The sequence below is a fragment of the Arthrobacter sp. SRS-W-1-2016 genome, assembly GCF_002009585.1.
Taxonomy (GTDB): Bacteria; Actinomycetota; Actinomycetes; order Actinomycetales; family Micrococcaceae; genus Arthrobacter; species Arthrobacter bambusae_A.
Genome location: NZ_MTPV01000067.1, coordinates 230687 through 286772, shown reverse-complemented (window position 1 = coordinate 286772; position 56086 = coordinate 230687). Strand labels below are relative to the sequence as shown.

At 64.4% G+C, this 56086-nt stretch carries 55 protein-coding genes (1 of these 55 only partly in view); 13 read left to right on the top strand and 42 right to left on the bottom strand.

All coding sequences use genetic code 11. The features are described 5' to 3' along the window. Positions 1 to 90 precede the first annotated feature (90 nt). Entirely contained in the window at positions 91 to 1299 is a 1209-nt protein-coding gene (locus tag BMF89_RS18520; RefSeq protein ID WP_253190888.1) for an alkaline phosphatase family protein, read from the top strand. A gap of 210 nt (positions 1300 to 1509) precedes the next feature. Continuing rightward, a complete protein-coding gene (locus tag BMF89_RS22495) occupies positions 1510 to 2838 on the top strand; it encodes an S-layer homology domain-containing protein (RefSeq protein ID WP_253190887.1) in 1329 nt (442 codons plus the stop codon). 165 nt (positions 2839 to 3003) lie between these two features. Here BMF89_RS22495 and hpaB read toward each other — a convergent pair whose 3' ends face one another. Continuing rightward, entirely contained in the window at positions 3004 to 4458 is a 1455-nt protein-coding gene (gene hpaB, locus BMF89_RS18510; protein WP_078108512.1) for a 4-hydroxyphenylacetate 3-monooxygenase, oxygenase component, read from the bottom strand. 66 nt (positions 4459 to 4524) lie between these two features. Further along, positions 4525 to 5061: a flavin reductase family protein gene (locus BMF89_RS18505; RefSeq protein WP_078108511.1), complete on the bottom strand. Its 537-nt coding sequence runs from the start codon at positions 5059 to 5061 to the stop codon at positions 4525 to 4527. 161 nt (positions 5062 to 5222) lie between these two features. On the opposite strand from BMF89_RS18505, the gene BMF89_RS18500 reads away from it, so the two are divergent. Continuing rightward, the gene (locus BMF89_RS18500; protein WP_139359738.1) at positions 5223 to 5957 is read left to right on the top strand and encodes an IclR family transcriptional regulator; all 735 of its coding nucleotides are present in this window, start codon (positions 5223 to 5225) and stop codon (positions 5955 to 5957) included. Positions 5958 to 6113: 156 nt separating this feature from the next. Here the strand turns inward: BMF89_RS18500 and BMF89_RS18495 are convergent, their stop codons facing one another. From BMF89_RS18495 to BMF89_RS18475, 5 genes are all read right to left on the bottom strand, one after another. Continuing rightward, positions 6114 to 7553, bottom strand: a complete 1440-nt coding sequence (locus tag BMF89_RS18495; RefSeq protein ID WP_253190886.1) for an MFS transporter — start codon at positions 7551 to 7553, stop codon at positions 6114 to 6116. Between the two features lie 136 nt (positions 7554 to 7689). Next, positions 7690 to 10710, bottom strand: a complete 3021-nt coding sequence (locus BMF89_RS18490) for an SMC family ATPase (protein ID WP_078108509.1) — start codon at positions 10708 to 10710, stop codon at positions 7690 to 7692. Beyond that, positions 10707 to 11906: an exonuclease SbcCD subunit D gene (locus BMF89_RS18485; RefSeq protein WP_078108508.1), complete on the bottom strand. Its 1200-nt coding sequence runs from the start codon at positions 11904 to 11906 to the stop codon at positions 10707 to 10709. The genes BMF89_RS18490 and BMF89_RS18485 overlap by 4 nt, the downstream gene beginning before the upstream one ends. Before the next feature lie 90 nt (positions 11907 to 11996). Then, positions 11997 to 12950, bottom strand: a complete 954-nt coding sequence (locus tag BMF89_RS18480; protein ID WP_078108507.1) for an aquaporin — start codon at positions 12948 to 12950, stop codon at positions 11997 to 11999. Positions 12951 to 13090: 140 nt separating this feature from the next. Continuing rightward, complete coding sequence (locus tag BMF89_RS18475) at positions 13091 to 13441, bottom strand: DUF202 domain-containing protein (protein ID WP_253190885.1); 351 nt, start codon at positions 13439 to 13441, stop codon at positions 13091 to 13093. Positions 13442 to 13644: 203 nt separating this feature from the next. Between BMF89_RS18475 and BMF89_RS18470 the strand changes: the two genes are divergently transcribed. Further along, on the top strand, positions 13645 to 14730 hold the full coding sequence (locus BMF89_RS18470; protein WP_078108506.1) for an ADP-ribosylglycohydrolase family protein: 1086 nt from the start codon (positions 13645 to 13647) through the stop codon (positions 14728 to 14730). Between the two features lie 30 nt (positions 14731 to 14760). On the opposite strand, the gene BMF89_RS18465 is transcribed toward BMF89_RS18470, so the two are convergent. The 3 genes from BMF89_RS18465 to BMF89_RS18455 all read right to left on the bottom strand — a co-directional run bounded on the left by BMF89_RS18465 (position 14761) and on the right by BMF89_RS18455 (position 16726). Continuing rightward, positions 14761 to 15300 carry a DUF4395 domain-containing protein gene (locus BMF89_RS18465; protein WP_078108505.1) on the bottom strand — a complete coding sequence of 180 codons (540 nt, stop codon included), beginning with the start codon at positions 15298 to 15300 and terminating at the stop codon, positions 14761 to 14763. Between the two features lie 66 nt (positions 15301 to 15366). Further along, positions 15367 to 16392: an exonuclease domain-containing protein gene (locus BMF89_RS18460; RefSeq protein ID WP_078108504.1), complete on the bottom strand. Its 1026-nt coding sequence runs from the start codon at positions 16390 to 16392 to the stop codon at positions 15367 to 15369. A gap of 73 nt (positions 16393 to 16465) precedes the next feature. Continuing rightward, positions 16466 to 16726, bottom strand: a complete 261-nt coding sequence (locus tag BMF89_RS18455) for a DUF4235 domain-containing protein (RefSeq protein ID WP_078108503.1) — start codon at positions 16724 to 16726, stop codon at positions 16466 to 16468. A 197-nt stretch (positions 16727 to 16923) separates the two neighbouring features. On the opposite strand from BMF89_RS18455, the gene BMF89_RS18450 reads away from it, so the two are divergent. After that, the gene (locus BMF89_RS18450) at positions 16924 to 17679 is read left to right on the top strand and encodes a histidine phosphatase family protein (protein ID WP_078108552.1); all 756 of its coding nucleotides are present in this window, start codon (positions 16924 to 16926) and stop codon (positions 17677 to 17679) included. Beyond that, positions 17666 to 18577: an NAD(P)H-hydrate dehydratase gene (locus BMF89_RS18445; protein ID WP_078108502.1), complete on the top strand. Its 912-nt coding sequence runs from the start codon at positions 17666 to 17668 to the stop codon at positions 18575 to 18577. The genes BMF89_RS18450 and BMF89_RS18445 overlap by 14 nt, the downstream gene beginning before the upstream one ends. A gap of 55 nt (positions 18578 to 18632) precedes the next feature. On the opposite strand, the gene BMF89_RS21760 is transcribed toward BMF89_RS18445, so the two are convergent. Together BMF89_RS21760 and BMF89_RS18440 are read right to left on the bottom strand one after the other, a co-directional pair. Then, positions 18633 to 18821 carry a hypothetical protein gene (locus BMF89_RS21760; RefSeq protein ID WP_139359731.1) on the bottom strand — a complete coding sequence of 63 codons (189 nt, stop codon included), beginning with the start codon at positions 18819 to 18821 and terminating at the stop codon, positions 18633 to 18635. A gap of 38 nt (positions 18822 to 18859) precedes the next feature. Further along, complete coding sequence (locus BMF89_RS18440) at positions 18860 to 20179, bottom strand: MFS transporter (RefSeq protein WP_253190884.1); 1320 nt, start codon at positions 20177 to 20179, stop codon at positions 18860 to 18862. 118 nt (positions 20180 to 20297) lie between these two features. On the opposite strand from BMF89_RS18440, the gene BMF89_RS18435 reads away from it, so the two are divergent. Beyond that, positions 20298 to 21062, top strand: coding sequence for a VTT domain-containing protein (locus BMF89_RS18435; protein WP_078108501.1), 765 nt, complete (start codon positions 20298 to 20300; stop codon positions 21060 to 21062). Between the two features lie 71 nt (positions 21063 to 21133). Here BMF89_RS18435 and rdgB read toward each other — a convergent pair whose 3' ends face one another. From rdgB to clpS, 6 genes are all read right to left on the bottom strand, one after another. Beyond that, on the bottom strand, positions 21134 to 21775 hold the full coding sequence (gene rdgB / locus BMF89_RS18430; RefSeq protein WP_078108500.1) for an RdgB/HAM1 family non-canonical purine NTP pyrophosphatase: 642 nt from the start codon (positions 21773 to 21775) through the stop codon (positions 21134 to 21136). Beyond that, entirely contained in the window at positions 21772 to 22530 is a 759-nt protein-coding gene (rph, locus tag BMF89_RS18425) for a ribonuclease PH (protein WP_078108499.1), read from the bottom strand. Before rph ends, rdgB begins: the two co-directional genes overlap by 4 nt. A 96-nt stretch (positions 22531 to 22626) precedes the next feature. Continuing rightward, positions 22627 to 23424: an MBL fold metallo-hydrolase gene (locus BMF89_RS18420; protein ID WP_078108498.1), complete on the bottom strand. Its 798-nt coding sequence runs from the start codon at positions 23422 to 23424 to the stop codon at positions 22627 to 22629. Continuing rightward, positions 23421 to 24527 (bottom strand): glutamate racemase, encoded by a 1107-nt coding sequence (gene murI / locus BMF89_RS18415; RefSeq protein ID WP_253190883.1) that lies wholly within the window; start codon positions 24525 to 24527, stop codon positions 23421 to 23423. Before murI ends, BMF89_RS18420 begins: the two co-directional genes overlap by 4 nt. A 104-nt stretch (positions 24528 to 24631) precedes the next feature. Further along, positions 24632 to 25198 carry a DUF2017 domain-containing protein gene (locus tag BMF89_RS18410; protein ID WP_078108497.1) on the bottom strand — a complete coding sequence of 189 codons (567 nt, stop codon included), beginning with the start codon at positions 25196 to 25198 and terminating at the stop codon, positions 24632 to 24634. Further along, positions 25191 to 25598 carry an ATP-dependent Clp protease adapter ClpS gene (clpS, locus tag BMF89_RS18405; protein WP_078108496.1) on the bottom strand — a complete coding sequence of 136 codons (408 nt, stop codon included), beginning with the start codon at positions 25596 to 25598 and terminating at the stop codon, positions 25191 to 25193. The genes BMF89_RS18410 and clpS overlap by 8 nt, the downstream gene beginning before the upstream one ends. Positions 25599 to 25753: 155 nt before the next feature. On the opposite strand from clpS, the gene BMF89_RS18400 reads away from it, so the two are divergent. After that, entirely contained in the window at positions 25754 to 27082 is a 1329-nt protein-coding gene (locus tag BMF89_RS18400) for a nicotinate phosphoribosyltransferase (RefSeq protein WP_253190882.1), read from the top strand. Beyond that, positions 27083 to 27709 carry an isochorismatase family protein gene (locus BMF89_RS18395; protein ID WP_078108495.1) on the top strand — a complete coding sequence of 209 codons (627 nt, stop codon included), beginning with the start codon at positions 27083 to 27085 and terminating at the stop codon, positions 27707 to 27709. A 25-nt stretch (positions 27710 to 27734) separates the two neighbouring features. On the opposite strand, the gene BMF89_RS18390 is transcribed toward BMF89_RS18395, so the two are convergent. From BMF89_RS18390 to BMF89_RS18355, 8 genes are all read right to left on the bottom strand, one after another. Then, positions 27735 to 29513: a DEAD/DEAH box helicase gene (locus BMF89_RS18390; RefSeq protein ID WP_078108494.1), complete on the bottom strand. Its 1779-nt coding sequence runs from the start codon at positions 29511 to 29513 to the stop codon at positions 27735 to 27737. 197 nt (positions 29514 to 29710) lie between these two features. Further along, entirely contained in the window at positions 29711 to 30049 is a 339-nt protein-coding gene (locus tag BMF89_RS18385) for a DUF3039 domain-containing protein (RefSeq protein WP_059387622.1), read from the bottom strand. Positions 30050 to 30085: 36 nt separating this feature from the next. Continuing rightward, a complete protein-coding gene (gene nagB / locus BMF89_RS18380; RefSeq protein WP_078108493.1) occupies positions 30086 to 30868 on the bottom strand; it encodes a glucosamine-6-phosphate deaminase in 783 nt (260 codons plus the stop codon). A 93-nt stretch (positions 30869 to 30961) separates the two neighbouring features. Next, positions 30962 to 32533, bottom strand: coding sequence for a transporter (locus BMF89_RS18375; protein WP_078108492.1), 1572 nt, complete (start codon positions 32531 to 32533; stop codon positions 30962 to 30964). Further along, positions 32515 to 33306, bottom strand: coding sequence for an ABC transporter ATP-binding protein (locus BMF89_RS18370; protein ID WP_078108491.1), 792 nt, complete (start codon positions 33304 to 33306; stop codon positions 32515 to 32517). Before BMF89_RS18370 ends, BMF89_RS18375 begins: the two co-directional genes overlap by 19 nt. A gap of 97 nt (positions 33307 to 33403) precedes the next feature. Continuing rightward, positions 33404 to 34507, bottom strand: a complete 1104-nt coding sequence (locus tag BMF89_RS18365) for an NADH:flavin oxidoreductase/NADH oxidase (protein ID WP_078108490.1) — start codon at positions 34505 to 34507, stop codon at positions 33404 to 33406. Next, positions 34507 to 35472, bottom strand: coding sequence for a tetratricopeptide repeat protein (locus tag BMF89_RS18360; RefSeq protein ID WP_078108489.1), 966 nt, complete (start codon positions 35470 to 35472; stop codon positions 34507 to 34509). Before BMF89_RS18360 ends, BMF89_RS18365 begins: the two co-directional genes overlap by 1 nt. Positions 35473 to 35508: 36 nt before the next feature. Continuing rightward, a complete protein-coding gene (locus tag BMF89_RS18355) occupies positions 35509 to 37320 on the bottom strand; it encodes a hypothetical protein (RefSeq protein ID WP_078108488.1) in 1812 nt (603 codons plus the stop codon). Between the two features lie 191 nt (positions 37321 to 37511). Here BMF89_RS18355 and BMF89_RS18350 point away from each other — a divergent pair, with 191 nt between their 5' ends. Continuing rightward, the gene (locus tag BMF89_RS18350) at positions 37512 to 38810 is read left to right on the top strand and encodes an AI-2E family transporter (RefSeq protein ID WP_078108487.1); all 1299 of its coding nucleotides are present in this window, start codon (positions 37512 to 37514) and stop codon (positions 38808 to 38810) included. A 7-nt stretch (positions 38811 to 38817) separates the two neighbouring features. On the opposite strand, the gene BMF89_RS18345 is transcribed toward BMF89_RS18350, so the two are convergent. Both BMF89_RS18345 and BMF89_RS18340 read right to left on the bottom strand, forming a co-directional pair. Continuing rightward, positions 38818 to 39612, bottom strand: a complete 795-nt coding sequence (locus BMF89_RS18345) for an alpha/beta fold hydrolase (protein WP_078108486.1) — start codon at positions 39610 to 39612, stop codon at positions 38818 to 38820. A gap of 68 nt (positions 39613 to 39680) precedes the next feature. After that, positions 39681 to 40013: an ATP/GTP-binding protein gene (locus BMF89_RS18340; protein WP_078108485.1), complete on the bottom strand. Its 333-nt coding sequence runs from the start codon at positions 40011 to 40013 to the stop codon at positions 39681 to 39683. A 57-nt stretch (positions 40014 to 40070) separates the two neighbouring features. On the opposite strand from BMF89_RS18340, the gene nucS reads away from it, so the two are divergent. From nucS to BMF89_RS18325, 3 genes are all read left to right on the top strand, one after another. After that, positions 40071 to 40766, top strand: coding sequence for an endonuclease NucS (gene nucS / locus BMF89_RS18335; RefSeq protein ID WP_059387620.1), 696 nt, complete (start codon positions 40071 to 40073; stop codon positions 40764 to 40766). A 64-nt stretch (positions 40767 to 40830) separates the two neighbouring features. After that, positions 40831 to 42078 (top strand): N-acetylglucosamine-6-phosphate deacetylase, encoded by a 1248-nt coding sequence (gene nagA, locus BMF89_RS18330; RefSeq protein WP_078108484.1) that lies wholly within the window; start codon positions 40831 to 40833, stop codon positions 42076 to 42078. 321 nt (positions 42079 to 42399) lie between these two features. Next, positions 42400 to 42603 carry a cold-shock protein gene (locus BMF89_RS18325; protein WP_028264741.1) on the top strand — a complete coding sequence of 68 codons (204 nt, stop codon included), beginning with the start codon at positions 42400 to 42402 and terminating at the stop codon, positions 42601 to 42603. Positions 42604 to 42745: 142 nt separating this feature from the next. On the opposite strand, the gene BMF89_RS18320 is transcribed toward BMF89_RS18325, so the two are convergent. The 14 genes from BMF89_RS18320 to BMF89_RS18255 all read right to left on the bottom strand — a co-directional run. Beyond that, on the bottom strand, positions 42746 to 45310 hold the full coding sequence (locus tag BMF89_RS18320) for a DUF2156 domain-containing protein (RefSeq protein WP_253190881.1): 2565 nt from the start codon (positions 45308 to 45310) through the stop codon (positions 42746 to 42748). Beyond that, positions 45307 to 46578 carry an alpha/beta hydrolase-fold protein gene (locus tag BMF89_RS18315; protein WP_078108482.1) on the bottom strand — a complete coding sequence of 424 codons (1272 nt, stop codon included), beginning with the start codon at positions 46576 to 46578 and terminating at the stop codon, positions 45307 to 45309. The genes BMF89_RS18320 and BMF89_RS18315 overlap by 4 nt, the downstream gene beginning before the upstream one ends. A gap of 5 nt (positions 46579 to 46583) precedes the next feature. Further along, positions 46584 to 47015 carry a DUF2550 domain-containing protein gene (locus BMF89_RS18310; RefSeq protein WP_078108481.1) on the bottom strand — a complete coding sequence of 144 codons (432 nt, stop codon included), beginning with the start codon at positions 47013 to 47015 and terminating at the stop codon, positions 46584 to 46586. A 10-nt stretch (positions 47016 to 47025) separates the two neighbouring features. Further along, positions 47026 to 47310 carry a F0F1 ATP synthase subunit epsilon gene (locus BMF89_RS18305; protein ID WP_059387616.1) on the bottom strand — a complete coding sequence of 95 codons (285 nt, stop codon included), beginning with the start codon at positions 47308 to 47310 and terminating at the stop codon, positions 47026 to 47028. 1 nt (position 47311) lies between these two features. Further along, complete coding sequence (atpD, locus tag BMF89_RS18300) at positions 47312 to 48766, bottom strand: F0F1 ATP synthase subunit beta (protein ID WP_078108480.1); 1455 nt, start codon at positions 48764 to 48766, stop codon at positions 47312 to 47314. 86 nt (positions 48767 to 48852) lie between these two features. Continuing rightward, complete coding sequence (locus BMF89_RS18295) at positions 48853 to 49740, bottom strand: F0F1 ATP synthase subunit gamma (RefSeq protein WP_078108479.1); 888 nt, start codon at positions 49738 to 49740, stop codon at positions 48853 to 48855. A 93-nt stretch (positions 49741 to 49833) separates the two neighbouring features. Next, a complete protein-coding gene (atpA, locus tag BMF89_RS18290; protein ID WP_078108478.1) occupies positions 49834 to 51471 on the bottom strand; it encodes a F0F1 ATP synthase subunit alpha in 1638 nt (545 codons plus the stop codon). An 83-nt stretch (positions 51472 to 51554) separates the two neighbouring features. Beyond that, a complete protein-coding gene (locus BMF89_RS18285; protein ID WP_078108477.1) occupies positions 51555 to 52382 on the bottom strand; it encodes a F0F1 ATP synthase subunit delta in 828 nt (275 codons plus the stop codon). Next, the gene (locus BMF89_RS18280; RefSeq protein WP_078108476.1) at positions 52382 to 52942 is read right to left on the bottom strand and encodes a F0F1 ATP synthase subunit B; all 561 of its coding nucleotides are present in this window, start codon (positions 52940 to 52942) and stop codon (positions 52382 to 52384) included. The genes BMF89_RS18285 and BMF89_RS18280 overlap by 1 nt, the downstream gene beginning before the upstream one ends. 54 nt (positions 52943 to 52996) lie before the next feature. Further along, entirely contained in the window at positions 52997 to 53215 is a 219-nt protein-coding gene (atpE, locus tag BMF89_RS18275; RefSeq protein ID WP_028264751.1) for an ATP synthase F0 subunit C, read from the bottom strand. A gap of 81 nt (positions 53216 to 53296) precedes the next feature. Then, complete coding sequence (gene atpB / locus BMF89_RS18270; RefSeq protein ID WP_078108475.1) at positions 53297 to 54097, bottom strand: F0F1 ATP synthase subunit A; 801 nt, start codon at positions 54095 to 54097, stop codon at positions 53297 to 53299. Between the two features lie 81 nt (positions 54098 to 54178). Next, positions 54179 to 54517 (bottom strand): hypothetical protein, encoded by a 339-nt coding sequence (locus BMF89_RS22490; protein ID WP_078108474.1) that lies wholly within the window; start codon positions 54515 to 54517, stop codon positions 54179 to 54181. Next, positions 54504 to 54992, bottom strand: coding sequence for a hypothetical protein (locus tag BMF89_RS18260; protein WP_078108473.1), 489 nt, complete (start codon positions 54990 to 54992; stop codon positions 54504 to 54506). The genes BMF89_RS22490 and BMF89_RS18260 overlap by 14 nt, the downstream gene beginning before the upstream one ends. Positions 54993 to 55120: 128 nt before the next feature. Continuing rightward, a protein-coding gene (locus BMF89_RS18255) for an MraY family glycosyltransferase (RefSeq protein ID WP_078108472.1) crosses the window boundary here: on the bottom strand, positions 55121 to 56086 show its 3' portion. Its footprint extends 144 nt past the window's final position; only the last 966 of its 1110 coding nucleotides appear in the window; the start codon falls outside the window, past its right edge — the gene reads right to left on this strand; the stop codon is at positions 55121 to 55123.

Genomic DNA, 56086 nt, shown 5'->3' with positions numbered 1-56086 from the left:
ACGAGGCGTGACCTTTCGGCGCGGACCCGCCGGCATGCCGGCCAAGTCTGCCGCCCGGGATCGGCAGATTCGTGGAGGAAGCAGGATCAGATGAAACTCAAAATGACATCCGGCAGAAGAGTCCCGGGCCGCGTCCGTCCGCAGCACCGCCGTCCCCCGGCTGAGCGCGTCGTCCTGGTTGCCGCGCTCTTGGTGGTCAGCACGGCTTGCCAAGGTCCGTCGGGTGACCGAACACCGGCCCCCGGTCCGAGCACCACCGCCACTACCGGCTCGTCCACGGTCCCGACGTCGGCGGCCCCGTCGCCCACCGACAGCCCCCTGCCGACGGCCGCGGCAGCGGGGAAGATCGGGCACGTCTTCGTGATCAATCTGGAAAACCAGAGCTACGAGAAAACCTGGGGCCCGTACTCGGCAGCCCCCTACCTCTCCCAGACCCTGCGCAGCCAGGGCGTCCTCCTGACCCAGTACTACGGCGTCGCCCACCATTCCAACCCCAACTATCTCGCCCAGATCTCCGGACAGGCATCCAACCCGATGACGCGCAATGACTGCACGACGTATGCCCCGTTCGTCCAGACTGGAACCGCGGACCCGGGCCAGGTGCTCGGATCGGGCTGCGTTTACCCCGCTTCAGTCCCGACGCTCGCCGGGCAACTCAGCAACGCCGGGAAAACCTGGAAGGGATACATGGAAGACATGGGCACGGCGTGCCGCCACCCGAACCCGGGTGCCAAGGACAATTCCCAGAACGCCAAAATCAATGACCAGTACGCCACCCGCCACAATCCCTTCGTCTATTTCGCCAGCGTCACGTCCTCCACCGACTGCCAAAACAACGTCGTGGACTACTCCAACCTCGCGAAGGACCTGCAGTCTGCCGCCACCACCCCGAACCTGACTTACATCAGCCCCAACCTTTGCCACGACGGCCACGACAGCCCCTGCGTCGACGGACAGCCCGGCGGGCTGGAGAGCGCCGACGCCTGGCTCAAGGAACAAGTCCCGGCGATCCTCAACTCACCGGCCTACAGGCAGGACGGCGCGCTCGTCATCACCTTCGACGAGGCGGACGGTAACGCAACCGGCCCCTCGGGCCTGCCGGGGGGAACAGCCGGAGGACTTATCGGCGCGCTGGTGCTGTCTCCATTCAGCAGTCCAGGCACCACGAGCGGGACGATGTACAACCATTACAGCCTTCTCGCCACCATGGAGGACATCTTCGCCGTTCCCCGTCTCGGATATGCCGGAGCACCCGGGCTGCGGAGTTTCGGGCGGGACGTGTTCAACACCCAACTTTGACCTTGCGGAGAAACCGCACCGGCCAGCACTGCAATCCTGGATTTGGTAACGCAACTGTAACCGCACCCATGGTGCCATTGGTTCTCGACGGCATTGCCGGGTGCCTGGGCCGGGTACCGTCGCAACAACTTTCGCCACAGGCAGATCAAAGCCGGCTTCCTCGCACCTCCGAGGAAGCCGGGTGTCGACCGTAGCTTGGAGGACGGAACAATGAAACGACTGTACCGGTTGGGACTCTCCGGAATTCTCGGCCTCGCTTTGGGTGCAAGCGCGGCAATTGTTGCGGCACCCGCCGAGGCAGCGTCGGTCACCTGTCAGCCGGGAACCGCTGCACCTACGGACAGCTTCCCCGGCACCACGGTGGTTGCCGACAACTTCGAATCCGGGACCTTGTCCCCGTACTCACCCGTCACGCAAGGGACCGGAACGGCCGCTGTCAGCTCGACCATGGCCCACGACGGCGCATGCTCCGCCTACCTGCACGCAACGATTGATGCCGGTTCGATCTCCAATATGTCCGTGCCCCTTCCCTCAGGCGCCACCCATGCCTACGCGGCCGGCTGGTTCAACATCACCACCGCCGGTGTGGCAGGGAACGACGTTCCCTACTTCCGCTTCTTCTCCGGGGCGACACGGATCATGGACATCTTCCGTTACAACAGCACGTCCAACTTCGTGTTACGGGTCACTGCGCCGGACGGAACCTTCAGCTATACAACGATGGTCGGGACCGTTGCGCTCAACAGCTGGCACCATATCGCGATGGATGTCACCGCCAATGGAAGCGCCACGGCGGCCCAGGTCTGGTTCGATGACAAGTCCGTCTTCTCCTCCAGCACCCTCAACATCTCGGCAACGTCCGTGAGCAGTGTGATGCTGGGCTCGGAACACCCGACGCAGCAGGCCGACATCTACGTGGACGACCTCATCGTGAAGAATGAATCGGCGTCTGCGTCGTATTCCTTCACCGACGTGACCTCGAGCTACCCCTTCTACAAGGAAATCACCTGGGCCGCTGACGCAGGCATCACCACCGGCTGGGTCATGCCGGACCAGACCCGCCAGTTCCGGCCCTTGGAGTCCATCAGCCGCGAAGCCATGGCCGCCTTCATCTACCGCTACATGGGCAGCCCTGCCTACACCCCGCCGGCGACACCGAAGTTCGCCGATTATCCAACGAACAGCCCCTACTACAAGGAAGTGTCCTGGCTGGCAGACCAAGGTATTACCACCGGCTATAACGACGGCCCCAACGGGGCACCGACCTTCCATCCACAAGGCACTGTCAACCGCGACGCCATGGCAGCCTTCATCTATCGCCTCAACGGAAGCCCTGCAGTCACGGTAAGCAGCAACTTCATCGATGTGCCTGCCAACTACCCCTTCTACAAGGAAATCACCTGGCTCGCCAACAACAAGATCACCACCGGCTGGGCCCTCCCTGACGGAACGTCGGAATTCCGGCCCGGCATCGCAGTCGCCCGCGACGCCACCGCGGCCTTCCTCTACCGCACCAACGCCATCTACCCCAGGCCCTGAGAGCGGTCCGGCAACGGGAAAAGGGGGACTGACGGTCAGCACCGTCAGTCCCCCTTTTCCGTGGGCGGGCGCCCCTCTGTTCGGCCAGATCCACCCGCACAGCTGCCGGAAGTCAACGACGGCGACGCTCGCCGCCGTCGTCGTCCGCGCCGTGGCGTGGCGCGTTCAGTCTTTCCGCTCGAGGAACTCCCGCACCCGCGCGCGGGCCGGCTCGCGGTCATAGCTGTTCACCAGGGCGGCCGCCATGCGGACAGGGTCACCGAAGAAGAAGTACTCATACAGGGCCTGGCGCCCGGCGAACGCGGAAATGCTGGCATCGAAGGCGAGCTTGAAGAGGCGCACGCGCTCCGGGCCGGTCAGCGTCTTCGCCTGCAGATACAGCTCGATGTCCGGCAACGCCTCACTGGCCACGTCCGCTTCGCCCGGCAGGGCCATGAGGCCGGACGCCGAGAACTTCCGGATGATCGCGGGGAAACGCTGGGCAACCTTGGGGTACCAGTTGCGGGCAGCATTCAGGGTGGGCCAGTGCGGCAGGAACACCCCGTCCGGGCTCGGAGCCGCCTGCGCTTCTGCCGCCACCATGAGGGCCTTGCCGATTTCGACTGTTTCAATCAGCTCCGCGAGGTCCTCCTGGATGTGCTGGAAACCGTCCACCCCGATCGATGCGGCAATCTCGGAGGCCAGGCCCAGGAAGAACTCGCTCTTCGCGATGGTCCGCGTGACCACCTGGTGGGTCATGAGGGCCCCGGCGCCGGTCTCGGAATAGAAGGCATTGCACAGCTCAGGATGCCCGAGCATGAAGATGCGCTCGTTGGGCACGAACACGTGGTCGAAAACGACGACGGCGTCCATCTCCTCGAAGCGGCTCGCGAGCGGCTCATCGTGGGTGCCTCCGCCGTTGTAGAGCGAGGTCCGGCACAGGTAGCGCATGCCGGGCGCATCGTTAGGGAGGGCAAACGCGTAGGAATAGGGAGCATCTTCCGGCGTCGAGCGCAGAAGCGTCGAAGGGAACACGAGAAGCTCGTCGGCGATCGGCGCGATCGTGGCGAGCATGCGCGCACCGTGGACCACAATGCCGTCTTCGCGTTCTTCCACCACCCTGGCCGAGAGTTGGCCGCCGAGCTGCTCGGAACCTGACACCGAACGGTTGACTTGCGGTGGAATCAGGGTGTGCGTGGCCAGGAGATCGTTTTCGCGGCAATGCTCGTAGTATTTGCGGATGTTTTCGCCGAACATCGGATCGGCCTGGGCGAACCATTTTTCCGCGGCGGCAAGCGCCGTGAGGGCGCCGTTCATGTAGTCGCCCGTCCGGCCCAGGAATCCAAGGGAATACTCAGCCCAGGTGCGGATAGCTGCATGCCGATGCTCGAGGTCTTCCTTGCTGCGCGGAACCAGGAACGAGGCACTCACCCGGTCGCCGGTCGTCGGGGACTCATAGGTGAGGGCGTCCGCATACTTCGGGTCATGCTGCATGTCGAAGAGCTTCGCGTACGTGCGGGCCACGTTCCTGAATGACGGGTGGTCGGCGATCTTCTCGGTGACCGTTTCGCCGTCGATCAGGACGTGGGGGTTCATCGAGTTGAGCTTGTCCAGGTACTGCTGTCCGGTCCGGATTCCCATGGTTGTCTCCAATGATGGTTGAGCTGAAACGGCATATGGATGCGACGTCGACGGGCCCCGCATCAACTACAAAAGATCCTCCATTCCCAATTGGCTTTCCGGGATGGTGGTGAAGGAGCTGTTGGCGAAGGCGAGTGCGTCGCCGCTGCGGTAGTTGAAATCCACCACTTGACCCAGGTAGAGGGTGTGGTCACCGCCGTCGTAGGCAGCCCATGGCGTGCATTCGAAATAGGCGAGGACGTTGGATAGCCGGGGCGCAATGTCGCCTTCGACCCAATGGGGCTCGGGCCCTGGACGGCCCGCGAAATGCAGGGCCAACTGCTTCTGTTCGGCGCCCAGGATATTGACGGTGAATGGGCGCCCGGCAAGCTCGTCGTGCGCTTTGGTGTTGCGGGCAATGCTGACGAGGACCAGCGGCGGTTCCATGGACACCGAGGTGAAGGAATTGACGGTAATGCCATGCCGCTTGCTGACGCCGTCGAATGTCACAATGGCAACGCCTGTGGCGAAGCGGCCCAGGCTGCCCCGGAAATGATGTGCCCGCGGCCTCGAGGTGCGGCCCAGGGGTCCCGGCTCCGCATTCTGGCTGGACTTGGCAATCATCGTTGATCCCTGGCTGGAGATTGTTCTAGGAGATTGTTCTATATGTGGATTTGTTCTATATTTGAACAACAAATTCTCATAAAGAACCATAGTCTCTTGCGTGTCACAGCACAAGACGGCGGGCAAGCCGCGTTAGCCCCGAACATAGGATGGAGCGCATGATGTCTCCCAGCGCCGCTAAGAGCCTGCAGGAAACGACGGCGACAGTCTCGCCGTCGCAGACCCTCTCGCGGGGCATCCAGGCCCTGGAAATCCTGGCGGCTGCCGGGCGCCCCCTCACCATTGCGGAACTCGCCGGCGCCTTGGGTGTTCATCGTTCGGTGGCCTACCGGATCCTCCGCACGCTGGAGGATCACTCCCTGCTGGTGCGCGACGACGCCGGGCGTGTCCAGCCCGGGCCCGGGCTTGCGGTGCTGGCCAGGGGTGTCTCCCGCGACCTCCAGACGGCCGCCCTTCCGGAGCTGACCCAGCTTGCCAACACCCTGAACATGACGGCTTTCGTCGCGGTCTGGGACCATCAGGACTGCGTCACGCTGGTCACGGTCGAGCCGCGCCACTCGGCCGCCACCCTGGCACAACATCCCGGCACGCGCCACCCCGTGAACACCGGGGCGCCTGGGATCGCCATCCAGTCCACCATGAGCAAGGAAGAATGGGCCGTCCGCGCTCCGGGCCTGCCCTATCGCCCGGAAGCATCCGAAGCCCGCAGGCTCGGCTACGCGGCAAGCCACGACGAGGTCATCGCCGGATTGTCTTCCTTGGCCGCCCCAATCCAGGTGCCGGGTGGGCGGCCCGCCGCGATCGCCGTCGTCTACATCCGCCGCGAACAGGACCAGGCCGCCGTCGGCGAAGCACTGGCAGCAAGCGCGGCGCGCATAGAGGCCCAGCTGGCGTAAGGACCCGCCCGTGGGCTCCAGGCAACGGACCCCGCCGATGGGCTCGCGCCGTCCCCTTCCAACGCCCGCTCACTTATGAGGCCGAAACGGGCAACGCTCGCGCAGATGATCTGAAAGAGGGTTCCCCGAAAGCGGCCCATAAGTGAGCGGGCGTCGTTAGTGCTGGGGGCTTGGCTTGCGCCGAAGGACCAGTCCTGCAACGATGCCGAGCACCAGAAGCGCGCCCGAAGCAGCGGTCGACACCACAAATGCGGCGCCCGGACCCTGCGTCTGGGCCAACTGGCCGGCAAGATAGGCGCCCAACGAAGTACCCGCCACGATGCCGCTCGCCAGGGCGGTCATCACGGTTGCCATCCGACCTGCCGGAGCCACGACTCCCCCGATGCTGAAGACGGTCACCATGACGGGTCCCACGGGGATTCCGAGCACCAAGAGAACGATGACCATCGGCCAGATCCCAGCGGGGAGGAACAACAGCAGAGAGAAGGCCGTCATCGCGGCCGCGGCGAGCACCCAACGGATGGCCAGGCCGAAGCGCCGCGGCCAATAGGCAACGGACAGCGCGGCGACGGCGGAGCTCAGGCCCATGACGGAATACATCAGTCCCGCAATTTCCGCCGTGGCGAACTGGGCGGAGTAAGCGCTCAACGCATTCTGGGTTGCACCGAAGAATGTTCCCATGCAGACCATGGCCAGCACAGGAACGGCGACCTTCAGCCACGCCAAGGCACCCGACTTCCGCTCGGCAGGGATGCTCACGACGCCGGTGCGCGCCTTGCGCTTTGCCGGCACCACAGCCAATTGCGAGGTATGGACGGCGAAGGCCGGTACGAGAGTTGCTGTCAGGACGGCCGCCAATGCGAGCGGAAGCCAAGGGGCCACGAGGCTGGCGAGAATGCCGACCAGCGCCGGACCCAGGACGAAAGTGACTTCGTCCGCGGTGCCCTCGTAGGACAAAGCGGTATCCAGGTCTGCGCGGCTGGACGCCACACTTCCGTGACCCGTGGGATTCGCCCCGACTCCAGTGTTCGGATTCCGTGGATTCAAGTTCCCGGCAGTCAGCGCCATCCACCGGACACGGGCCATGGGCCCCACCTGCGGGCAACTCGCTCCGGCCAGGAACGCCGTCAGCAAAATGGCGGCCGCGTCCGTGGGGGTGCTGAAATCGGGCGTCAGGTACGCGGCAACGAGCAGTGCGATGACTGTCACCGCATTGACAGCCGCGGCTACGAGCAGGACCGGGCGCTGCCCTGAGCGGTCAGCGAGCGAACCGAGCACGGGCGCTCCCAAGGCCGATCCGATACCGACGGCTCCCGCGGCCAGGCCGCCGATGGCGTAGGAATGGCTGACGGCCGTGACGAGGGTGAGGGTGCCGACAGTCAGCATGGCGAGGGGCAGCCTTGCGAAGAGTCCCAACGGCAGGAAGTTCCGGCCGGCGAGCTCAGGCAGGCGGGCGAAGCGGCCAGGCAGACGCGAACGACGGGGCGCGGCCTTCGCGGGCGCGACTTTCGGGGACTCGGCCGGGGGCGCGGCTGGAACGGAAGAGGCAGCCTGCAGTGCGGTGTTCGCCGTGGAGTTCTGTGGGAAGGAGTTCATGATTCCGGGTTCGCTGAATGGTGCGCATCGTCCCTCCTCCCGATGCGCGCGACCCGGTGTAACCCTCCAAGTCTAGCGGACGGCTGTGCCTTTTCCAGCGGGCCGGGTCCCGCGGGAGCGGCTCAAACCGGCATTGTCAGGCCGCCGCAGCGTCGACGATCCGCACAGTGGAGCCATTCCGGTTCTTGGTCACTTGCAACTGGCTGCCGATTCTCTGCTTCATCTCCGCAACGTGGCTGACAAGCCCCACTACCCTGCCGCCGTCGCGCAGTCCTTCGAGCGCATCCATGACCTGCTCAAGGGATTGCTCGTCAAGGCTGCCGAAGCCCTCATCCACGAACAAGGTCTCGATGTCCACACCTCCGGCCTCGTGCTGGACCACATCCGCGAGCCCGAGGGCCAACGCGAGCGAAGCCATGAACGACTCCCCGCCGGACAGCGTGGCGGTGTCCCGCCGCTGGCCCGTCCACTCGTCCACGACTTCCAGGCCCAGGCCCGATTTCGCGCCGCGGGCAGCCTTGGCGTCCGTGTGCTGCAGGGTGTACCGGCCATCGCTCATGGCGATAAGCCGCTCCGACGCGGCAGCCGCGACCTGTTCAAGGCGAGCGGCCAGGACATAGCTGTTGAGGCTCATGTTGTAGCCGTTGTCGCCTGACCCCCTGGCGGTTTCGGCGAGCCCGTTGAGAACCCGGGCGCGTTCGCGGGGGCCGCGCCCGGAGTCGGCAGCCTCTTCGTACTGCGAGCGGATCGCGGCCAGGCTGGTCACGGTCCGTGCGGCCAGCCCGGCAGATAGAGCCAAACGGCGGGCCGTTTCTTCGCTTTGTCCGGCCTCCTGTTCGAGGGCGGCAAGCTCGACCGCGGTCAGGGGCACCTCTCCGATCTGGGCTTCCTTTGCGGCGAGCACGAGGTCCTCGGATTCGAAGAGTTCCGCGAGTCGCGCGTTCTCGGTCTCGGCGGCCCTGATGTCTTCCTCAAGCCTGGCGGCGTGCTGCTCGTCGAGGATTTCGCGCCGCGCAGCCTCCGCGGTCTCGAACCCGTTCGCCGAAAGGGCGCGGTCCAAAGCTGTGGATGCATCATCCACAGCGTCCCGGGCACGTTCCAGCTGGACGCCCGCGGCCACAGCCGATTGCAGGAGATCGCGTTGCGCGGTCAATGCCTCTATCCGGCTGCGTAGCGTGTCGAAGCCATCACGGAGACCGCCAAGCATGGCGTCCAAGGACGCACGTTGCTCGTCCAGCAGAACCATGGTGGATTCGGCCTGAGCCGCTGCAGTGTCCTCCCGGAGTTGTTCCTCCTCCAAACGGGAAATACGCTCCGCGGTGCGAGCGAGGTCTGCCTTGACCCGTTCAAACCCTTCGACGGCGGAACGCGCCGAAGCCAGGGCGTCTTTGGCCCGCGCCTCCGCCGCAGCAGCTTCCTTCGGATCGATGTCTCCGCCCTGGGCGGCGAGTACGGCGACTTCCTGCTCGGCGGACGCGAGCTCGGCCGAGGCCTGAAGCAGTTCGTGTTCGCTCGCGTCATAGCGTTCGTGGGCGGATTGCTCTTCCTCGGCAAGTGCCAGCGCGGTGAGCCCGGCAGCTGCCGGCGATGGGTGCTCGGCGCTTCCGCACACCGGGCAGGCGTCGCCATCCCGCAGCTTTGCGGCGAGCTCGCCGGCGGCATTGGCCAGCCGGGACTCGCGGAGATCCAGCCAGAGTTGGCGAAGGTCCTGGGAAAGGGCCCGGGCCAACGCGTGGCGCTTCACTGCCGCGGCCAAGGAATCCCGGGCGATGGTGTAACGGGCTACGGTCTTGACGGTGTTCCCTGCTGCTGCTGCTTCGCCTTCGCGGACGGGCAGCCCCACAGCGGCCGTTTCCAGCGGGGCCAGTTCACCCTCCAAGGCAATTGCCTCGCCACGGAGACCGGCCAAAGCGAGGGCGCGTTCGGCTTTGGCCGACTCGCGCTGCCCTGCCGCCAAGGTGAGTGCGTCCAGCCTGGCAGTGATGTCCTCGAGCTTTTGTTCGTCCCCGATCCGGGCTTCCACGACCGCCATCGTCTCGTGGATCCTGGCGAGGGACGTGCCGGGGTCGCTTGGGTCCAGGGCGGCGGCACGAAGCTTCGCCGTCGCCGACTCTGCCGTTGAGCCCGCCAGGCCGAGGGCGTGCGTGGCCCGGTCTACGGCGTCGAGCTGTCCGCCGAGGACGGCGGCTTTCCGGTGGCGCCCAAGCCGCTCGCGGGTTTCCCGCACTTCGCCCGCGCTCGAGGAGAGCACTTCGCGCCGTCGCGTGGCGGCGTCGAGCTTCGCGTGCCGTTGGACCCGTTCCCGGGCGGAGGTGAGCTTGTCTGCCAGTTGAAGCCGGATGGCATCGGCAGTGCCGGCGGCTTGCTGCCGCGCCAAAGATTCGGCCCGGGCCAGGGCCTCAAGGTTCCCGAGCCGGAGTTCAGGCGCGGGCCCACTGGATCCTGGGCCATCAAGATCCACCGTGTCGGCCTCTTCAATGCCAAGTTGGGCGTACTCCGACTCCGCCCTTTGCACGAGCAACTCCAGGACGTTCCGGTTGTCCTCCACTTGCGCGCGCGCGGCGTTTGCCTGGAGTGCCAACTGTTGCTCGATCGCTTCAAAGCGCTGGGTTCCGAAGAGCTTCTGCAGAAGATCGAGCCGGTCGGATGCTTTGGAACGCAAGAAGGCCGCGAAGTCTCCCTGCGGGAGCATGACAACCCTGGTGAATTGTTCCCGGTCCATCCCCAGGACATCACCGATTTCCATGCCGGCTTCGTCGTTGCGCGAGGTCTTTTCCTCCCACGAGCCGTTGACCCGTTCGCGCAGGAGGGTTTTGGCCTGCTGGGTGGTGAAGCCCTTGCGGCCACGGGCGCTTGGCCTGTCCCAGGCCGGGGACCGGGTAACCTCAAAGCGCCTGCCCCGCGCCGAAAATTCGCAGACAACCAGCGGCTCCGCAGCCGGCTCCGCGTGGTCGCTCCGCAAGCGTTTGCCATCCTGGCGGGCGCCCGGCACGGAGCCATACAACGCAAAGCAGATGGCGTCGAGCACACTTGTCTTTCCTGCACCCGTAGCACCGTTCAAGAGGAACAAACCTTGGGCCCCCAACTGGTCGAAGTCAATCGACTGAAGTCCGGCAAACGGCCCGAATGCCTCAATGTCGAGTCGGTGGATCCTCACAGCTCTGCTCCTTCCAGCCGGACCGCTTCCAAGGCTTCACGAAGTGCGGAAAGTTCGGTCTCGTCAGCGGGCCTTCCCCGCACATGGTCGAGGAAGCCGCAGCACACACCCAGATCGTCCTCGGCTTCGGCAAGCCTGCTGCTGTAGCTGGCCTTGACCCTTCCGGCGGCGTCTTCGGGGTCAAAGCCCAGCACCAGGGTGTCCGGGAACCGGGCACGCAATTGTTCCATGGCCTGCGCCGGCCGCGCTGAGTCTGTGAGGGTGATCTGGCAATACGCAGTCTCGGCCCAGGAATATTGCTCCGACTCCAAGAGCTCCGCAAGCTTCCCGCGGAGGATCGCCAGCTCCCGGGGCGCTGTCCACAGGACTTCCTCGACGCCCTCAACACCGTCGACGCCGACGTCAATCAACCATGCACCCTTCCGGTGCTTGGCTTCGGAGAACGAGTACGCCAGCGGCGAACCCGAATACCGGACGTGCTCCGAAAGTTCCTGGCGCCCGTGCAGGTGCCCCAAGGCCGTGTAGCCGAAGCCATCGAAGAGATCCAGGGGCACCGCCCCCAAACCGCCGATGCTCAGATCGCGTTCGCTGTCCGAGGTAATGCCGCCGCTCGCGAAGGTGTGTGCCAACACCACGGAGTGCACCGGCCCTGCTTCGCTTCTCCGGGCAATGTCCTCACGGATGAGCTGCACCGCGGCTTGGGTGACGTCAAAATGACTCGCGGTTTGAGTGCCGAGCCGTTCGGAAACAAGCCTCGGTTCGAGGTACGGAATGCCGTAGATGGCGAGCACCGGCGCGCCGGCCTGAGCTGCGTTGTCCTTGCTGTCGCTGTTGCTATCCAAGGGGAACAGGACGGGAGAAGCGAGGTCCTCCACGCGGGTCCTCAAATGGACTCCTCCGCGCTCCAGCAGGCGTGAAGCGAACCCGAGGCGGATCGCGGAATCGTGGTTGCCGCTTGTCAGCACCACCTTGGCCCCGGCGTCCGTGATGCGCACGAGGGCGTCGTCCAGAAGCTTGACGACATCCAGGCCAGGGAGGGCGCGGTCGTAGACGTCGCCCGCAATCAGGACGACGTCCACCGACTGCTCGCGGATGACTGCCAGCATCTGCTCGATGAAGTTGCGCTGGGCATCGAGCATCCCGACGCCATGGAACGATCGTCCAAGATGCCAATCCGACGTGTGCAAAAGCCTCATGTTTTCACGCTAAGCGGAGGCACTGACATTATTGGTGCGGCGCGGCGGCACCGGCCGTAACTGGGCGTTCCCGGCAACTGAATACCTGCGTCAGCCCCGCTTGCCATCGAAGAATTCACGGGCCGGGTCGACGACGGGCTTCTCTTCGACGGGTGCCGCGGCGGGGGCTTCGGCAGCCGGGGTGGAAACTTCGGCCGCACTTTCCGGAAGAGCCGCGTCAGCGTCGTCGTCGGACTTTTCGTCCCAGGCGTCGGATGGCAACGGTTCTTCGACGTCACCCGTTGCGGGTTCTCCGGCATCAGCCACGGCTGCCGGAGCGGACTCGCCGAACCCTCGGAAGATGAGGCCTGCGATCGCGGCGCCCACCAGCGAGGCTACCCAGAAGAGCCAGAGCTGCTCCACCGCCCAGCTTGAGCTGAAGACGGCGGACGCAGTGGCACGGGCCGGGTTGAAGGCAAGATTTCCGGTGGATTGACCCAGCTGCAGCAGGACTGCGACGGTCAGGCCGACTGCGAACGGCGCGGCGAGTTTGCTGGGATTGCGCCGGGCGGTTACCCCCAGGAAGACCCCCACCAGGAGTGCAGCGCCGAGGACCTCTACGAGCATCACACCGGTCACGGGAACCTGGAAGGGAGAATGCGCACCGAAACCCGACGTCGAGGTTTCAAAGACGGCTCGGCTATCCGGGATATTTGGCACAGTCCGTACGACGGCGAAGAGCGCCAAAGCGCCCAGGAGGCCGCCCACAATCTGGGCCCCCACGTATGCGGCCCCATCAACGAGCTTCATCCGGCCGGCAACCAGGTGGCCAACCGTGATGGCCGGGTTGAAGTGGCCGCCCGACAGGTAACCGAAAGCAAGCATGGCCGCGGCGACAGTCAGGCCGCTCGCCAGCGAGGCCGGCATCGGAACCGCCTGGGGGTTGATGAAGATCAGCACGCCCAAGCCAACAACCACAAGGAACAGCGTCCCCAGAGCTTCAGCGAACGACCGGGCAAGGAGCCCGGGGCCGCGGGAGGAGGGAATGGACACAGTCGTGGTCATCTCGAGGGATTCCTTAATTCGAAGTTCGGGTTGTCTTTTGCGGAGGCGAATGCTCCAGCCAGGGCAACGCCACGCGGCGGACCGCATCCTTGCCCCGCAGCATCGTGTCAGCCCAGTCTGGACGCTTCCTGAATCCGAGCCTAGCCGCCCAACGCGATTGCGGCGACCGCAGCGCACGCGAGCGCGATGATGGACAGGGCGCTTGCAATCATCAAGACAGCCGAGGCTTCCTCGGCACCATAGTGCAACTGGTGGGATCTGACCCAGACAACGAAGCCCAGGACGATCGTCGCGGCTGCGGCCGTCAACGCACAGATTCCTTGGTAGTCGAGCCCTGGTATTCCCGTGGGAAGTTGCCCCGCACCGGACTTTGCCGACAGCCACCTGCGCCAGATGAAGAGATCTACCACCAGAAGCGAAATCAGGGTCCGGCGCCAGGCGAGCATGGTGCGCTCCGGTTGCAGGCCCGGATCCCTGGATTCAACGGTCAACGCGCCACCAGGATCAGCACGGCAAAGGTGAAGGCGGCCACGGCCACCACGATGGTCATGAGCAGCATGACCCGTGAGAACGGCAACGCCTGGTCGTTGCGCATCGCCGCCTCCATCTGCGCCCATCACTGTCTCCTGGTTCACGAGCCACCGTATCAGCGGGCAGGTGAAGACCGACGAAGCAGCCACGGTAAATTACCACTATGAGTGCTGAACCGTCCCCCTCCGCCGTGCCATCCTTCGAGTCCCGGGTCCGCGGGTGCCTGCTGGGTGGTGCCTTGGGCGATTCGCTTGGCTACGCCGTCGAGTTCGACGACGTCGCCACCATCCGTTCGCGCTTCGGCGCCGCAGGCCTCACTTCTTTCGGCCAGCTCGACGGCGGCAGCCACTTTTCGGACGACACCCAGATGACGCTGTACACCGTCGACGGCATCGTGGAGGCCCTCGAATGGGCCAACGACGGCGTAGCGGCGGATGAAACGGCGTGCCTCTGGCTGGCCTACCTGCGATGGCTCGCGACCCAGGGCGTCGCGTTGCCGTCGTCAGCCCCTGTTCCCCAACCGCGGTGGATCGACAGCCAGGAGGTCCTCCGGCATCGCAGGCATCCGGGCAAGGCCTGCCTGAGCGGACTCGCCACGGGCCAGATGGGGACCAAATTTCGGCCCGTCAATCCGGAATCGAAGGGCTGCGGCACGGTCATGCGGTCCGCTCCCTTCGGCCTGGTCCCGCACATTTCCGAAGCCACTGTCTACAAGCTGAGCACCGATGCCGCATCCTTGACCCACGGACACCCTTCAGCCCGGCAAAGTGCCGGTGCCTTCAGCGTCCTCGTACACAAACTGACGGCGGGTTCCGATCCACGGACCGCGGCCGAACATGCCCTGGGCGTGGTGTCGGCATTGCCCGACGCGGCTCCCGAACTCCTCGAGCGGCTCCGCCAGGCGCTGGAGCTGTCCTCGGCCGGCACCTTGCTCGGCCCGGAAGAACTCACGGCGCACCTGGGCGAGGGCTGGGTGGCGGAGGAGGCACTCGCCGTCGGACTCTACGCGGTGCTGGCAACCGGCGCCACCGCCGGAGTTCAGCTCGATCCAGCCGCCCATTTCCGCCAGGCCATAGCCGTGGCGCTGAACCACAGCGGTGACAGTGACTCCACCGCGTCGATCGCGGGCAATATCCTCGGGGCGTTCCATGGCGAAGGGGCCTTGCCCTCCGACTGGCTTGAAGCCCTTGAGGCTCCCGACGTCATCGGTGGCATGGCGCAACGGCTTATCGCCGTCACCGTGGGCTAGGCGGCCGGAGGCTCAAAGCCAATGAGCGCGTCAAACCCGGCGAAGCGCGATGTTGTTGCACGCTTCACAGACGTCCTCGGGGATGAGTCCGTGCTTCTGCAGGAAACCAAAAATGGCGCAGCCCAAGCAGAATCCCGCAAACGACTCAAGGGACGCCGCGACAATCAGCAAGGCGAGCAGGATCCAGGCACCCAAGCCGAAACCGGCGAAGAACAGGACCACGGCCGCCGTGCTGAGCGCAGCGCCGATTCCCTGGGCGAATCGCTTGGGCGGCCCCGGGACAAGCTTGGCCGGCCCCACCCGGGGGGCCAGCAATTTGACGGATAGCACAGCGAACGGCGAGATCCTCGGCCCGAACAACACCCGCAGCCAGAACCCTGCCGCGATCAGCACGAGTCCCCCACCGAGGCCGCTCACGAGGGTGGCAACTGCCGCAAGAACCACGAGCCCGGCCGTGATCCTGGCGGCATATTCATTGACCGGATTGGGGAAGGCGAAGGCGGCGCGCCATCGGCCGCCTGCCGGAGCTGCGGTGAACCCTGCGGTATCGGCCTGTTTTCCCTGCGTCATGGCTCAAGGCTAGGAGCGCTGCAACACAACAGGAAGCTTTGTTGCTCCGTGTGAATTTTGCGGCGGCTAGCGTCCGCCGACCATCTGCAGGAACTCACCCTCGGAAAGAACCTCGATCTGCTGGCCGCGGCTGTGCAGCTCAAGGACACGCTTTGCTTTGCCCGTGAGGCGGCCGTTCCGGAGATCGCCGGCAACAAAGCCGTCGCCTACCACCAGCACCGTTGTCCTTCCGGTCACGCGGCTTTCCGGGCTCGCTCCCATCTCCGCTGCCCGCTGTTTCGCTTCCGGCCGGGCCATCGCAAGCTCGCCGGTGAAAACGACTGTCTGCCCGAAGAGCGGGTGGCCCGGTTCCGCTGCGGGGTTGGGCGCCGGGTTGTCGCCTTCTTCAGGCCAATTGCCCCAGGCGCGTCCAAGCTGGCCGGAGCCATTCCCGACGCCGGACCCGCCAGCGACCGCGCTGCGCCCTCCACCGACGGCCGCGAGCGCGGCGAGGGTTTGCTTGGAAAGTCCGTCTCCGGGCTGGAAAGCCTGTTGCCGGGGTATGGCCAGGCCGAGGGACAAGTAGAGCTCGGCGATGCTGTTGGCGTTGTTCCGGTGCGCGATGTCCACCAGGATTCCGGCGCAGGCCCGGGCGTCTTCGGCGGCGTCGTGGTGGTTCACGAGGGGAACGCCGGCCTCCTCCGCCGCGTAGGGCAAGGAATTGGACACCAAGGAGTAGCATCGCCGCGACAACATCACCGTGCAGACGTACTCGTAAGCGGGGCCCGGCAGACCGGAAACTTCGAGCCCGGAACGGATGACGCCGAGATCGAATGCCGCATTGTGGGCGGCAAGGATATCGTCGCCGATGAAAGCGCCGATTTCGGGGAAGACTTCGCCAAAGCGTGGAGCCCCGGCGACGTCCTCGGCGCGGATGCCGTGGATCCGGGTGTTGTGGTACTCGAAGTGGTCATGGTTTACCGGAGGCCGCATGAGCCACGAAGCTTCCTCCACCACGACGCCACCGCGGACCTTGCTGAGGCCGACCGAGCACGGAGAACCCCTGAAGCCGTTCGCAGTCTCAAAGTCGATCGCCGTAAAGTCCAATGCCACTGGTCAAGGTTACAGGTGCAAAAGGATCCGCATGGCGCAGCGGGGGTTTGTTGGCCTTGTCACTTGCAAACGTTCAGACCTCGTCCGCCGTCTCCTGCAGCCTGATCAACGCCTTCTTGGTTGTCCTTTGGGTCAGGACGTGGATGACCGCCCCTACGGCGCCCCCAGCGAAGGCGAACAGCACCACCCCGGGCAGGGAGTCCTCCAGATTGGTTGCATCCTTCGGCGCGGGCTTCCCGGTGGACTTGCTCCAGATGGCCTCCAGGGCCTTGTTCGCCGCCACTCCGGCACCCATGCCCACAACCAGGCCAAGTAGTTTGATCAGGACGTTCATTTTGCTCCTCCCCATGTCAACTCAAGCATCCGGAATAATAAGCATGCTTAGCAGTAGCATAGACCCAAGGGAAGGACGCGGCGCCGAACTAGGCTAGACGCCGTCCTCCGGTGACGCCGATGACCGTATGGCGATCGGGGCGACACCGAAGCAGTCCGGTCCCTGTCTCGACGAAGGAGATTCTTGTGAGCGAAAGCATGCGGGCACTATCCGGCCATGGAGCCGTCGAGCTGATCCTGGTACGTCACGGGGAGAGCCTGGGAAACGTAGCAGCCTCGAAGGCTGGACTGTCCGGCGCGGAAGTCATTGATGTCCCGGCGCGGGATGCCGACGTCGACCTGTCCCCCCTCGGTTACGAGCAGGCTACCGCTCTCGGTAGTTCGTTCAGCCGGCTCCCACCGTCGCAGTGCCCGGACGTGGTCTTGTGCTCCCCGTACGCCCGGGCGCGTCGCACCGCGGAAATGGTCGTAGGGGCGGCGGGCTGGAAGGTGTCGCTCCTCGTGGATGACCGGCTCAGGGACCGCGAGCTTGGCGTCCTGGACATGCTGACCGCCAAGGGAGTGGAGCTGAGGCTGCCCGATGAGGCCCGGCGTCGCCGATGGTTGGGGAAGTTCTACTACAGGCCTCCGGGCGGCGAGTCCTGGACCGATGTCGCGCTGCGGCTGCGGAGCTTTCTCTCCGATCTTGAACAGATCTCCGGAAGAGAACGGGTCCTCGTGGTCGGCCATGACGCCGTCATCCTGCTTTTCCGGTACCTTCTGGAGGGGCTTTCCGAACAGGAACTGCTGGATATAGCCGGCACAAACACTATTCTGAACGCTTCCGTTACTCGGTATATCCGCGCCGAGGGTCACGGCCCCTGGACGCTGGAGAGCTTCAATATCGCAGACCATCTCCTGGAGCAAGGAGTCACGCTCACCGAGCACGGAAGCGACGCCGATGTCCGTCCGTGACCTGCCGGCTATCCCGGTAACCCCCACCCTTTTGCGAAGCTGGCCGCTGCCGGCACCAGGTTCGGACAAGCTCGATCGGGGGACGGTGCTGGTCGTAGGTGGGAGCCGTAAAACACCGGGGGCCGCCCTCCTCGCCGGTACCGCCGCGCTTCGTGCCGGTGCGGGCCGCCTCACGCTTGCCGTTGCTGAATCCACGGCCGTTGCTTTGGCAGTGGCCCTGCCTGAGGCAGGCGTCATCGGCTTGCCCGAAACGTCCTCCGGCTCCGTCCGTTCGACAGCCCACGAGGCGTTGCAGCCGGAACTGGAATCAGCGGAAGCAGTGCTGATCGGGCCTGGCTTTGATGACGCGGACGAGACGGCCCAACTGCTGCGGAACCTTGCAGTCAAGGAACGGATCCACGGGAGCCAGACGATTGTCCTCGACGCTTACGCACTGGGGGTCCTGAGGGGACTCTTGCCTGATATCCAGCCATGGGCCGGTCATCTCATCCTGACTCCGAACCTGACCGAGTTGGGCCTGCTCCTCGGGCGGGATCCTGAAGACATCCGCAACGACATCGCCGAAGTCTCCCACCAGTACCAGGCGGTGGTCAGTTGCCAGGGCGTCATTGTCCAACCCCGGAACACCGGCCCGGCGGATACAGCCGGGTCCACGGATTGCTGGGAGATCACCACCGGTTCCGGAGGACTTGGAACGTCCGGTAGCGGAGACGTCCTGGCCGGCACCATCGCCGGACTCCGGGCCCGCGGAACGACGGATGCGCAGGCAGCCTGCTGGGGTTCGCACCTCCATGCCGCAGCCGGGGACAGGCTGGCCAGCCGGAAAGGAAGCCCCGGATACCTCGCCCGGGAACTTGCCGACGAACTACCGCCCCTCATGATGGAACTGAACACATGATGGAACGGGGTCTTTCGGCATCACGCGGTCAGCTGCCGGATGCCTGTCCGGAGAATCAGCTTCCGGTCTCTTCGGGGGTTTCCCGGGCGCGCTCTTCATTAGGGTTTTCAGGGCTTTCATCCGGGATGAAGTCCGGGTCCACCTTGCTGCCCGGGCTTTCGCTCGGGATAGTCTTGCCCGCCTTGTCCCGGGCTTTCCCTTCCTCTTCCCGCCCATGGCGCCTTGGCGCACGCTCTTCGTTCATGCGCCCAAGGTAGCCCCGCCGGAGGAAGCTGTCGAGGCCTAGCGCCCGCGCTTCGCGATGGAGCGGGGCCTATTCTCCCGGGGACCGGCGGGGTAGCCGCCGCGGCGGCTGGCCAGGATGATTGCGAGCGCTGCCGCCGTCGGGACGGCTGCAGCGAGCGGCACCCACAGGGCGCCGACAGTAGTCAGGGCCAGGGCGCCATATCCGGCGCCGACGGCGATGCCTAGTTGAATGGTCACCACGGTCAAGCCGTTCGCGGCGTCCTTGTGCTCTCCGCCGGCGCGAAGGATTGCTGCCTGGTTGTAGATGCCGACGGCCCCGAAGGCGGTTCCCCACACGGTCACAAGCACGAGCTCACCCACCCACGTGCCGCCAAGCAGCGGCAAGAGGCCGAAGGCCAGCACCAGCAGGGCGACCGCGGAAATCAGGGAGCGCCGCGGATGGGAATCCGCAGTGAGGCCGGCAATCCAGATCCCCACGAGGCTGGCGACCCCCACCACGGACAACGAAATGCCCGTGAAGGCATCCGGCAGGCCGGAGACATGGAGGAACGGCGCGATGTAGGTGAAGAGGGTGAAGTGGCCCAAAAGCAACAGCGGCCAGGCTGTGGCCACCGCGATCACGCCGGGGAGCTTCAGCGCCCCGCGGAGCGTCGGCGTCGTAGTACTGTCCTCGTCGGGGGCGCCAGGAAGCAACCAAATAGCCAGGAACGCGAGAACCGCGCCAACTCCGGCCAGGATAAGGAAGGAGGCGCGCCAGCTGAGGACCGAGCCCATGAGCGTGCCGATCGGGGCGCCGACGGCCAGCGCGATGCTGTTACCGCTGAAGACCATAGCCATTGCTTTTCCGACGGAGCGCGCTGGAACGATCCTGGCGACGTAGGGGGCCATGCTTGACCACAGCATCCCGTGGGCCACGCCTCCGAGGAGCCTTGCTGCAACTGCCAATCCCAGGCTCGGGCTCGACGCCAACAGGACATTGCTCAGCGCGAACGCGAGCACGGTGCCGATCAACAACGCCTTACGGGGGACTCGTCCGCCGAGGAGCCTGGACAGGGGAAGGGCCGTGAAGACGATGACTGCCGCATAAGCGGCCGTCAGGGAGCCAACGGCCGATTCGTCTACCCCCAGGTCCCGGCTGATCTGCGGCAGCAGCCCGGACGGGAGGAGTTCCGTAGTCACTGCGGTGAAGCCTGCTGCGGCGAGGATCAGGAGACCGCCCCACGGGAACACCGGAGCTGACGCAGGAGCGACCGTCGCCGCTGTCCTGGGAATAGCTACGTCGCGCATCAAAAGTTCTTCCTCGTCATTCATGGTCAGTTGGCTGCGGACGCAGAAGTTCTCGTCTCTTCTCTCCACGTCCACCACGCTACGCATGTCGGGCGGTTGGTGGCAGTGTCTGTCAGACACCCCCAGGCACAGTCTCAAGGGCCCGACGGCGGTTGTCCCGTACCCTTGAAGGGTGACCCTTTCTGCGATGAACGACTTTGCCGTATCCGCTTTGGGGGGTGCAGGGCAGGTGCAGCCGCATATGTCCGCGCTCCTCCCCGACTGGCTGAACCCCCAGGTCTTCCTGGCCGACCCCGCATTGGCCCCATGGGTAGTCCTGCTCGTGTGCGGCATTGTGTTCGCCGAAACGGGACTCCTGGTGGGCTTCTTCCTGCCTGGCGACTCGATGCTCTTCACCGCGGGGCTCCTCGTCGCCACGGACACGATCAAGTTCAATATCTGGGCTCTTGCCGCCCTCATCGTCGTTTCTGCGATCATCGGCAACCAGAGCGGCTACCTCATCGGCTCCAAAGCCGGACCGGCCATCTTCAACAAGCCTGATTCCAAGCTGTTCAAGCGGGAGAACGTCGAGAGCGCGCACGCCTTCTTCGAAAAGCACGGTGGCAAGGCCCTGATCCTTGCCCGCTTCGTTCCGATCATCCGCACCTTCGTCCCGGTGATTGTCGGCGTCGCCCAGATGGACAAGCGCAAGTTCTTCATTTTCAACGTCATCGGGGCGGCGCTCTGGGGCGGCGGCGTCACGCTGCTCGGCTACCTGCTCGGCGACAAGGTCCCGTGGGTCCGGGACAACCTGGACATCATCTTCGTGGTCATCGTGCTGCTCTCAGTGGTCCCCGTGGCCGTCGAGGTCCTCCGCGGCATCCTGGCAAAGCGCAAGGCCGCGGACCGGGGCGCGGAACCCACCGAGGAGTTCGTCGACGGAAGCGAAGCCGGAAAGCACGGCGAGCGCTAGACCCGCTGGCTTATAGGAAAGGCACCCTGCAGTTGCGGGGTGCCTTTTCCGGTTAATGCCGGGCGGGAGTTTTAGCGCAGGACGTCCACGATGGCCGGCAGCAGCGCCCTGAACGCCTTGCCACGGTGGCTGATGGCGTTCTTCTCCTCGGAACTCAGCTCCGCGCAACTGCGGTCCAGCCCCTCGGGCTGCAGCACGGGGTCGTACCCGAATCCGCCCGCGCCGCGCGGTTCGCGCAACAGAATGCCTTCCAGCTGTCCGTACTCGACCACCTCGCGCGCCCCGCCGTCGACGGCGGCCGGTACAGCGAGCGCCGCGGCGCACACGAACGCGGCTCCCCTGTGGGCGTCGGGGACATCGGAGAGTTGCGCCAGCAAGAGCTCAAGGTTGGCGGCATCGTCACCGTGCCGGCCGGACCAGCGGGCCGAGAAGATGCCCGGCGCTCCGCCGAGGACGTCCACGGCCAGTCCCGAGTCATCGGCGATTGCCACCATACCTGTGGCTTCAGCCACGGCCCGTGCCTTGAGGAGGGAGTTCTCGGCAAACGTGACGCCGGTCTCGGCAACATCGGGAGCGCCGGCTGCGGCCGCATCGATCACTTGGGTATCGACGTCGAGTCCTGGCACTTGCCCCCTGAGGAGTTCCCGGAGTTCGCGCAGTTTTCCCTTGTTGTGGGTGGCGAGAACGAGCCGCGGCGTGGTCGACCCGCTCACGGGGCCTCGGCCAGGGTCTCGCGCTGGATTGCCGCCAGCTCGCCGGTGCCGATGAGGGCAAGGTCCAGCAAGGCATTCAGTTCGTCGCGGTCGAAGGGGGCTCCCTCCGCGGTGCCCTGCACTTCAACGAACTTGCCGGAGCCCGTGACCACCACGTTCATGTCGGTTTCCGCGCGGACGTCCTCGACGTACGGCAGGTCCAGCATCGGGATCCCATCAATGATTCCCACGGAAACCGCAGCGATGGTGTCGATCAGCGGCTGTGCGTTCTTCGCGATCATCTTGTTCTCGCGGGCGAAGCGGATCGCTTCGGCGAGCGCCACGTAGGCGCCGGTAATCGCGGCGGTGCGCGTGCCGCCGTCGGCCTGCAGGACATCGCAGTCCAGCACGATCGTGTTCTCGCCCAGGGCCTTGGTGTCGATGATGGAACGCAGCGAGCGGCCGATCAGGCGCGAAATTTCGTGCGTGCGTCCGCCGATCCTGCCCTTGACGGACTCACGGTCGGAACGGGTGTTCGTGGCCCGCGGCAGCATCGCGTACTCGGCCGTGACCCAGCCGCGGCCTTCGCCCTTAAGCCAGCGCGGAACGCCCTCGGTCAGGGAAGCCGTGCACAGCACCCGGGTGTTGCCGAATTCGATCAGGGCAGAACCTTCGGCCTGCTTGGACCAGCCGCGGGTGATGCTGATGGGACGGAGTTGATCGGGTGTGCGGCCGTCGGCACGGATGACGGGGACAGATGTGGCTTCGGAAGTCATACTGCAAGCTTAGCGATCCCGTGGCCCTCGCCGGACAGCACAGTTGGACTGCGCCATCGGACGACGCGGCCGGATCCCGTCGTCGGGCGGTGGCCTTCAGACGGTGTAGTGGACTCCTGCAACCGCGACGGCGACATCGCCGGCGAACTCGGGCCGCGCCTCGGCCATGACTTTGGTCTGCGATGTCCAGACCGGGATATGGGTCAGCAGGAGGCGTCGGGCTCCTGCGGCCGTCGCGGCCTGGCCCGCCCGTTTGCCGGTAAGGTGCACATCCTTGATGTCGTCGTCCCGCCCTTCTTCGAAAGCGGCCTCGCACAGGAAAAGATCGGCGTTGCGGGCGGCGTCTTCGAGTCCGGTGCACGAGTCGGTGTCTCCCGAGTACGTGAGGACCCGGCTCACGGCTTTGCCGTCTTTGTCCGGCTCTGTGACCTCCACGCGCAAGGCGTAGGCCTCTTCCACCGGGTGGTTCACGGCGTACGGTGTCACGGTGAACGGCCCGAGTTGAACGGATTGGCGTTCACTCCAGTTGCTGAAGTCGAATTCCTCGTGCATTCCCGGGTCCAACTCCAAACCGTAGGCGGTGGCCATACGGTCTGCTGTCGCGGCGGGACCCCAGACGGGGATCCTGTCCCGTCCCCAGCCACCCGGCTTCCAGCGGACGGCCACATGCAGTCCGCAGAGATCCATGCAGTGGTCCGGGTGCAAGTGGGTCAGGAAGATGGCGTCGATATCTTCGAGGTCGGTGTAGCGCTGGATGGCCCCGAGGGCACCGCTGCCAAGGTCCATGACGATCTTCCACTGGCGCTCACCGTCGTGCGCCGTCAGCAGATAGCACGACGCCGGAGAGCCGGGACCGGGGAAGGAACCCGTGCAGCCAACAATGGTCAGTTTCACTGGATGCGGCCCCCGCGGGCCGCGCCGAATTCGTTCATGGTGAATGCTGCAGGATCAACGAAATTGGACGTCCTCGCATGCTGGCCGCCGGCGCGGGCGGCCTCCAACATTTCCGGAGTGATCCGCGCGAGGCTTCCGGTCGGGTATTGGGCGGCCACGTGGTCCACGTGGCGTACGGACAGGACCTCCGGGCCGAGGAAACGGCGCGCCAGGGTTTCGAATTGGACAGCGTCGCCTGTGGCCATGAAGTCGTGCCGCGGCACACCGGGATCGGTCCGCTGGATCCCGTGGGTGGCCAAGGCGCGGTAAACGTCTTTGGCGGTCTCCTCGGCGCTCGACACAAGGGTGACGTCTTCCCCCATGACGAAGGAGATCACGCCGGTGAGCAAGGGATAGTGCGTGCAGCCCAACACCACGGTGTCCACGCCTGCGTCCCTGAGCGGCTCCAGGTATTCGTGGGCCGCGGCCAGCAGCTCGGGACCGGTGGTGATGCCGGCTTCCACGAAACTCACGAATTCCGGACAGGCCACCGAAGTGATCGTCAGGTCCGGCGCCGCGGCGAAGGTGTCCTCGTAGGCCCGGGAACCCACTGTGGCGGATGTCCCGATGACGCCGATCCGGCCGGATCTTGTCGCGGACACCGCGCGGCGGACTGCGGGCTGAATGACCTCGATGACGGGAATCCCGTAACGGGCCGTATAGCGTTCGCGGGCATCGCGCAAAACCGCGGCCGAGGCCGAGTTGCAGGCGATGGTCAGGAGCTTGACGCCGGAGTCCACGAGCTCGTCCATGACGCCAAGCGCATTGGCCCGGACTTCGGCGATGGGCAGCGGCCCGTACGGTCCGTTGGCAGTGTCCCCCACATAGATGATCGACTCATGGGGCAGCTGGTCGATGATGGACCGTGCCACGGTCAGTCCGCCGACACCGGAATCGAAGACACCGATGGGGCGTGATCCCAGCAAGGGATTGTGTGCCTGGCTGTTCAGTGATTCCGGCTTGCGCAGCGAATCCGGCTTGCGCAGCGAATCCGGCTTGCGCTGTGCTTCCCGCGCGGCGGCGGCGCTCTCCCCACCCGATACCGGGTCCGATGCTGAGTTCATGATTCTAGAAGAATAAGCCAAGGCATGTGCTGCAGCCATGACATGTGGCGGGGGCCTCGTGTCTGTTTTGTCACACGGAGGCCCACAAGGCCCGGCAATTCCACTCAGGGCTTCCGGTCCATCGAGGTCATCATGGCCTGGACCAACGATTCCTGGAGCCACGTCGTGAAGTTGTAGACGAGCGCCAGGTAGCTCTCTACGTCTTCGGCCTGGGACCAGTCCTGCATGGCGTGGACATGGTCGGCATCCGCTTCGTCGCGGATATCGAGGCGCTCCGCCAGCACCAAACGGACATCGTTGAGGGCCATGGACCAGAGCTTCGCCTCCTCCGGGGTGAGGACGAGCTCGTTTCGGTCCAGGCCCATCGCGGCGGCCCGGAGTGCGCCGATTTTTCCTTCCCTCAGCGAGCGCTCGGTGAGCTGGCGGAACTCGAGGGACGCGGCGTCGTCGTTCTTCATGACGTTCGGCAAGAGCCGCAAAAGGGCTCGGTCGGACGGTTCCTTGACGTCCATGTCCAGGCCGATCAAGGCCGTCAGGGGATCTTCGTTCCTCGACAGCTCCGGCTCGAGCATTGAAATGACGTCATCCAGGAGTCCGCGCAGGAGATCGCGCTCGGCGGGCTCAAGGTAGCCGGTGATGCCTTTGAGTCCGTACTTGAAAGCCTTAGCCACGTGCGCCGCCCTTGCGTCCCCGGCCGTCGCCGCTGCTTGCCTTTTCAACTGTTGCCCACAAACCATAGCCGTGCATGGCAACCGCGTGCTGCTCCACTTGTTCCTTGCCACCGTACGCCACGATGGACCGGCCCTTCTTGTGGACCTCAAGCATGAGCTTGTTGGATTTTGCCTCGGAATAGCCGAAGTAGCTTTGGAAGACGTAGCTCACGTAGCTCATGAGGTTGACGGGATCGTTCCAGATCACGAGGTTCCAAGGGATGTCAGCGGCGCTGAGGAGGTCGGTGGACGACTGCTCCGAGATGTCCGTCCGTTCTTTTCCCTTTAAGCCTGCGTCTGTGACTGTGTTGCTGGCTGAATAGGTGCCGGGGGCTGTGCCGGGGCCGACGGTAGTGGTCATCTGTCCATTCTAATGGTGGCGCTTGCAGCCCGCGGCGGCGAGGGCCCCGCGTTGAGCGCAGCGAGACGTGGGAGCCGCTGGATGGGCCCACGGCGGCGAGGGCCCCGCGTTGAGCGCAGCGAGACGTGGGAGCCGCTGGGGACTAGAGTGAATCCGTGAGCAGATCCGTCGCCTGGGACCACCCCCGCACGTCGTTGTACACCGATCACTATGAGCTGACAATGCTGGAAGCTGCCCTCCATTCGGGCGCGGCGCACCGGCGCTCCGTCTTCGAGGCCTTCGCCCGCCGCCTGCCTGATGGCCGCCGCTACGGGATCGTCGCCGGCACGGGCAGGCTGCTTGAGGGCATCAGGGACTTCCGTTTCGGAGACGCCGAACTCACGTTCCTCGATCAACACAAAGTAGTTGACAGGCAGACGCTGGACTTCCTCGCGGACTACAGGTTTTCGGGCGACATTTGGGGCTATCCGGAGGGCGAAGCGTACTTCCCCGGCTCCCCCATCCTGATCGTCGAATCAACGTTCGCGGAAGCGTGCATCCTGGAAACGTACATTTTGTCCGTGCTCAACCACGACACCGCGATTGCTTCGGCTGCCTCCCGCATGACCAGCGCGGCCGGTAACCGGCCGTGCATCGAGATGGGCTCCCGACGCACCCAGGAGGAATCCGCGACGGCGGCAGCCCGCGCCGCCGTCATCGCCGGTTTCGGCAGCACCTCCAACCTTGAGGCCGGCCGCCGCTACGGCATCAAGACCGTGGGAACGGCCGCCCATTCGTTCACGCTCCTGCATGACACCGAGCGCGAAGCCTTCCAGGCCCAGATTTCCGCCTTCGGACCGGGAACCACGCTCCTGGTGGACACCTACGACGTCGAGGCCGGGGTACGCACCGCGGTGGAGCTCGCGGGTGACAAGCTCGGGGCAGTCCGCCTTGATTCCGGCGACCTCGTGGCCCAGGCCCAGTGGGTCCGCGAGCTGCTGGACAACCTCGGCAACACCGACACCCGGATCGTCGTCACCTCGGATCTCGATGAATTCGCGATCGCGGCCCTGCAATCGGCACCGGTGGACGTGTATGGCGTAGGTACCTCCCTGGTCACCGGATCGGGAGCTCCGACGGCCAGCATGGTTTACAAGCTCGTCAGCCGGACCAACGACGCCGGCGAATTCGTTCCCGTGGCCAAAGTAGCCAAGAACAAGGCCAGCGTGGGTGGTCGCAAATACGCCCTGCGAAAACTCAACGAACTCGGCATCGCGACCCAGGAGATCGTGGGCATCGGACACCGGCCGGAAGACGACGGCAACGATCGCCCGCTGCTCCAGCAGTTCATCAAGAACGGCGAACTGCTCCCTGGATGGACAGGCCCTGAGGGCGTGGTCCGGGCACAGGAACGCCACGCCGCCACCATGGCCGAACTCCCGCCGGTAGTCCGGAGGCTGCAGCGCGGCGAGCCCGCGATCCCCACCGTCTATGAGGAGGACTGAATGTCCCGTGCCCTGATTATCGTGGACGTCCAGAATGATTTCTGCGAGGGCGGGTCCCTCGCCGTGGAAGGTGGCGCAGCCACCGCCGCCGCCATCAGCGAATACCTTGACGCCAACCACCAGCACTTCGACCACGTTGTTGCCACGCAGGACTGGCATGTGGATCCCGGCAGCCACTTTTCGGAGACACCGGACCTCGTGGACAGTTGGCCCCCGCATTGCCGCGCCGGGAGCAAAGGCGCCGAACTCCATCCGGATCTCGACGCCGAGTACATCCAGGCGTACTTCCGCAAGGGACAGTACACCGCGGCCTATTCGGGGTTCGAAGGAGTCCTGGCACCCGAAGACGAAGTGCCCATGGGCGAGCTCGCGCCCGGCGCCGTCCCCTCTGTCGAGCTGGACGAGGACGCCCTCGGGCTCGATGACTGGCTGCAGAGCCACGGAGTCGAAGAAGTGGTGGTGGTCGGCATTGCCACGGACTACTGCGTCAGGGCCACCGCACTGGACGCCGTGCAGGCGGGCTACTCCGTGACGGTGATCGGTGAGCTCACCGCCGGCATCGCGGAGGATCTTGACGAGACCTACGCCGAGTTGGAAGAGAACGGCGTCGAACTAGGGCAGCGCTAAGCGCCAGTAGCCTTGCCAGGCAGAGCTACTTCCGGCCGATGAACCAATCCTGGAGCTTGCGCAGCCTCGACTGCAATTGCTCTTCGTTTGCCTGGGCCACGGCCGGTCCGCCACACACCTCGCGCAACTTGTTGTGGACCACGCCGTGCGGGGTGCCGGTGCGGGCCGACCATGCTGCGACGTTTTTGGCGAGCTCATTGCGCAGATCCATCAGCATGCGGTGGTCCGGAACCGCCGGCGCCGCGGCGGCAGCCAACGGAGATTGGCGCTTCTTCCTCGACTGCTGGTCGTGCTGCCGCTGCCGGAGCAACGTTCCGACCTGTTCGGCGTCGAGCAGCCCGGGGATCCCGAGGAAGTCCAGTTCGTCCTCGGAGCCGATGTCTGCTCCCGTACCGAATTCGCCGCCGTCGAACAGCACCCTGTCAAAGGATGCCTGGGAATCGAGGGCCTCGAATTTGCCCTTTTCCAGGGAGTCAGAGGCTTTCTCTTCGCGGTTGGCCTCGGCCATCAGGTTTTCTTCGGGGTTGAAGAGGCCGTCCGCGTCTTCCTTCTCGGGCCGGTCCAGTGCGTGGTCCCGCTCGGCTTCCATGGAGTTCGCCAAGGCCATGAGCGGCGGCACGGACGGCAAGAAGACCGACGCCGTTTCCCCCCGTTTGCGGGCACGGACAAAGCGGCCCACGGCTTGGGCGAAGAACAGCGGCGTGGAGGTGGACGTCGCGTAGACGCCGACCGAAAGCCGGGGGACGTCAACGCCTTCGGACACCATGCGGACCGCCACCATCCAGCGCTTGTCGCTGGCCGTGAACTCCTCGATCTTGTGCGAAGCCTTGGAATCATCGGACAGGATCACCGTGGGCGACTGGCCCGTGATCTTCTTGAGTTGACCGGCGTAGGCGCGGGCGTCGTCGTGGTCCGTGGCGATCACCAGGCCGCCGGCGTCGGGCACGGTACGGCGGACCTCGCTGAGGCGCTTGTCGGCGGCGGCAAGAACGGCGGGAATCCATTCGCCGCTCGGGTTCAGGGCAGTACGCCAGGCCTGGGAGGTGATGTCCTTGGTCACGGCAGCCTCGCCAAGGGAAGCCGCCATTTCGTCTCCGGCGCTGGTACGCCAACGCATTTGGCCCGAATACGCCATGAACAGCACGGGCCGGACGACGTGGTCCCTCAAGGCGTTGCCGTAGCCGTAGGTGTAGTCCGCCTTCGAGCGGCGGATGCCGTCCCGGTCTTCGGCGTATTCCACGAAAGGGATGGGTGAGGTGTCGGAACGGAAAGGCGTTCCCGTGAGGGCCAGGCGCCGCGCAGCGGGATCGAAGGCCTCGCGCAATCCATCGCCCCAGGACAACGCTTCGCCGCCGTGGTGGATTTCGTCGAGGATGACCAGGGTGCGGGCGGCCTCGGTCTTCGCCCGGTGGAGCATGGGCTTGCTGGCGACTTGGGCATAGGTCACCGCGACGCCGACGAAGCCCCTGCCGTGCTGGCCGTCGGCATTCTTGAAGTTCGGATCGATGGCAATGCCCACCTTGGCCGCGGCGTCCGCCCACTGCCGTTTCAAGTGGTCCGTAGGTGCGACGATCGTCACGCGGTTCACGGTTCCACTGTCAAGCAGCATCGACGCAATCCGCAAGGCGAAGGTGGTCTTACCGGCGCCCGGGGTTGCCACGGCGAGAAAATCGCGCGGGCTGGCGTTCAGGTACAGGTCCAGCGCTTCCTGCTGCCAGGCGCGCAACTTCGGGGCGGTTCCCCAGGCTGCGCGTTCCGGATAGGCCGGGGGCAGCGCGGGGCCGCCGAAGAGCGTTTCAGTCACGCGGTTTCCCCCCGACCAGCAACGATTCCAAGCAAGGCCGCTGCAGCCAGCGAAGCCCAAATAACCACAAAAGACACCAATCTGTTCCGGATGCGCCGAATCACGCGGGGCAGCACACAGGCAGGGAAAAGCACTCCCCCGCCTACTATCAGGAAATACCCGACTACCAGGGATTTCTTACTACTGGGGCTTGCTCGCTACTTGGAGCCGCCCGAGCCGCCTTTGTCTCCGCCGTCGTTACCGGGGCGAAGTCCTTCATAGATTTCTTTGCACTCGGGGCAGACCGGGAACTTCTGCGGGTCCCGGCCTGGGGTCCACACTTTGCCGCATAGTGCAATCACGGGTTCGCCTGTGAGGGCAGACTCCATGATCTTTTCCTTGCGGACGTAGTGCGAGAAACGCTCCCGGTCACCGGGTTCCACTTCCTGGCGCAATTCCTCGCGCTCAATGGTTGCAGTGGAAGTTCCGGCTCCGGAAAGCTCGCGCATGGGATCGTTTTCGAATGGGTCCGGAGGCAGCGTCGTCATGCCATCCATCTTAGCCGCTGATGCTTCGCGATCAGATGCACCGTGTCAGATGCTCTGCCATTTCGGCTTGTTGTCATAGGTGTGGCGATAGTAGTCGGCGAGCTTGAGCGAAGACGCGGCAGCTTCATCGATGAGGATGGTGGCGTGCTGGTGCATCTGCAGCACGGATGCCGCGCAAATGGCCGCCACCGGTCCCTCGACGAAGTCCCTGACCGCCTGGGCTTTCTGCGCCCCGGTGGCAATCAGGACCACGTGCCGGGCGTCCATGATCGTTCCCAAGCCCTGTGTGACGACGTGGTGCGGAACGTCGTCGATGCTCTTGAAGAAGCGGGCGTTGTCCTTGCGGGTCTGCTCGATCAGCGTCTTGATCCGGGTCCGCGAAGCGAGCGAGGAGCCGGGTTCGTTGAACCCGATATGGCCGTCGGTGCCCACGCCAAGGATCTGAAGGTCAACGCCGCCGAGTGCGCGCATGGAGTCTTCGTACGCTTCGCAGGCTGCGGGAAGGTCCGCCGCGGTACCGTCCGGGCTGTGGACATTGGCAGGGTCGATGTTAACCCGGTCCGTGAATTCACGGCGGATGACTTCACGGTACGACTCGGGATGCCCCGGCTTGAGCCCGACGTATTCGTCAAGGGCGAAGGCGTGTGCCTGACTGAAGTCGAGGCCTCTTTCCTCGTGGCGGCGCGCCAGTTCGTCGTAAACGGGGAGCGGAGAGGACCCTGTGGCGAGGCCCAGGACGGCGTTCGGCTTTCGGAGGAGCAGCGCCTCGATGGCGTCCGCGGCAAGCGCCCCGATCTGCTTGCTTCCCGGAAGGATGACAACTTCCATCGTCCACGACCTTTCTAGCTGTGTTTCCCGGATCGACTGGTTCAAACTCGAGGTTATCCCATGTCCTATAAATTATCATTGTTGGTCATGGAATCAACGGTTGACGCTCAATTGCGCGAAGAGCTCCGGCCCGCGGCGGTCAAGCCAGCGGCCACCGATCCGGACACCGGCCACAAACAAAGCCACCCCGAGAACCGTACCAATGGCCAGATTGATCCATCCCCACAGCGGATCGCCCGTGACCGACTGGACGATGACCAGGACAAGTTCAGGAAGCACCAAGAGGAACAGCACCGCCATCCCCCCGAACTGGACCGCCAGCGTCTGGGCAACGTTTCCCGGCGGCTTCTTGAAGGGGCTGTCACCGGGCAACGGCACGTTGGACGTGTAGCGCGCCGACACGATGGAGGCCAAGCCAAGGCCCGAAAACAGGACGTCCAGTGAAAGGCCCAGGACACCGGGCAACCAGTTCCAATCCCGTGTCAGGAAGAAGGGCCCGACGGCGAAGATCACCACCACCGGGAGGGCGAATGCCAGGCAGGCCAAGGCCCGGCCGAGCCGGTCATGGATGCCGCGGACCCCGGTGGCCAGATGCAAGGCAAATGCGGTGTTGTCATAGGAAACATCAGCGGCGATCGACCATGCGAGGATAAACGCAGCGATTGGCCCCAGGATCACCAGCATCGAGTAGCTTCCGGACTGCCCGGACTGGAACAGGAAAATCACGGGCAACAACGGGACCACGATGAGCGAAGCTGCGTAGCGCGGGTCGCGGATCCAGTAGCTGAGGGACCGCGCAGCCACGGCCCCCGTGGGAGTTGCCGGCAGCAGCCCGAACAAGCCGAGTTTTCCGCCGCGTTTCCCCGAGCCACCGGAATACGGCGGAGTGACCAGTGCCCGCTTGAGCAAGGCATTCCACGCGGCAAACAACACGAGGAGGGTGGCCAGGGCGATCAAGGCCTTCAGGCCGGCAGCCGCAACATCTCCCGACGCGAGATCGCCGCCAAGCGACCAGGAAGCACCGAGCGGAGTCCAGGAGACCATCCGGGCAAGCTCCGGAAGATAGCCGGTGGAACCGGACACCCCCCTGAAGACGCCGGCAACAATCGGCCCCATCAGCACGAGCGGCACAAAGACCACAATGCTGCTCACATCCTTGAAGCGACGGGAGGCAGCGAGGCCGGCAGTCGCCGTCGTGACGACTTTCGACAAGACCACGCAACTCAGCACGCCGAGCACGGCGCCCAGCAGTGTGCCCAGCACCGCCGGCACGCTGCGCCACCATGTTGCCGCCGTGAACAACGCCGCAATCAAAGTGGACAGGCCCGGCAATCCGATGAATCCGGCGAGGGCAAGTCCGGTCAGTAGCTGGCGCATGGGAACCGTCGACGTCGTGAAGCGGGAAGGGTCAAGCGTCATGTCCGCGGCCGAAGCCATCAGGGGCACCACAGCCCAGGCCACGATCGCGGCTGCGCCACCGAGGACGACGGCGGTGTGGGCCGTCTCGGCATCGGCCCACCGCAGGGCGACGAGTGTCACCACGAGGGTCACGACAACACCCAGCGCATAGAGTCCGCCGATCGCGATTCCCACTAGCTGGGCCGGACTGCGTCGGAAACCGTTCAGCAGGAGCCGCCACTTCAGGCTCAGAAGGTGCGCAACCATTCCAGGCCTCCCGCCTGGTTTCCGCGGCCCACCAGCTGCACAAAGCGGTCCTCGAGAGAGGCGCCGTCGCGGACCTCGTCGACGGTTCCGGCGGCAAGGACCCTGCCGGCAGCCACGACGGCCACGTGGTCGCACATGCGCTGCACCAGGTCCATGACATGGCTCGAGACGATGACCGTCCCTCCCGAGGCCACATAGTTGTCAAGGATTCCCCTGATGTTGGCTGCCGACACGGGATCGACGGACTCAAAGGGCTCATCCAGTACCAACAGCCTGGGCGCATGGATCAGGGCCGAGGCGAGGGCAATCTTCTTTGTCATGCCGGCGGAGTAGTCCACCACGAGGGTGCCGGCGTCGCCGCTCAGGTCCAGCGCAGCCATCAGTTCTCCCACCCTGTGGGCAACGACGTCCCTGTCCATGCCGCGGAGCAAGCCGGCATAGGTGACGAGCTGTTCACCCGTCAAGCGGTCGAAGAGGCGAACGCCGTCGGGCAGTATTCCCATCAGTTTCTTGGCTTCGAGCGGTTTCGCCCACACGTCCACGCCGTGGACATGTGCCGTTCCGAAGTCCGGCCGCAGGAGCCCGGTGGCCATGGACAACGTTGTCGTCTTGCCCGCCCCGTTGGGACCAACAACCCCGTAGAAGGAGCCGGCGGGAACGTCCAGGCTGATTCCGTCGACCGCGATCTTGCCACCGAAGCGTTTCGCCAGGCCGCGCAGGGCCAAGGCGGGCACCGGGGAGTTAAGGGGAGAACCGGGAAGCTGGACAGTCATGCAGCCAGCCTAGCCCCGGGCACGCTTCCAGGGGTCGTCCCGGAGGGGGAACTACGGAGCGCCTTTCGGGAGCCGCCTCATCCCAAAGGACTAGCGCCTAGAAGCTGTGCCGTGGAACCGCACGCTGATACTGCGGCGCCCAATCCAGGGGGAACCCGAGTTCAAAAGCCGCGCGAAGCCACCAGTGCGGATCGCGGAGGGCAGCCCGTGCCATGAACACGCCGTCGGCTTGGCCCGTGGCCACCGTATGTTCGGCCTGCCCCGAGGTCGTCAGGAAGCCGACTGCCCCGGTGGAAACCCCCGCTTCGCGCCGGATCTGCTCCGAGAATCCCGTCTGGTACCCAGGGCCGGCCTTGATCCGTTGGTGGGCCACGGCGCCACCGCTGGAGACGTCCACCAAGTCCACGCCGTGCTCCGACGCCGCCCGCGCGAGCCGCACGGAGGCATCGATGTCGACGCCGCCCTCAGCCCAATCACTCGCGGAAATCCGCAGCAACAACGGCATCGAATCGGGAATGACAGCACGGACGGCGTCGATGACCGCGAGCATCAAACGGTTTCGGCCGGCCTCGCTTCCTCCCCACGCATCGTTGCGCGTGTTGATGAGGGGGCTTTGGAATTCGTGCAGGAGGTAGCCATGCGCGCCGTGGATCTCCACCGTGTCGAAGCCGGCGTCCACCGCCCGTGAAGCCGCCGCCGCGAAATCCGAAATCACGGCGTGGATATCCGCCTCGTTCATGGCAAGCGGGCGTGCAAGCCCGGCAAAGGCCTCAGACCCGGGACCCCGGGCCACCCACCCGCCGTCGGACTCCGCCACTGATCCGCTCTCGTCCGCGAAGGGCCAGTACGTGGAAGCCTTGCGGCCGGCGTGGGCCAGCTGGACGCCGATCTTGCCGCCCACGGCGCTGTTGCGGTGGACGAAGTCCACGATCCGCTCCCACGCCGCCGCCTGCTCGTCCGTGTAGATTCCGGCGTCCCGCGGGCTGATCCGTCCCTCGGGACTGACCGCCGCCGCCTCGGTGAGGATGAGGGCCGCGCCTCCCGTCGCAAAAGCTCCAAGATGCACCAGGTGCCAATCGTTGGGTACGCCTCCTCCGCCGTCGGGCGAGCAACTGTACTGGCACATCGGGGAAACCCAGCCACGATGCGGCAACGTCAGAGAGCGCAATGAGAGCGGACTGAACAGCGCCGGCTGAGTCATTAGAAGAGGACCCGCGCCAGACCTTGACGGGCTTTGGCCACGCGTTGGTCCGAAATGCCGACGACGTCGAACAGCTCCAGCAGGCGCACGCGCGCCGTTTCCCGCTCGGGACCGAAGTTGCGGCCGATGAACGCGATGATGCGGTTGAACGCGTCCTCGATGTGTCCACCCGAGATGTCGAGGTCGGCCACCGTGAGCTGCACGTCGATGTCGTCCGGCTCCTCTGCCGCCCGCTGGCGCATGGTTTCGGCTTCCGTTGCCGTCAGGAGCTCGAGCCTGCCCATCAACTCCACTTGGGCGAGTCCTGCCTTGGCCTCGGCGTCCGCCGGTTTCTCGGCGAGCGCCTGGCGGTAAGCCGTGGCGGCAGCGGCGTAATCCCCGGCTTCGATGGCGTCGAAGGCGGCCTGCTGCAGCGGCGGCAGAGGACGGGCCTCCGCGCCGGCGTCACCTGTACCGATGCTGCCTGTGACGCCGTTGGCTTCGGCCACCTTGAGGAGTTCGTCGATGAGGCTGCGGATTTCCTGGTCCGAAGCGGGCCCCTCGAAGAGCGGCACGGGCTGGCCCTTCAGGACCGCGATCGCGGTGGGGATGGCCTGGACCTGGAATGCCTGCGCAAGCTGCGGGAAGGCGTCAACATCCGCCGCGGCCAGCACCACTTTGCCGCCGTAGCTTTCGACGACGCCTTCAAGGCTATGCAGGAGGGTCGAAGCCTCCAAGGAGCGGTTTGACCACAAAAGGAAAAGGACGGGAATCTGCGCGGACAGCTGGACGAGGTCCTGGAAATTGGCCTCGGTGGCATCGACGCGAAGCGGCTGGCCGCTTCCGGGGCTGCCGCCGGACGCAGCCGGGGCACCGCTCGGTGCCGCCGGCGCAGGGCGCCGCAATGCAGAGAGGTCGACGGCGCCGCGCAGGTTGAGCTGGCTGGCAGCGGCTGGAGAGACGGGACGGGATCCTGGCGAACTCATACCGTCCACTCTAGCCGCTGCGCCAACAGCATTTGCCTACTGGAAGCTGGCTCCCACCAGACCGCGGACCGCGGCAACAAGCTTCATGGGAGCAGTGGAGCCTGCCGGTGGAATGTAAATGGCCACCGACTCCGAGAAGGTCTGCACGAGGCCGACTTTCGTGGAATCCCCGCCCGCGAGCACTGCCGCGGCTTTGTCCACGGTCAACGTGTCGCCGTCGGCCTTGGGCTTGCTGGTGAAATTGAAGTCCAGCTTTCCCACCACTACTGCGCCGCCGTCGGAGGTCCGGAACACGGCGGTATCCGCCGGAGAGGGCGTGTGCGTGAAGGTGAAGTCGCCATTGGTGCCGGACTTGACCGTGCTCGCCTGGTAGTCAAGGACATCGGCAATGTACGGCGAATTGGTGCCTTCCACGAGCTTGTCCTTGAACGCCGAATCAGCTTTGGTCAAGCGATCGCCCAGGGCTGCCATTGCTTCGGTCCCGCTGTACTGCAGTCCGGTCTTGTCTCCGGCCGCCAGCTGCGCGGTTCCGCCCAAGGGGATCGCCGGGAAGGATGTTCCCGGTTGAAGCGGCGAAGTGCTCTTCAGCTTGTAGTTCTCGCGCGGCGAGGCCTGCACGAGGGTCAGCACCTGGGGAACCACGTTGCCATCGCCCTGGGTCAGGGCAATCACGGTGCGCGGCCAGGTCCGCTGGGTGGAGATGACACTGCCCAGCAGTTTGCTGGACCGGACCGGCATCCGCGCCTCATGCGTGGCGACTTGGGACCGGATCTTGTAGTTCTGCGTGCGCACCTGCAGCTCGGTGCCGTCAACCCGGGGAGCGAGTTTGGAGGCATCGCGTGCGGCATCCCCGGCGGTCACCGCGCCGGCCACCTGGTCCAGGATCCGCTTGAGCTGCGCGTCCACCAGCACGGGGACAGCGGGCGCGGCGGCGACCCCAGCCGGGCTCGCCGTCGCGGATCCGGAGCCCGTCGTCGCCGATCCGGAAGGAGAAGGAGTCTCGGCCGCTTGGGCGCCTGCGGCGGTGCCACCCACGAGGGCGGTCACAACGGCGGCGGCTATCAGCGAAATGCGAAGTGCGGGCCCCCCGGCCATGCCCTTGTTGGTGTCCCCGGCAGAGGTGTCCCCGCCGATGAGGGGCTTCTCGGAGTCCTGAGGGGTGTCCTCGCCGACAGAATCCCTGTCGGCTCCGGTGTTGCCGCCGCCTCGCGGACCGCCGCGGCGCGGGCCCCTGCCCCTCGTGAACTTGCTGACGAACGGCAACGCCGCACCCGCGACAATGAGGATCGCGCCAATGACGATCAGCGGGACGGCCCACGGCATGGTGGCATCGTTGGCGTACGTGATGGAGACCGACGACGGCGCCGGCTTGGTTCCGTCGCTTGCCAGGAGGAGCGACCAATTGCCACTCGCAGGCGGTGTAAAGGTGTAGTCCAACTGTCCGTTGGCGTTCTCGGTTTGCACCCACATATCCGATCCGGCAGGCGACGGAGCGGTTGCTTCGCCGTCGGTGCCGGCAACCTGGAGGGACTTGCCGTCCGCGGAGACTCCGGTGACGCTGTTGTGGGCGGTCTTGCCGACCCACGCATCCACGTCATCAGGACGTCCGACGGCCACCACGAACTTGCCGTCGCCCTTGATGTTGATTTGTCTGGAACCACCCTGGTGGGTCAACACTTCTGGGGTGATCACGGTCAGCGGAGCGGCTTTGGAGTCGCCGGGAGCGGACGCGGTTACGGTCTCGGCCGGGGCCCAAAAGGTCAGCTGGCCGATGCCGGCCAACAGTGTCAGCAGGCCAAGCAGCACCAGCGAAACTGCAGTCTTCAATCGCACAGGAATACCAATCATCAGCGGTCGTTGAACTTCAAGGGTAACGGTTTTGTTACCAAAGAGTCAGTTCGGGGTCCTCCCCAAGGACTTCCCGACGCGCGGCTCAACCTCTAGAATTCGCCAATTCCGGCCTGCTGATAGTGTGGCGAACAACATGGCATCGAGCACTCCTCAAGCCTGACCACGGAACGAAAAGGCAGCTGAAACACGTGAAAGAGCGCAAGGATCCCACTCCCGCGGAACAAGAACCGGGGACTGGCCCGGACGGCTTGGCCAACGGGCCTGCCCAGGACGGCAAGGATCACGGCGAGGGCCTGATGGCGTCCTTCGTACGCCGCCTACGCCAGCCCATTCCCGGCGCCCAGCCACGGCTCCGTTTCGAAATGCCTCCCGAGCTTGAGCACGACGCGGCAACCGAGCCCGCCGAGGATGACACCGACGGTCCGCGCTTCGGTTCCCCCGGCCCGAGGATGTCCGCGCAACATCCGCTATATGTCGGATTCATGGGCACGGCCGGGGTCGGGGTCGCCCTCATGCTGTATTACATCGGCACCAATACCGCCCAGCTGCTGTTGTGGATCGTCACGGCTCTGTTCATTGCCTTGGGACTTGACCCGGTAGTGCGCGGGCTCGAGGAGCGCAAGGTGCCGCGCCCTGCCGGCGTCGTCATCGCCGTCGGAGTCCTCGTGGCCGGAGTGGCGGCGTTTTTCGCCACCCTCATCCCCACCATCGTGGAACAGGTCTCGCAGATCGTGCGGCAAGCGCCGGACTGGATCCGCAGCTTCGTGGATTCCGATTTCTTCCGCTCCCTCGACAGCCAATTCGGCGTCCGCGACAAGATCAGCCAGGAACTCGACAAGTTCGTCAAGAATCCCGACGCGATGGGCGGCATCTTCGGCGGCGTCGTTGGTTTCGGATCCACGGTGGCCAACGGCGTCTTCGGGACGCTCATCGTCCTGGTCCTCAGTCTCTACTTCCTCGGCGCCCTGCCTGCCATGAAGAGATGGGGGTACCGGCTCGCTCCGCGGTCGCGCAGGCCCCGGGTGGAGGCGCTTTCCGAGGAAATCACCCGCTCGGTGGGCAACTACGTGATCGGCCAGGTGTGCGTGGCCCTGCTTAATGCCTTGTTCGCCTTCATCGTCATGAGCATCCTGGGCATTCCGTTCAGCGTCCTGCTGGCCTTCGTGGTTGCCTTGCTTGCGTTCATCCCGCTGGTGGGCGGCCTGATTGCCGCCGTCGTGGTCATTCTGGTGGCCCTGACAGCGGGCTGGCAGACCGCCGTCATCTACGCCATCTGCTACTTCGCCTACCTGCAGTTCGAGGCCTACTTCATCTCCCCGCGCATCATGCAGAAAGCCGTTGCCGTCCCGGGTGCTGTTGCCGTGATCTCGGTGATCGCGGGCGGCAGCCTACTGGGCGTGCTCGGTGCCTTGATCGCCATCCCGACCGCGGCGGCCATCATGTTGCTGCTCAAGGAAGTCTTCATCGCCCGCCAGGACCGGCACTAGGCCGCCACTAGGCCGTCGCCACTGGACCTGACCATTGGCGCGGCAGGCCATCCGGTCCGGCACCTGCTTCCGACACGTCGTCCACGATCTCGTCCAAAACCCGCGCCGCATACTTCTCTCCGACCCACAAGTGCTTGGCGCCGTCGATCCCCAGGACCCGCGCCTGGGGCACCACACCGAATCGTTCGGCGGCTTCGGCGGGCTGAAGATAGTCGTCGTGCTCCGGAACGAGGACCGTCAGCGGTTTCCCGGAGGCGGCCCATTCCTTCAAATGCACATCCGTGGCCCGGTGCAGCGGCGGGGACAGCAGGACGGCGCCCTCTACCTGGGAAGCGACGGGCTCAATGGCGCCGTACATCAAGGCCAACTCGGTGCCGAAGGACCATCCCACCAACCAGCGGTTCGGAAGCCCGCGTTCCACTGCGAAGCGAACGGCAGCCTCGACGTCGTAGCGTTCGCCGATTCCCTCGTCGAACTGCCCTTGGCTGGTACCCCGTGGCGAATGGGTCCCCCGCGTGTTGAAGCGCAGAACCGCGACGCCGGCCAGCGCGGGAAGGCGATAGGACGCCTTCCGGTAGACATGCGAATCCATGAAGCCGCCGTGGGTCGGCAAGGGGTGCAGCGTGATGAGCGTCGCCGAGATCTCGCCGGATTCCGGCAATGCCAGCTCACCCACGAGCAACTTGCCGTCCTCAGTGAGGAACTCCACGTTCTCGCGCCGCGCCGGCAATACCGTGGATGCCCTGATGTCCGTGGCAGACTCCGGCTGGCTGAAAACTAGGGAAGCAGGATCGAAACTCATGCTTCCAAGCTTAAGTGCTCGGCGCCGTCGTGCGACGCGCAGAGGGGCCGGAGCTGCGGCTTCAGTCCTCAGCGGTACCTGTAGGTTCGGCCGGTCCAGCAGTTGTTGTGCCAGTGCCGGCGTTCCGCCAGGCCTGCGGCATCGCCGAAGAGGTGAGTTTCGGACCACACCACCAAGTGGGCGATTCCCGGCATGATGGCCATCGAACAACCAGGGCAGACGTAGGTCTTCTCGGCATTCCGTGCGGTCATCGTCCGGACCATCCAGTCGCCGTCGGGGGCGCTTTCCCTGCGGGCAATGCCCGAACGGGCACGTTCCAGATCCAGTTCCGGCGACTCGCCTGTCCGTTTCCAGCTTGCCTTGGCTGATTCGGTGCGTCGGGGGCGGTTGGAGCGGGGCATGACTCCATTCTGCCCCAGTCGCTGGTTGCGCGCGGTAGAGGAAGTAAAGTGGAGCGGGTGCGACTCGTCATAGCCCGTTGTTCCGTTGATTACGTCGGCCGCCTCAAGGCCCACCTCCCGCTTGCCACCCGGCTTTTGCTCGTCAAATCCGATGGTTCCGTGCTGGTCCACTCCGACGGCGGTTCCTACAAGCCGCTGAACTGGATGAGCCCGCCCGCTACGTTGCGAGTGACCACGCCGGAGGAGACCGAGGTCGAAGAAGGCGTGGTGGAACAGTGGACCGTGCAGTCTGCCAAGACCGATGACCGGCTCATCATCAACATTTATGAGCATCTCCACGACACGTCCCACGACCTCGGCACGGACCCCGGACTCATCAAGGACGGCGTCGAAGCGGATCTGCAGCGACTGCTCGCCGAGCAGATCGAAACCCTTGGTGCAGGCTATTCGCTGATCCGGCGCGAGTACTTCACTGCCATCGGCCCGGTGGACATCCTCGCCCGGGACGGCGACGGCAGGACAGTCGCCGTCGAACTCAAGCGGCGCGGCGACATCGACGGCGTCGAGCAGCTTACGCGATACCTCGAACTTCTCAACCGGGATCCGCTTCTCGCGCCGGTGCGGGGCATTTTCGCCGCCCAGCAGATCAAGCCGCAGGCGAAGGTGCTTGCCAACGACCGCGGAATCGATTGCGTCACCCTGGACTATGACGCCATGCGTGGCGTGGACGACAGCGAGTCGCGCCTGTTCTAGTTGTCCGGGCCTTCATCCCGGGTAACCCGGGTCACGTGCGGCCCCCGGCAACTAGAATCAAAGCATGACTGTCCCAGACCGGCCTGCATCTTCTCCTGCGCCTGTGCGCCACCTGATTACCGGAACCATCGTCAGCGACGGTGCGGTGATCGAAGATGGCCTGGTGGCGGTGGAGCACGACCGTATCGCCTTCGCCGGACCGGCCGCCGAATTCCACGAGGCAGCCTTCGAAGGGTTCGAGGAAACTCCCCGGACCGATTTCCCTGCGGAACGGTACATCGTTCCCGGATTCGTGGATGTCCACTGCCACGGCGGCAACGGGGGCGACTTCCCCGGAGGCGATGAATCCTCGGCACGCAAGGCCATCGATTTCCTTCACCGCTCCGGGACCACCACCCTCCTCGCCAGCATGGTGACGGCGCCCCGGGAGGACTTGCTTCGCGGCATCGAGCTTTTCGTGCGCTTGGCCGATGAAGGACTCGTGGCTGGAATCCACTTGGAGGGACCCTTCCTCTCGCATGCCCGCTGCGGCGCGCAGAACCCCGCCTATCTGCTCGAGCCGGACCTGGACCTCATGACCGAGCTGGTTGAAGCCGCTGCCGGCAAGCTCGCCACCATGACCTATGCCCCCGAGCTTCCCGGCGCCGCCGCACTCGTGGACCTGATGACGTTCCACGGGGTAACGCCGTCTTTGGGCCACACGGATTGCGACGACGCGACGGCGGCTGCTTCCCTCACTGCGGCGCGGGAGGGCTTGGAGTCCGCCGGTTTCGACGGCGTCAGCTCGCTGCCGACTGTCACGCACTTGTTCAACGGCATGCCTCCCATGCACCACCGCTCCCCTGGCCCCGTGGCCGCGTCCCTTCGCACGGCCCAGGAAGGCAAGGCCGTGGTTGAACTCATAGCGGACGGCACGCACCTTGACCCCAGCACCGTCGTGACCGTCTTTCAGCTGGTGGGCGCCTCAAACGTTGTCCTCGTCACTGATTCAATGGCGGCGGCGGGGCTCTCCGACGGAAACTACATGCTGGGCCCCTCGCCGGTGACCGTGACGGACGGCGTCGCTACCTTGGATGCCACAGGATCCATCGCCGGTGGCACCGCCACCATGCTCGACGTCGTCAGGCGCACCGTGGCGGCCGGCGTCGGGCTCGCCGACGCGGTTGCCTCGGCGACGGCGGTTCCCGCCGCGGTCCTCGGCCTCTCCGATGAACTTGGCGGCCTTCGCCGCGGCCTGCGGGCGGATCTCGTCGTCGTCGACAAGGAACTGCAGCTCGCGGGTGTATTGCGCAATGGTGATTGGCTGGCTTAGGGAGATTGGCTCGCATAGGCCGAATTCGCAGCCACCCAATGGCGGATCCTGTCGTGGCCGCGCTTTCTTCCGTTACCTTCTTTTTACTTAAAATTTGTCGGAATTCCCCAGCAGACCGTTGACCTCCAGTTTCGGCCATGAAAGTGTTGTAGCAGTCTTTGTGTAGGTGTGATTCATGCTCGCAAGACGTGTTGCGAGCGTGAAGCTCCTGCGAAGCCAACCAAGCCTTGCTTGGACGGAAAACCAGGTCTTCTCGCGGAGTAACCGAGGCCGGCACGCGGTGTGCCGGACTTAAAAGTTCCACAATGAGGAGAAACAAAAATGGCACTGGGCACCGTCAAGTGGTTCAACGCTGAAAAGGGCTTCGGCTTCATTACCCCGGACGACGCTGAAGGCGACGTCTTTGTCCACTACTCCGAGATCCAGACCGGCGGATTCCGCACCCTCGACGAGAACCAGCGTGTTCAGTTCGAGATCGGTCAGGGCGCCAAGGGCCCGCAGGCCACCGGCGTCACCGCCGTCTAGTTTTACCGCTTGAATTCTGCCTGGCAGATTCAGGGAAGGGGTTCCGCACAGGCTGCGGGACCCCTTTTCCCTTCCCAACTAACTCGCATTTGTTGTCGTTATGGCGTGTCAAAACGACAACAAATGCGAGTCAGTTTGGTGTTCAGGCGACGAGGGTGCGGAGAAGCCTCGCAGTTTGCCGGACGGACAGCCCAGGCAAATATGCCCGGCTTAGGGCAGCGCCGATCGCGGGAATCTCCAGGCTGTCCTGGTAGTACATATACAAAGTCCGGTACTCCGGCTGAAACCTCGATTTGAAGCGGGCCAGCGAGCGGAATCCGTAAACAGGCTCCAAGGTCCTGCCGACGAGGTCCAGAATGCCCGCCATGCCGGCTTCTCCGCTGGAGAATTCCTCGGCCTCCCCCGCCAAAGGCGAGCCCGACAGGGATATGACCTCCACACCCTGCCGCAACTGGTGGACTGCCGAGGCAATCATGAATTCCATGAGGCCGGGAAAGGCGTCGCTGCGCCGCCGCATGAAGTCCAATGTCCAACTGATCACCTGGCCATCCCGAAACACAGGGAGCCAGCTGGTGACCCCGTGGACAAACCCCTTGCCGTCGACGGCGACGCAGCACAGCACTTCATCGTCCATCAGCTCGTCGAGGGAACCCAGGGTAAAGCCCATTTCGGGTACCTTTTTCCGGGAGGCCCACTCTTCGGACACCTCGCCGAGTTGGGAGCGAATGTGTTGCGGGAACTCCGAATAGCGCCCCCACCTGGCCAGAACGCCGGCCTTGAGCGCACGGTTCTTGGCCGTGCGCACGTTCTGCCATGCTTTGCCCGTGAATTCGAGGTCGCGGATCGATAGCCGGGTTTCCTGCGCGACCGCAATTCTGCGGAATCCCGCGGATTGCAGCATCGGCCACAATTCCTCCGTGCAGGAGTAGAGGCACGGCACCAATGCATGGTGCGCGCAGTAGTCCAGAAAACCCTCGGTCGCGGCAGCGGCTTGTGCGGGATCACCGAACGGTCCGCTGAGGGTCAGCGCGACGTTTCCATGCTGCTGGTAGGCAATTCCGGCGTCCATTCCGGGAGTGAACCAGAACTTGTTCGGCTCCCATAGCGCCATCCAGGAAAGCGACTCCCCTCCCCGTTTGACCAGATCCTTGGCCGCCAGTCGAGCGGGATCATCGCCGTCGGGACCGTGCTGCCGTTTGAGAAGCAGCGTCCATACCGCTGCCAGTGCCACAAGCCAGAAGATGATTCCCGACCACGCGAACAGCAGTGACTCGGCGGCACTTCGGTCCGCGAACACACGGCCGAAGGCCGTGGGTATGGGCAAGGGAAGGTACTGCCGGGCGAGTTCCGCACCGAGACCCAGGATGCCGCCGTCGTGCGCCAGACCGCCCGAGCCGAGCCAGGCCCCGGTGTATCCACTCGCCAAAATGAGCCACGTACTGCCAACCAGCCACGCCATCTTCCGGCGGAGCGGAGCCCTCGAGCCGACCACAAAATTGCCCCTGAACAGGAAAAGCAGAACTGCCAGGATCAGGGGAACCAAGGCGAGGGTCAGGATGTGGAACACCGCGGAGCCCATGACGACGGTGCGGCCCCTGCCTGGAAAATGCGGAATGCTGGCAAACAACACCAGGTAGGCGAAGGACAGCGCCACCACGCCAAGTTGCACGCCGATGGCGATTTTCAGCGCCAAGCGCCTTCCTTGGCGCATGCCCACCGCACAGATCAGGAGAAGCAGCGCGGGTACCACTGCGAGGGCGACGCCGGCCGGCCCGGGATAGCCCTGGCGTCCGAGTTCCAGGCAGCTGATATCCACGGTTCCACCGCAGTTCGCCTGCAATTGGTTGAGCGTCGGTACAGGGTTCAGGACCATTTCGCGGAGCAGCGCCAGCGGCCCCGCCGGGCTCCTCACGGCGCCCGCCACCAGAGGCCCGACGCCGAAAATCGCCACCATGAGCGACAGCAGGTTTCGCGTTTCACGCCTGGTGGCACGGTGGCTTGGTTGAATGCCGTGGTCGAGTTGGAGCCACAGACCGGTCCCCAGTCCAAGCAGCGCTCCGGTCAGGGCCATGACAGCCGATGGGTCACCTACGTACAGGACCAAGAGGAGCGCCAACGATACGACGGTCGCCCTCAGGCGCCGACGCCACAGAGTCGGGAGGAGGCCACTTGCCGCCATCGAGACCAAGAGGGTTGCCGGAAGGGGTCCGGAGGTCCCGGCATCCATCATCCGCCCCAGCCAGCCGTCGCCGGCGTAGGCTGCCAACTGGACCACGAGCAAAAAGGCGGTGACCGTTGCAAACTGGCCGCCAACGAAAGCCACGGCCGTGCGGAACCACCCCAGCTTCCGCTCTGAAGCACCCAAAAGCACAACGAACAACAACGAGCTCATGACGTAGTCAAAGGGGTTTGCGGCGAAAAACATGGATGTCCAGATGGACCACCAGTCCCCCGCCTTCAATCCCCCACCGCTCACGCTCGAGAGATGCCGCAGCGCATCCGGACCGTAGCCGAGATCGGGGTCGAAGATCGCCGGAGTGAGCAGGTACAGCGCGAGCACAATCACGGTGAAGGGGATCGCGCCGATATGGGCAGCCACGTTGCCCAGCATGGCCCGGGCGAGGACTGCCACCATCTTCCGGGCGGGCCTGGCATCTTCGGAGTCAGGCGCCTGTTCTTTGGACAACTGGGCTTCCTGGGTGCTCATTGAACGAGTCCCCATCGAGGGGACAGGAATTCCATCGCCGAGGGAAGCTCTTGAACGGCCACGGCCCACGAGTGTCCGGCTCCGGGAACCGAGGCGTGCCTGACGTCGAACCCGGACGTGCGGGCGGCCGCCGCCAGTTCGCTGGCGAAACGGACGAATTCGCTGTCCGCGGCCCCGACGGCGAAGTAGCCAGCATGGCCGTCATAGCTACGTTGCTTCATCAAGGTCAACGGCGTCAGGGCGTCGAAGGCTGCAGCGTCGCCGCCGAATGCGGTCTGGATGGTCCGCCCGCGGTCAGGACCAAGCGAAGGCTCCCGCTCTCCCGAGAAGGCGATGAACGAAGGGTAGATCTCAGGATGCAGCGTGGTCATTTGCACTGCGCAGGTTGCACCGAAAGAAAACCCGCCGACGGCCCACTTTCTGGGATCGGCGGAAACCTCGAGCGTCGAGTTGATCCAGCGCGGAACATCGATCGCGAGGTAGGTGTCGGCACGTGCTATCCGGCTATCCATGCACATGGTGTTTGCGGTATCGGAACCGTTTGGATCGACAACCACGACGACGGGTGCCACGCCTCCGTGCCGTGCGGCGAAGGAATTCATGTTCTGCTCCAGCAGTCCGCCGGTCAGCCAATCGGCGGGTCTTCCCGGTTGGCCGGCAAAGAGAACCAGGACGGGTAGCTGGCTGCGGTCGGTAGCCAGGTAGGCCGGCGGCAGGTAGATGAAAGCGTCCTTGGCCGTGAATCCGGATTCAATTCCGGGGATCGACGCCCTGCGGACAATACCTCCCTCCAGCGCAGCCACCGGAGTGTTACCGGAAACACCCCTCTTGAATCCTGCCTCAAGCTCGGGGATCCGTCCCACGTTGTGGCCGAAGAGATCGGCAGCCGTGTGGTTGAGTCCGAAGTAGCTGTTGATCTGAAGCGCGGAGAGGAGCAGCACGGAGACGAACGAAATCCCTGCGGCGCTCCTGCCGCGCCACGAGGAACCACGGAGCCGGAAAAGGAAAAGGACCAACGCAGAGAAAGCAACCGTCGACCACACGAGGACATCGATGGGGAGGTCCTCGGGGAACACGGTCAGGACATTGACGAGCAGCCAGTGGATGACGGCGACAACTCCGCTCGCCGCGGCAAGCGAAAGGACGATGGAAAGCAACCAGCGCCGGTCCCGTCGCAGGAGGAGGAAGACACTCCCGGCAACTCCGGCACCAAGGACGGTCCAGTAGAACGGACCATCGACAAGCCTCACGTTGTAGAGGAAGTCCACTGGCCTCAGCGCCAGGTGCCGACGCCCACCACAGGGCCGGCCTCGAGCCAGGACGAGAGCCCCGCGTAGGCATCAAATCTCATTGCCAGCATGAACCGCTGGCCTTCATGTTGGAGTTCGACGACGACGACGTCGGGTTGGAGCCTCGTCAGCTCTTCCTCCGTTGGCTTCCGCCGGCCAAGGAGCTCCAAGGAACTGCGGCGGAAGCTGTGTTTGGGACGGAAGCTGAGGGACAGCAGGCGGAACCACTCAAGCTCCGAGTCCTGATAACGACAAACCCCCATCCGCCAGCTGTTTCCAGCCGTGCAAATGGAGGCGTCGACCGTGCCCAGGGCGCGCCGCAAATTGAAGCGGCGCACCCCGACGAGGCACAGTGTAAAGATCAGCAACGCAAACGCCGTTGCCAAGGCGATGAACGGAAGAGCAGAATCGTCCATCAAGGTCTTGCTATCGGATCCCCGCAGTAGCTGAATCGCCCAACTGGGCGTTGTCAGCGACGATCACCACGCGGTTGTTGTCGACGGAGAAGAATCCGCCGTCCACAACTACTGCAAGGCGGTCTCCGGTAACCGGCTCGATGGCCAGCTCGCCCGCGGCCAGAATGGCGAGGAGCGGCGAGTGGCCCGGCAGGATCCCGATTTCACCATCGCTGGTGCGGGCCTTGACCATTTTGGCCGCACCGGACCACACGAAGTGGTCCGCTGCGACAATCTCAACCTCGAGCTCAGCCATACTACTTGGTCTGTTCCTGGATCTTGGCCCACTGGCGCTCGACGTCATCCAGGCCACCGACGTTGAAGAACGCCTGCTCTGCGATGTGGTCAAGCTCGCCGTCGCAAATAGCCGTGAAGCCTTCCACAGTGTCCTTGATGGACACGGTGGAGCCCTCGACGCCGGTGAACTGCTTGGCGGTGTAGGTGTTCTGGGACAGGAACTGCTGGATGCGGCGTGCACGCGACACGACGATCTTGTCTTCTTCGGACAGTTCGTCAACGCCGAGGATGGCGATGATGTCCTGGAGTTCCTTGTTCTTCTGCAGGATCTGCTTCACGCGGACAGCCGTGTTGTAGTGGTCCTTGCCGATGTACTGCGGGTCCAGGATGCGGGACGTCGACGTCAGCGGGTCAACGGCCGGGTACAGACCACGGGAGGCGATTTCACGGGAAAGTTCCGTGGTCGCGTCGAGGTGTGCGAAGGTCGTTGCCGGAGCCGGGTCGGTGTAGTCATCAGCAGGCACGTAGATGGCCTGCATCGACGTGATCGAGTGGCCCTTGGTCGAGGTGATGCGCTCCTGGAGGAGGCCCATCTCGTCGGCGAGGTTCGGCTGGTAACCAACAGCGGACGGCATGCGGCCGAGCAGCGTGGAGACCTCGGAACCGGCCTGGGTGAAGCGGAAGATGTTGTCGATGAAGAGCAGCACGTCTTGGTTCTGCACATCGCGGAAGTATTCCGCCATGGTCAGTGCCGACAGTGCCACGCGCAGACGCGTTCCCGGCGGTTCGTCCATCTGGCCGAAAACAAGGGCGGTGTCCTTGAGGACGCCTGCCTCTTCCATTTCAACCCAGAGGTCGTTGCCTTCACGAGTACGCTCGCCAACACCGGCGAATACCGAAGTACCACCGAAGTTGCGGGCCACACGGGTGATCATTTCCTGGATCAGAACGGTCTTGCCGACACCGGCGCCACCGAACAGGCCGATCTTTCCACCCTTGATGTACGGGGTGAGGAGGTCGATGACCTTGATGCCGGTCTCGAGCATCTCCGTGGAGCCCTCAAGGGACGCGAAGGACGGAGCCTTGCGGTGGATCGGCCAGTAAGCGTCTGCGTTGATCTCGGACTCTTCGACGTCCAGCGGCTTGCCGAGAACGTTGAAGATGTGGCCCTTGACGCCGTCGCCGACAGGCACGGAGATCGGGGAGCCGGAGTCCTGCACGGAGGTACCGCGGACAAGTCCGTCGGTGGCCTGCAGGGAGATGGCACGGACGAGGTTGTCACCCAGGTGCTGGGAGGTCTCGAACGTGATGGTCTTGGTCTCACCGTTGAGGGTTACCTCGGTGGTGAGTGCGTTGTAGATCGACGGGATTGCGTCAGCCGGAAATTCGACGTCGACAACCGGGCCGATGACGCGGGCAATGCGGCCGGTGGCGCCGGCCGTTGCGGCTGCGTGCTCGGTAGCGGTGGCAGTCATCTCTCTCACTTCACTCAGTAGATGGCGTGGGGTTAAGTTTATCTATTTGGTGCAGGTGTGGCTTGTGCCGAACCATGCACCGGCAATTACGCGTTCAGGGCGTCGGCGCCGGCCACGATTTCGGAAAGCTCCTGCGTGATCTCAGCCTGGCGGGCCGTGTTGCGCAGACGCGTGTACTTCTTGATCAATTCGGTCGCGTTGTCGCCTGCCGACTTCATGGCGCGCTGGCGGGCGGCGAGCTCGGAAGCTGCTGCCTGCAGCATTGCTGCGAAGATGCGGGACTCGATGTAACGCGGAAGCAGTGCGTCGAGCACCTGCTCCGATTCCGGTTCGAACTCGTACAGCGGCAGAAGCTCGGACTCAGTGACCGCCTGCTCTTCAACTTCGAGCGGCAGCAAACGGACAACCGTGGGTTCCTGCGTCACCATCGACTTGAAGCGGGTGTAAACGACGTGGATCTCATCCACGCCACCCTCGGCGAAGTCGTTGGCGAACTCTTCGAGAAGAGCGGCGCCGACTTCCTTGGCAGTCTCGAATTCCGGTGCGTCGGTTCCGCCGGTCCACACGCGGGAGTACGAACGGCTGCGGAAGTCGAAATATGCCTGCGCCTTGCGGCCAACCAGGTAGGTCTTGACTTCCTTGCCCTCTGCCCGGAGAAGCTCGTTGAGACCTTCGGCCTTCTTGAGCACACTTGCGGAGTAAGAACCAGCCAAGCCACGGTCCGAGGTGATGACCAGGACTGCGGCGCGGCGGATCTGCTCCGGCTCGGTGACTAGCGGGTGATCGATTTCGCTCTGGCTTGCGACAGCAGAAACAGCACGGGTAATCGCGTTTGCGTAGGGCGTCGAAGCTGCAACGCGGGCGCGGGCCTTACCGATGCGCGAGGTAGCGATCAGTTCCATCGCCTTGAAGATCTTGCGCATCGACGTCGTCGAGCTGATCTTCTGGCGGTAGACCCGGATCTGGGCTCCCATACATTTCCTTTCCTAAGATCCCGATGGATCAGCGGCTAAGGCTTTGGCGAAGGCCCCGGGCCTGCGGATACCGCAGGCCCGGGAACCAATGCTCTAGCGCTTCTGCTTGACGATCTTTTCCTGGTCGACTTCGCCACCGGAAATCGCTTCGTGCTCTTCGTGGCCGGCGCCAACCAGACGGTTGTCGCCTTCTCCGAAGAAGCCCTTCTTGAAGTCGATGATCGAGGACTTCAGCGCTTCAGCGGTGTCGTCGTCCAGGACGTTGGTCTGCGCCAGCGTGGTCAGGATGGAGGACTTGTGCTTGAGGTGCTCCAGGAACTCGGACTCGAAACGGCTGACATCCTCAACCGGAACATCGTCCAAGTAGCCCTTCGTACCGGCCCAGATGGATACAACCTGGTCCTCGACCGGGAACGGCGAGTACTGGCCCTGCTTGAGCAGTTCCATCAGGCGGGCGCCACGGGTCAGCTGCTGGCGTGAAGCGGCATCCAGGTCGGACGCGAACATCGCGAACGCCTGCATGTCGCGGTACTGGGCCAGGTCCAGCTTCAAGGTACCGGAGACCTTCTTCATGGACTTCACCTGTGCCGCACCACCGACACGGGACACGGACACACCGACGTCAACAGCGGGGCGCTGGTTGGCGTTGAAGAGGTCCGACTGAAGGAAGATCTGGCCATCGGTGATGGAGATGACGTTGGTCGGAATGTAGGCCGAGACGTCGTTTGCCTTGGTTTCGACGATCGGAAGACCGGTCATCGAGCCTGCGCCCAGCTCGTCGGAGAGCTTGGCACAACGCTCCAGCAGGCGGGAGTGCAAGTAGAAAACGTCACCCGGGTACGCTTCGCGTCCCGGCGGGCGGCGGAGCAGCAGGGACACTGCACGGTAGGCCTCGGCTTGCTTCGACAGGTCGTCGAAGATCACCAGGACGTGCTTGCCGCCGTACATCCAGTGCTGGCCGATGGCCGAGCCGGCGTACGGAGCCAAGTACTTGAAGCCGGCCGGGTCGGATGCCGGAGAAGCCACGATGGTGGTGTATTCCAGCGCGCCGTGGTCCTCAAGGGTCTGGCGGACAGCAGCGATGGTGGAAGCCTTCTGGCCGACGCCGACGTAAACGCAGCGCACCTGCTTGGTGACATCCCCGGAAGCCCAGTTGGCCTTCTGGTTGATGATGGTGTCCACGGCGATTGCGGTCTTGCCGGTCTGGCGGTCACCGATGATCAGCTGGCGCTGGCCGCGGCCGATCGGAATCATGGCGTCGATAGCCTTGAGACCGGTCTGCATGGGCTCGTGGACCGACTTGCGCTGGGTCACGCCAGGAGCCTGGAGTTCCAGTGCACGGGTGGTCTCGGCCTTGATCTCGCCGAGGTCGTCGATCGGCTGGCCCAGCGGGTCAACTACGCGGCCCAGGAAGGCGTCGCCTACCGGGACGGACAGGATTTCACCGGTGCGGTGGACTTCCTGGCCTTCTTCGATGCCGGTGAAGTCACCGAGGATGATGACGCCGATTTCGCGGACGTCGAGGTTCTGGGCCAAGCCCAGGGTGCCGTCTTCGAAGCGAAGCAGCTCGTTCGCCATGACCGAGGGAAGGCCCTCAACACGGGCGATGCCGTCACTTGCGGCGGTCACGCGGCCGACCTCTACGCGCTCTGCGTTTCCGGGTTCGTAGGACGCCGCGAACTCGTTCAACGCATTACGGACGTCGTCGGCGTTGATGGTCAATTCGGCCATCTGCAGTCCCTGCTCTCCTGTTTTCGTGATCATCGTTGCTCACGATGACCGGGTTTTGTATCAGTTAAGTTGTGCTTTTCTGGCTAGCCAGCGAGTTGCCGGCGGAGCTCGGACAGGCGGGCTACAACGGAAGCATCAAGCACTTCGTCTCCCACCTGGACCCGGATTCCACCGATCAGAGTCGGATCAACGCTGACGTTGACCTTCAGCTCGCGGCCGTAGAGGGCATCAAGCCCGCCCTGCAGACGGCTGGCCTGCGCATCCGTCAACGGACGGGTAACGTGGACAGTTGCGATCCAGCGATGCTGGCGCTTTGCTGCAAGCTTGGCGAAGTTGTCGATGAGCTTGCTCGGCTTGACGCCGCGCGGCTGCGACACAGCCTGGCCGATGAGGAGCTGGGCTTCCGGGCTTGCACCAGGAACCAGCTTCTCCGCCAGACCGATCTTGGCCGCAGCACTTGCCTGCGACTCTCCCAGAGCACGTTGTACCTCGTGGCTGGAAGCAACCATCTGGTTGAAAGCAAACAGATCGTTTTCCAGCTCTTCCAGCCCCGTGATTCCGGAGGCAGAAACGGCCGACTTGTTTTCAGCCACGGCAATGACCACCGTGGCGGCAAGAGTCTCGAGTGCATCGCCGATATCGCGTGCCGATGCCCAGCGCAAGCTGGCCAGACCACTCGCGATTTCCGCAGCATCAGCGGAGACTTTCCCGCCAACCAGCTGCTTGACCAGCGCCGACTTTTCTTCTCCGCTGCGGGAGGGGTCAGTCAGGGCGCGGCGCAAGCCAGCCGAGCTGTCCACCGTTCCCAGGATTCCGAAGAGGTCCTTAGCCAACTGCAGCGAGGCGGTCGGAAGCGTGGCTTCCAACTGCTCCAGCGCCTTGGTCAGCGATTCGCTCGATACACCTGCCATTACTTAGCTGCACCTGCGCTTTGGGTCTCCAGATCTGCGAGGAAGCGGTCCACCACGCGGGCGGCACGCTCGTCATCGCTGAGCGATTCGCCAACGATGCGCTCTGCCAATGTCGTGGCCAGGGTGCCCACCTCGGAACGCAGGGAGACAACAGCTGCCTGACGCTCGGATTCGATCTGGGCGTATGCCTGCTCGGTGATGCGTGCCGACTCGGCTGCTGCCTTGGTCTTCAGCTCCGCGAGGATCTGGGCACCTTCGGCTCGAGCTTCTTCGCGGATGCGGTTGGCCTCGGCGCGGGCGTCGTGGAGCTGCTGCTTGTACTCTTCGAGAGCTGCAGAAGCTTCAGCCTGGGCCTTTTCAGCCTTGGCAATGCCACCCTCAATCGCCTCTGCACGCTCCGCAAAGGTCTTCTCGAACATCGGGACAACAAACTTGACCACGATGTACAAGAGGACCACGAAGCCGGCGAAGACGACGCCCATTTCCCACAGGTTGGGAACGAGCGGATTAGCCGACTCGGCGGCGCCTTGAGCGGCGGCTGAGATGATCTGCTGATTCATTTTTCACCCGTCCTTATCTACTCGGTTCTGAATGTTCGCTTGGTTCTTAGCTGTTTACTTGAGAACGAAAGCGAAGACCAGGCCGAGGATGGCGAGGGCTTCGGTAAGAGCCAGACCAAGGAACGCGATCGGCTGGAGCACGCGCTGGGCTTCCGGCTGACGTGCAACACCGTTGATGTAAGCAGCAAATACGAGACCCACACCGATACCACCGCCGATGGCGGAGAGACCGTAGCCAATGAGGTTGAGGGAGCCGTTGATGTCGCCGTTCATTGTATTCCTTTCAAGATGCCGCAGTCGCGGCAGGTTGTTTGGTTTGCTTCAACCCCCGAAGGGGAAGATTGAGGGTTGTGCCTAGTGGCTGTCGGCGTGGAGTGCGCCTTCGATGTAGATCGCAGTCAGAAGGGTGAAGACGTATGCCTGCAGCACCATGATCAGGGCTTCGAGCATGTACATGGCGACGGCGCCAACGAGCACGAGCACAGACGCGCCCTTGAGGAGGACGTTTTCCTGCATGACGAGGAACTCGATACCCGAGCCGGCGATCATGACAATGAGGTGCCCTGCCATCATGGTCGCGAAGAGACGGAGGCTGTGGGTGACCGGGCGGACCAGGAAGTTGGAAATGATTTCGATCGGTACGACGATCGGCAGGATGAACCACGGGACACCCGAAGGAACGGTGGCCAGCTTGAAGTACTTCAGGCCGTTCTTCTTGATGCCGATGCCGATCCAGGTGACGTATACGACCGCGGCCAGCACATAGGCCCCGCCGACGTGCGAGAAGCTCGGAAGCTGGATCACGGGAATGGCGCCGTAGATGTTGTTCACCAGGATGAAGAAGAACAACGTGAACAGGAGCGGTACGTACTTCATGAAGTCGCGGCCGCCGATGATGTCCTTGGCGATGCTGTTGCGGACGAAGCCGTAGGCCATCTCGCCTGCGAACTGCAACTTGCCGGGAACCAGCTGCTGCTTGCGTGCAGCGGCGATAAAGAATGAAGCGATAAGGACGACCGACAGGATCACCAGCAACATCTGCTTGGAGAAGCCATCGCTCGCACCCCACGGCAGGATAGCCGGCAGGTGCATTTGGTCGATTCCGGGAGGAGTGAAGGTCCCTGAATCCTGGGCCGGGAGCGCAAGCGCGATCAACGCGTTTCCTCTCTGCAGTGTCCATCATTGGGCGTTGTTGAGGATCCGGCCGCGTTTCCTGCAGCCATTTCCCGTGTGAAATTATTTGGCATTACTGTTCCCGTCCTGGGACGGACCACTGTCTGCTTTGCTCTCACCGGTAGAAGATCGATGACTGGTGAGGCCGTGCATATGGGAAAGATAGAACCCTCCTGCGGCTCCAAGCAGAGCGCCAAGGAGCACAATCCAGCGAGTCCCCCACAGATTATCCAGACCCCAGCCTATCAAACTCCAGACTATGATTCCGCCAACAATGTAGCTGAAGACGGCAATGCCGGCGTTGTATCCGCCGTCGTTTCCGTCGCTCGCTTGCTCAGCGGAATCGCCGGGTTTCGCGGCGTTGAGTGTGGTGGAGCGTCGCTTGTTCCTAGGAGTGAACATCGTCGCCCCCTTTGCCTGCTGCGGGGTCGTTGTAGATCTGGAGCCGGGCCTTGCTGAAGCCGTAGATTTCGGCGGCTTGCCACGAGACAACCGTGACGACGGCGCCAATCACGAACCAGCGTCCGTGCAGCCATGCAGGGGCGCCCAAGACGAACAGCACCACCGCGAAGCCGACGACCTTGACAAAGTAGCTGGCAACGAAGAGGCCGACCGCGCCGGAAGGGTTATCCCGCCCGACGAAGTGGCCGATCAGGAGGCTGATGGCAAAAAAGGCCATCACCAGCGCCCCGCCGAATACAGCGGAAAGCACGCCTACGCCACCGTTCATGACCACCGCGACGACGGACGTCGCCGCGAGGGCCGCTACCGCCGTCGTCGAGCTGAGGAAAAGAAGCCGCAGCCACAGCGAGGACGTGGAGCGGGGGGCAGCAACGCCGCTCGAGTCGGACTGCTGTCCGCCGGCGTTGGAGGTCATGGGGATGCCAATCGTCGTGGCAAAAATGCCGAATTCTCAAAAAGGGTGGGTGCGCGGGCGAGTGACTGTCCGCCCTAGAATTCTACATGAGATAGAACTGTGATGTTAACGCCATTGTCACACACCGTCTACCGGGCGGCGCGCCCTTTGCGGGCAAAGTACGGCCATGCCGTCACTGCGGCCATGATCAGCGCGGCGACGATGTCGACGGTGAGGACCATCTGCCACGGGAAGATGGCAAAGGCAAGGCCTCCAAACGCCAGAATGCAGGTCCACACGTACATCATGAGCACCGCTGTGCGGTGGGTGTGGCCGAGTTCGATGAGCTTGTGGTGCAAATGTCCCCGGTCCGCCGACCAAGGCGATTGGCCACGTGCCGTTCGCCGCAACACCGCAAGGCCAAGGTCCAGCAACGGTAGCGACAGGATCGCGAACGGCAACAGGATGGGCACGATGGTTGGAATACCGTTGGCGCGGTCGTAAAGCCCTGAGCTGATCTGGCCCGTGGAAACCACGCCGGCCGAAGCCATCACGAGGCCCAGGAGCATGGCGCCGGAGTCGCCCATGAAGATTTTGGCCGGGAACCAGTTATGCGGCAGGAACCCGATGCAACAACCCACCGTGATGGCCATCAGCAGCGCGGCCAGGTCCGAGCGGTCGGTAAGCGTGGCATTGCGGTGGACCCAGTACGCCGTCAGGAAGAAAGCAGCGCCGCCAATGGCTGCAACTCCGGCAGCCAGGCCGTCAAGTCCATCGATGAAGTTGACCGCGTTCATCGTGGTCACAATCGCGAGTGCGGTCAGGACGATCCGCAGCGGTTCCGCTTCGATCCGTATGGGCTCCGGAACAAAGGGAACCACGGACATCTGCACGCCCCAGACCGCAACGATCGTCGCCGCCGTGCATTGGCCGATCAGCTTGACCCACCAGCGGATGTCCATCACGTCGTCGGCAACACCGACCGCGACGATCACCAGGGCACCTGCCAGGATCCCCCACGGTGCACTGTTCCCGTGGAAGATGTCCTTCACGAAGAACGAATTGCTGGCCACCACGAGGGCGATGGCAAAGCCCGCGAAGAGTCCCAGGCCACC

What these genes read in the sequence shown, in the direction of transcription:
- BMF89_RS18435 (WP_078108501.1), top strand. Translation starts at nt 20,298, where the DNA reads ATGAACGACTTTGCCGTATCCGCTTTGGGGGGTGCAGGGCAGGTGCAG.
- BMF89_RS18480 (WP_078108507.1), bottom strand. Translation starts at nt 12,950, where the DNA reads ATGACCACGACTGTGTCCATTCCCTCCTCCCGCGGCCCCGGGCTCCTT.
- nagB (WP_078108493.1), bottom strand. Translation starts at nt 30,868, where the DNA reads ATGGAAGTTGTCATCCTTCCGGGAAGCAAGCAGATCGGGGCGCTTGCC.
- BMF89_RS18360 (WP_078108489.1), bottom strand. Translation starts at nt 35,472, where the DNA reads ATGAGTTCGCCAGGATCCCGTCCCGTCTCTCCAGCCGCTGCCAGCCAG.
- hpaB (WP_078108512.1), bottom strand. Translation starts at nt 4,458, where the DNA reads ATGGGAATCCGGACCGGACAGCAGTACCTGGACAAGCTCAACTCGATG.
- BMF89_RS18295 (WP_078108479.1), bottom strand. Translation starts at nt 49,740, where the DNA reads ATGGGAGCCCAGATCCGGGTCTACCGCCAGAAGATCAGCTCGACGACG.
- BMF89_RS18485 (WP_078108508.1), bottom strand. Translation starts at nt 11,906, where the DNA reads ATGAGGCTTTTGCACACGTCGGATTGGCATCTTGGACGATCGTTCCAT.
- BMF89_RS18370 (WP_078108491.1), bottom strand. Translation starts at nt 33,306, where the DNA reads ATGACTGTCCAGCTTCCCGGTTCTCCCCTTAACTCCCCGGTGCCCGCC.
- BMF89_RS18345 (WP_078108486.1), bottom strand. Translation starts at nt 39,612, where the DNA reads ATGAGTTTCGATCCTGCTTCCCTAGTTTTCAGCCAGCCGGAGTCTGCC.
- BMF89_RS18505 (WP_078108511.1), bottom strand. Translation starts at nt 5,061, where the DNA reads ATGATTGCCAAGTCCAGCCAGAATGCGGAGCCGGGACCCCTGGGCCGC.
- clpS (WP_078108496.1), bottom strand. Translation starts at nt 25,598, where the DNA reads ATGACCACTACCGTCGGCCCCGGCACAGCCCCCGGCACCTATTCAGCC.
- BMF89_RS18260 (WP_078108473.1), bottom strand. Translation starts at nt 54,992, where the DNA reads ATGACCTCCAACGCCGGCGGACAGCAGTCCGACTCGAGCGGCGTTGCT.
- BMF89_RS18340 (WP_078108485.1), bottom strand. Translation starts at nt 40,013, where the DNA reads ATGCCCCGCTCCAACCGCCCCCGACGCACCGAATCAGCCAAGGCAAGC.
- atpA (WP_078108478.1), bottom strand. Translation starts at nt 51,471, where the DNA reads ATGGCCGAATTGACCATCAACGCCGACGACGTCCGTAATGCGTTGAAC.
- BMF89_RS18285 (WP_078108477.1), bottom strand. Translation starts at nt 52,382, where the DNA reads ATGGCAGGTGTATCGAGCGAATCGCTGACCAAGGCGCTGGAGCAGTTG.
- rph (WP_078108499.1), bottom strand. Translation starts at nt 22,530, where the DNA reads ATGACTTCCGAAGCCACATCTGTCCCCGTCATCCGTGCCGACGGCCGC.
- BMF89_RS18495 (WP_253190886.1), bottom strand. Translation starts at nt 7,553, where the DNA reads ATGAACTCCTTCCCACAGAACTCCACGGCGAACACCGCACTGCAGGCT.
- BMF89_RS18465 (WP_078108505.1), bottom strand. Translation starts at nt 15,300, where the DNA reads ATGACGCAGGGAAAACAGGCCGATACCGCAGGGTTCACCGCAGCTCCG.
- BMF89_RS18355 (WP_078108488.1), bottom strand. Translation starts at nt 37,320, where the DNA reads ATGATTGGTATTCCTGTGCGATTGAAGACTGCAGTTTCGCTGGTGCTG.
- BMF89_RS18375 (WP_078108492.1), bottom strand. Translation starts at nt 32,533, where the DNA reads ATGGTTGCGCACCTTCTGAGCCTGAAGTGGCGGCTCCTGCTGAACGGT.
- BMF89_RS18445 (WP_078108502.1), top strand. Translation starts at nt 17,666, where the DNA reads ATGTCCGTCCGTGACCTGCCGGCTATCCCGGTAACCCCCACCCTTTTG.
- BMF89_RS18310 (WP_078108481.1), bottom strand. Translation starts at nt 47,015, where the DNA reads ATGGACGATTCTGCTCTTCCGTTCATCGCCTTGGCAACGGCGTTTGCG.
- atpD (WP_078108480.1), bottom strand. Translation starts at nt 48,766, where the DNA reads ATGACTGCCACCGCTACCGAGCACGCAGCCGCAACGGCCGGCGCCACC.
- nagA (WP_078108484.1), top strand. Translation starts at nt 40,831, where the DNA reads ATGACTGTCCCAGACCGGCCTGCATCTTCTCCTGCGCCTGTGCGCCAC.
- BMF89_RS18500 (WP_139359738.1), top strand. Translation starts at nt 5,223, where the DNA reads ATGTCTCCCAGCGCCGCTAAGAGCCTGCAGGAAACGACGGCGACAGTC.
- BMF89_RS22495 (WP_253190887.1), top strand. Translation starts at nt 1,510, where the DNA reads ATGAAACGACTGTACCGGTTGGGACTCTCCGGAATTCTCGGCCTCGCT.
- BMF89_RS18325 (WP_028264741.1), top strand. Translation starts at nt 42,400, where the DNA reads ATGGCACTGGGCACCGTCAAGTGGTTCAACGCTGAAAAGGGCTTCGGC.
- BMF89_RS18280 (WP_078108476.1), bottom strand. Translation starts at nt 52,942, where the DNA reads ATGAATCAGCAGATCATCTCAGCCGCCGCTCAAGGCGCCGCCGAGTCG.
- BMF89_RS18385 (WP_059387622.1), bottom strand. Translation starts at nt 30,049, where the DNA reads ATGGATGGCATGACGACGCTGCCTCCGGACCCATTCGAAAACGATCCC.
- BMF89_RS18455 (WP_078108503.1), bottom strand. Translation starts at nt 16,726, where the DNA reads ATGAACGTCCTGATCAAACTACTTGGCCTGGTTGTGGGCATGGGTGCC.
- BMF89_RS18450 (WP_078108552.1), top strand. Translation starts at nt 16,924, where the DNA reads ATGCGGGCACTATCCGGCCATGGAGCCGTCGAGCTGATCCTGGTACGT.
- BMF89_RS18395 (WP_078108495.1), top strand. Translation starts at nt 27,083, where the DNA reads ATGTCCCGTGCCCTGATTATCGTGGACGTCCAGAATGATTTCTGCGAG.
- BMF89_RS18305 (WP_059387616.1), bottom strand. Translation starts at nt 47,310, where the DNA reads ATGGCTGAGCTCGAGGTTGAGATTGTCGCAGCGGACCACTTCGTGTGG.
- BMF89_RS18365 (WP_078108490.1), bottom strand. Translation starts at nt 34,507, where the DNA reads ATGACTCAGCCGGCGCTGTTCAGTCCGCTCTCATTGCGCTCTCTGACG.
- BMF89_RS18320 (WP_253190881.1), bottom strand. Translation starts at nt 45,310, where the DNA reads ATGAGCACCCAGGAAGCCCAGTTGTCCAAAGAACAGGCGCCTGACTCC.
- BMF89_RS18520 (WP_253190888.1), top strand. Translation starts at nt 91, where the DNA reads ATGAAACTCAAAATGACATCCGGCAGAAGAGTCCCGGGCCGCGTCCGT.
- murI (WP_253190883.1), bottom strand. Translation starts at nt 24,527, where the DNA reads ATGAACTCAGCATCGGACCCGGTATCGGGTGGGGAGAGCGCCGCCGCC.
- BMF89_RS21760 (WP_139359731.1), bottom strand. Translation starts at nt 18,821, where the DNA reads ATGAACGAAGAGCGTGCGCCAAGGCGCCATGGGCGGGAAGAGGAAGGG.
- BMF89_RS18470 (WP_078108506.1), top strand. Translation starts at nt 13,645, where the DNA reads ATGAGTGCTGAACCGTCCCCCTCCGCCGTGCCATCCTTCGAGTCCCGG.
- BMF89_RS22490 (WP_078108474.1), bottom strand. Translation starts at nt 54,517, where the DNA reads ATGTTCACTCCTAGGAACAAGCGACGCTCCACCACACTCAACGCCGCG.
- atpE (WP_028264751.1), bottom strand. Translation starts at nt 53,215, where the DNA reads ATGAACGGCGACATCAACGGCTCCCTCAACCTCATTGGCTACGGTCTC.